Raw genomic sequence first — 57671 nt, 5'->3', positions numbered from 1 at the left:
AAAAAGACATGCAAGATATTGCTGGTCTTCGAATTCAAACTCAATTCGTGGAAGATATTTATGAAGTTGCTGACTTACTTCATCAACGTGAAGATTTACGAGTTGTTGAGGAACGTGATTATGTTACTAATAGTAAGTCGAGTGGCTATCGTTCATATCACGTGGTAATTGAATATCCAATCCAATTAACCACTGGTCAAAAGAATATTCTGGCTGAGATTCAAATTAGAACTTTGGCAATGAACTTCTGGTCGACAATTGAACATTCACTTAACTACAAGTATCAAGGTGATTTTCCCGAAGAAATCAGCGATCGACTAAAAAGAGCGGCTGAAGCTTCCTTCATGTTAGATGAAGAAATGTCGAAGATTCGCGGCGAGATTCAAGAAGCTCAACAATACTTTACAGTTAGAAAAAAAGATAAAAACAAAAAAACTGGTCAGGACAATAAAAATGAAAGTATGGATAAACAGTAATACAAAAGAAGTTTCTATTAAGACAGCTGAAAAGATCAAACAGAGCTTATTAAATGCTGGTATTGAAATAGATCAAAAAAATCCCGACCTCGCTATCAGTGTGGGTGGTGATGGAACTTTTTTGAAAACTTTTCATGAATACAGTGACCAGTTGGCGACAACTAGATTCTTAGGGGTTCATACCGGACATTTAGGCTTTTATGCTGATTGGCGTGATTTTGAAGTTGATGAATTAATTGAAGCCCTTATTCATGACACTAAACAAAGTATTACTTATCCAATTTTAGATGTTGAAGTTACCTATGCCGATGATTCAGTTGAGAAAATTAAGGCTTTAAATGAAGCTATCATTAAGCGAACCTCTAAAACAATGCGTGCTGATGTAATTTTGGATAATGAGTTTTTTGAGAAATTTCGAGGCGACGGACTGTGTTTTTCAACACCTAGTGGTTCAACTGCCTATGCGAAGTCAATTGGTGGCGCGGTGATTCATCCTAAGTCTCATGTGATGCAAATGAACGAAATAGCGCCGATTAACAATCGTGTCTATCGTTCAATTTCAGCCCCGATTATCGCTCCAAGTTCACAAGCAATAGAGATTCTTTTAGCTCCAGAAGACGACTATATGGTTAATTACGATACCAATTCGAAAATTGATTGTTCATTAAAATCGGTCAAATTCCAATTATCGAATGAAAGTATTCAATTTGCACAGCTTCGTGATCGTCATTTCTGGGGTAGAGTAGAACATGCCTTTTTAGGAACGAATGACTTTATTTAATGATGATTTTCAAATGGATAATTAAAGAGACTGATAAAAAGAACATTCGCTCATTCTTAGCTAATCATGACTTCTCTAATAGTCAGATTAGTAAGCTGAAAAATCGCGGTGGACGAATCTTTGTCAATAAGAAGCAACGCTATTTAAGTTATGATATGCCTGCGGGAGCAACATTAGTGGTAGTTATGCCTAGTGAGGTTAGCTCGGAGAAGATTGTTCCAATCGCTGGGAAAATTGATATCGTCTATGAAGACGAGTTCTATATTATTGTTAACAAACCAGCTGGGCTAGCTAGCCTGCCAGCTCGTGGTAAAGCAACCGCTACAATGGCTAATTATGTGAAAGATTATTTACAAAAACAAAACCAATCTGATGCGATTCATACCGTAACTAGGTTAGACAAAGACACGTCTGGTTTAATGATCTTTGCCAAGAATTCATATGCACATTCGCAGATTGGTGGAACGCTCCATAACGAAGATTTTTTAAAGTCTTATATCGCTATAGCGATAAATAAGTTTGATAAGAATGCCGGAATGATAGACTTACCAATAGGTGTATCGGATGACTTCTACATGAAAAGAGTCATTGATTATAAACATGGAAAAGCTTCCCAAACAAAATATCAAGTTCTAGAAAATTTCGACAATGGGGCAATCTGTCAAGTGACACTCTTGAGTGGTCGAACTCATCAAATTCGGGTGCACTTCAAGGCAATCGGGCATCCACTTTTCGGAGATAGCTTATATAATGAGAACCCAACCGATTTAATTGAACGACAGGCGTTACACTGTGAACGATTGAAATTTGTTCATCCAATTAATAAAGAAATTATTGATGTTAAAGCATCAATTCCGAGGGACATGGAGAATTTAATGCAAAAGTTAAGGACATAAGATTATGGCACAAAAAACAAACTTAGATTCCAAATACGCAGACCTAAAAAAACTATTAGACAGTGATGACATAAAGAAATTCCGAAAGAACTTTTTGGATATGCATTTTTATGACCAATCACAGTTCTTTTTGCAGTTGGATAAGCCTGACCGTCTGCGTATTTACGAATTGATTGAGCCAGATGTTACAGCGGATATGTTTGATACTATCGAAGATGATCTTCCTGAATTTCCTGAGTTCTTGCAGGAAATGGACGTTCAATATGCTGCTGACATGTTAGATAACATGTATGATGATAACGCGGCCGATGTTTTGGAGCATTTGGACAAAACTGAAGTTGATAAGTATTTATCCAAAATGCCAAGAAGTGAAGCCAATAATCTTCGGGGATTGCTTCATTATGATACCGAAACAGCCGGTGGTTTGATGACCACCGATTACGTTAGTTTTGATGTGAGTCAGACTATTGGACAGGCGATGAAGTATTTAAAAGAAGAGGCCGAAGACGCTGAAACGATTAACTCATTATTCGTGGTCGATGAAAATGACGACTTAATGGGAGTTTTGTCACTTCGTGAATTGGTGATTAATAATAACAATGCCAAACTAGGCAACGTTATGAACACACATATTATTTCGGTTGATGTTGATGCAGATCAAACAGAAGTTGCGCAAGTTTTCCGTGATTACGACTTCTTAACCGTTCCGGTAGTTGATCATGCTCATCACATGGTCGGAATTATCACTGTTGATGATGTTATTGAAATCATTGATGATGAAGCACAATCTGATTACTCTGGACTTGCCGGTGTTGACGTTGAAGAATCGATTACTGATAATCCCTTCAAATCAGCTAGCAAACGTCTCCCTTGGTTAATTACCTTGTTGTTCTTAGGAATGATTACGGCTACTTTAATCGGGCACTTTGAGAACTTATTAAGTGAAGCAAGTATTTTAGCAGTTTTCATAACGCTAATCACTGGTACAGCAGGTAATGCTGGAACTCAAAGTTTGGCGGTGGCGGTTCGTCGCTTAGCGTTAGTAAACGATGACGAACACAAATTACGTTCAATTATTCTAAGAGAAACTCTAACAGGTCTATTAACCGGTTTAATAACTGGAGGAACAATTTTTGTAGTTGTTGGTTTTTGGCAACATAGTTTTATCCTAGGGTTTGTAATCGGCTTGGCAATGATGGCAGCAATTACAGTTGCTAACTTAGCCGGTACATTGATTCCAATTATTATGGATAAGTTTGGTTTTGATCCTGCAGTTGCTAGTGGACCTTTCATTTCAACACTTAGTGATTTGACTAGTGTCTTGATTTACTTTAATATTGCTAATTTCTTTATCGGTTTCTTCATGAAATAAAAGTCATCTCAAATGAGATGACTTTTTGATTGTTCACTATGAGATAATAAAGTTTTAAATATATTACTTATTCTTGGGAGAAAGATGTGGGGATGGAAGATTGAAAAAATTAATATTAGTTTTGCTTAGTTTAATGCTGGTTGCGACTGGTTGCACAAGTCAAAGTAACTCAAAGACTAAGAGCAATAAGTCGGAAGAAAGCACGAAAAAGCTATCAGATAAAGATTTAAAAGAACTCAAAGAAGATATGGGACAATTAGATATTTCACTTACTTATTATGATAATTTTATTGGCAACATTGGCTACAATGTTCAAGAAGGAATGGACGCTGAAACAGTTACTGCAGTTAAAGAAATGGCAACGAAGATGTTGACTAATACACAAGTAGAGACCAATAAAAACGATGAGAAATATTTAGAAAAATTAAATAAACTTCCACTAGATACTAAAGCTAAAAAGAATTATGTGGATAATTACAAGAAAATTCGCCAGTATCAAAATGACTGGATTGATGTTTTGAAAAATTTTAGCGATCAAAACATTTCAGAAACGGCAACTAAACTAAAAGAAAATCAAGATGTATATTTAGAGGTGTCTACTGATTTAGGTTACGCTAGAATTGAATTGCTTAAGGCGGCGGGACTAACTGAGAAACAGGCCAAAGAGTACGCACAAAAGAGCATAAAGAAAATCATGCAAAAGTATGGTGATCCTGAAGATGTAGAACAATTGGATTAAAAAAAGACGAGAATCCTCGTCTTTTTTATTTTAATAATTTATCAATGTAAGTAAGTACACCATCTTCGTCATTAGTTCCGGTACGATCATCGCTGACAGCAACTACATCGGGATAGGCATTACCCATCGCTACACCTAAACCGACCTCACGTAGCATTTCGATATCATTACCGCCATCACCGAAGGCAACCATATCTTTCAATTCAATTCCCAGTTTTTCACCGAGAATTTCTAGGGCTGCGGCTTTATGCAGATTGGTTTGAATAATGTCAAAATCGCCGTGACCACTTGAAGTAACCTCGGCAATTCCATCAAGTTCTTTTCGTAAAGGTGCCATGATTTCTTCAGTCTTATCTTTGTCGCAGTTCACTGAGAACTTAAGAATGTTATCGTCAATTTGGTCATAAGAATCGATAACGGAAATGTTCTTATAGTATTTTTCAGACTCTTTAATAAAAGCTGAATCAGTCGTACTTAAGACGTGGGCAACCTTATCTCCACAAACCAGATAACGTAATTCATTTGTAGGGAATTTATCTAGAGCCTTGAAGATTTTTTCAACAGCAGTCTGGCTGAAGAAGTTTACTTCATAGGTGGTATTTTCGTCACGAATATTGGCACCATTTTCGGCAACGTAGATAATATCTGAGTAACCAGGGAAAAGAGAACGTAATAGGTTATATTGGTTACCGCTAGCAATCACAAATTGAATATTACGTTCTTGTATTTTCTTATAGACCTTGGCAAAAAGTTCTTCATCATAGGTCCGATCAGTTCTTAAAAAAGTTCCATCAATATCAGAAGCGATTAGTTTAATCATGTAAATCTCCTCGGGTATAGTTGTTGTTAATAAGCCCATACTATCATAAGAAGCTGAAAATAAAAAAGCATACCAATTGGTATGTTTTTTTAATATTTAACTATCTTTGTTCCGTGCATAAATGGTACATCTAATTCTTTAACGAAATCGTCAACGTTATCGGCAGTGATGCCACCACCGGGAAGAATGTCGATATCTTTGTCTTTAGTGTATTCAACCAACTCTTTTAGATGTTGGACATTCAATGGTTTGTCTAGTGAGTCACCATGAGTGAGGATTCGCTTCACATCGTGTTCGATAAGCCAATCAATGACGGATAACTGGTTATCAAAACTGATTTCGTCAAAGGCCATGTGCATGACGATATCCATACCTGCACTAGCACCAATCAACATTTCCATTGCTTCTTCATCTAATTGATTGTCCTTGGTAAGACAGCCGAAGGTAACGGCATCAACACCTAATTCTTGAGCCTTAAAAATATCGGCTTCCATAATCTTTAACTCAGTGTCGTTATAGACGAAGTCACCACCACGAGGACGAATCATTACGGTAAGAGGAATATCGTGCTCTTGTGTGTATTTGCTGGCCTCTGCCATGATTCCGTAACTGACGGTTGTTCCACCGACGGTTAAGTTATCATTTAATTCAATTCGATTGGCACCTTTCAAAATTGCTTGAGGGATGTCAGTATAATTTTCTACTGCTACTTCTTTTAAAACCATCAATAACACTCCTTAATCTTAAAAGCCAAAGGCTGCTTTGCCACCGAAGTAAGCAATTACGATAATGGCTAGAATGATTCGGTACCAGCCAAAGGCTTTGAAGTCGTTTTTCTTAATGTAATTAAGTAAGAACTTAATGGAGATGTAGGCAACGATAAAGGAAACAACGGTACCTAAGAGTAATACGAAAGTTTGGGCTCCCGTAAATGAGTTGCCGTGATCGATAAACTTATAAACTTTTAACAAACTAGCTCCAACCATGGTTGGAATTGATAAGAAAAATGAGAATTCAGTAGCAACAAATCTTGAAGCACCGATTAAAATAGCTCCTAGAATTGTCGCACCTGAACGTGAAGTTCCTGGAACTAAGGCTAGGATTTGAAACAATCCAATAGCAAAAGCTGTCATATATGGAAGAGAGTTCAAGTCAGTTAACTTAGCTTTTTTATTCTTATTATAGTTTTCAATTACGATGAACAAAATACCGTAAATCAACAGAGTAGCTGAAATGACTTGCCAAGTGTTGAAATGAGCATCCATGAAATCATTCAATGGAAAACCAATAATGATTGATGGGATACAGGCAATTAAAACTTTAAACCAAAGAGTCCAAGTTTGTTTCTTCTCAACAGAATCTTTTTTTGGAGAGAAGGGGTTTAATTTATGGAAGTATAGGAAGATAACCGCCATAATTGCACCAAACTGGATAACCACCATGAACATATTGATGAAGGCTGTCGATTCATTTAATTTGATGAATTCATTAGCTAAATACAAATGTCCAGTGGAACTGATTGGTAAGAACTCGGTCACACCTTCAATGATTCCGAGAATGATAACTTTGATAATTTCTAAGAACAAGATACTTCACCTCATAATTTTTGAATTAGATAAACTTTACACAAACACACTCGGGTATGGCAATATCGTCTTTAATTAAACTTAATAAACCTGTGTCTGTATTACGTTCAAAGAGACTTAAGTTATCGGTGTTTTGATTGGCAACAAGTAAGAAATTGTTGGATGGATCCAAGTCAAAATCACGTGGACCTTTACCAGCAACTGGCTGATAAGCAATATTAGTTAATTCTTCGCCTGATTCAGCAATTTGATAGATGGCAAGTGTATCGCTACCACGATTTGAGGCGTACAAGAATTTACCGTCATTACTGATTCTGATAGCAGCTGCAGTATTATCATCAGCAGAGAAGTCGTCGGGAAGGGTAGAAATAGTTTGACGTAATGATAACTCATGAGTTGTTTCATCGTAATCCATAACTAGAATTTCACTGGATAATTCACAAATTACATAGGCGATGTTCTTAGTTGGATGGAAAACTAAATGACGAGTCGCACTTCCTGCTTTAGCGTGATATTGCGATAATAAAGTTGGGACTTGGGTGTCTGAAAGGTCGTAGATTGATACGGTATCAGCACCATAGTCACAAATAATTAATTTGTTGTCGGGAGTCAAACCACTAAAGTGAGGTTTTGATGAATCTTGTTCAGGTTTGGGACCTGAACCGGTTAAATTAATTGTATAAAGACTCTTAAGAGTACCATCTTCTTGAACCTTATCTACATAAACTTTGCTTCCATGAAATTGACATGAATAGACCATGTTACGAGTTGGGTCATATTGAACATATGAAGGAGCCGAACCTAACTTCAAGGCAGAATTCAAATATTCTGGTTTTGAGCCATTAAGGTCAAAAGCTGCAATTCCACCCCAGTCACCTTTTTCTTGAATTGCATAAAGATGATTATTGTTAGCTACATCAATATAAGTAGGGCGATCAATTTCAACAAAAACTTGAGGAGTTGAAACGGTTTTGGTTTCGGTATCTAAACTAGCCGAGTAGATTCCTTTTCCTTTATTAGTGTAACCACTAAGATAAATTTGTTCTTTCAAAATTAGTTCTCCTTTGTGTGTGATTATTAATTATTCGCAAAATATGTTATTTTGTTATATAAGAAAAGTCTTTGAGGATAATCAAATGGAAAATGATAAAAACATAAAAAATACTTTTAAACAGTCGTGGTTTTACCGTTGGATTGTCAACAATAAATTCACGGTTGGTTTACTTAATATTTTTTTAGTCTTACTAATTATATTCATATTTACCAAAGTTCGCTATGTATTTTCACCAATTGGTCAAGTTTTTGGAATTATTATGCCAACAATCTTGGTTTCGATGGTGATGTTTTACTTGCTACAGCCGTTGATTGATCTCTGCGAGAGAAAATTCCATATTCATCGTGTGATTTCAATTTCAGTTGTTTTTGTAATTATTTTTTCACTGTTAGTTTGGGGAATTGTTTCATTTATTCCGTTACTACAAGGACAAATTGCTTCGCTGATTAAGAATTGGCCCAACTACTGGGAATCATTCAGCAGTTTCATGAACCGTTATGCTAGCAAAAATTTTGCTGGATCGACACTTCAAGAGCAACTGGAACAGGTTAATAATTATTGGGGTGGAAAACTTCAACAAACAGCCAGCAGTTTGATTCCAACAACTTTGGATAATTTAACTTCAGCCGTAGGGATAATTACTAACATTGGAATGGTTCTTTTAACAGCTCCATTCATCTTGTTCTTTATGTTAAAAGACCACGAAAGATTCTTCGACAACTTCTTTAAGTTCGTTCCTACGAAATATCGTGAAGGAAGTCGTGAGATAACTTCAGAAATTTCTCAATCATTAAGTGCCTACATTAGAGGCCAAATTACTGTGGCTTTCTGGGTCGGGGTAATGTTCTTCATTGGTTACCTCATCATCGGTCAAAAGTATGGTTTACCATTGGCAATTATGGCTGCGCTTCTTAACTTAATTCCTTACATTGGAACACCATTAGCTTTGATTCCTTCATTAATCATTGCCTTGTTTACGCCGGGGATGTTCTTGAAAGTCATTATTGTCTTCATCATTGAACAAACTCTAGAAACACGTTTGGTGTCACCATTAGTTCTAGGAAACAAAATGTCAATGCATCCAGTGACAACTATTATTGTTTTATTGGGTGCAGGTAGCTTGTTCGGAGTTCTAGGAGTTCTACTAGGAATTCCAGCCTATGCTGTATTGAAGATTATCTTTATGAAGGTCTTTGATTGGTTGAATCGCCATTCGAATCTATATGAAGAAAGTACAGAAGAAATTGTTGAAAAAGAAGACTGATTTAGCAATCGAATTTTTAAATAAATATAGCGATAAATTCAGATGTCCACTTTGTAGTTCGGACATCTTTATTTTGCCCGCAGAAAAAAGTGTCCAATGTGAGAATCATCATACCTTTGATATTTCTAAAAAAGGTTCTTTGCAGTTGGTAAATAAATTCGTTAAGACCGAATATGATCAAGCGCTGTTCACTAGTCGGACCGAGATGATGGCGGCGGGCTTATTTAAGCCAGTGTTTTCAAAAATTGCAGAGAATATTCAAGATGACGAATTTGTCATTGATGCTGGTAGTGGTGAAGGGTCGGCTTTAATTGATTTAGCTAACAACAAAAAAGTTGCTGCCGTAGGATTTGATTTGTCCAATCAAGGAATTCAAGCTTCTACGCGAGGGCTTGCCGAGGGTAATTTGTTATTTGTAGTTGGGAACTTGGCTAACTTACCGCTTAAGGATCAAAGTGTAGATACAATTATTAATTTGTTGTCGCCAGCCAGCTATCAAGAATTCAAACGAGTATTGAAAACCGATGGTCAAATCCTAAAGATTATTCCTAATAGTCAATATCTTCATGAAATTCGTGAATTTGTGGCTGAGAAGAATCCACATATTAATTCAACTTATGAAAATACTGACGTAATAAAGAATCTGCAGGAGCATTTCTCACAAATTGAAGTTGTCGACATTAACTATAATTTCGCATTGAATACTCCCGAGTTAAAAGCCAATATGTTCGGAATGACTCCCTTAACTTGGAGTTTAGACGAAGAAATTAAGCAAGAATTTATAAAATCATCAATAGATAATATTACAATTGATTTACAAATGCTGAAAATACGGAAATAAGTATTGAATTGTTGTGAAACAATGATTATTATTGCTTTAAACCTTAATCATAGATTTTTATCAGAAGCTTTTTTGTTAAAAGTTTATGATTGGTAGATATTAACGTATATTCTTGCCGTATAAAAACCGAGAATGTGCGTTTTTTTTATGTAGAGAGTGAATCATCCCGTAAGCAATCGAAGATTAACGAAATTCAGTGAATAATTTTGATTTAGAAATTAATCACTGAATAAGTTAAGCACAGGTTGCTGGGATGAGTAACTCGTTTCAAAAGATGTCAATCATCCTACAAGTAATCAAAATTAACAGTATTGAGGAGAACTACTTTGACAAACCATATCGTACTTTTTGAACCATTAATGCCAGCAAACACTGGGAACATTGCTAGAACATGTGCAGCAACTGATACAGTCTTGCACTTGATTCGTCCCTTAGGTTTTTCACTTGACGACAAGCATATGAAACGAGCTGGATTGGATTATTGGGAAAATGTGGAAGTAATCATTCATGATAGTCTCGATGACTTCATGGAAACAATTCCTAATCAAGAGTATCTATATTTAGTTTCGAAGTTTTCTGATACTGTTTATACTGACGTGAATTATCAAGACACCAATGTTGATCACTATTTCTTGTTTGGAAAAGAGACGACAGGATTACCTGAGAAGTTCATGCGTGAACACGCCGACAAGTGTATTCGTATGCCTATGACTGATAAAGTAAGGGCCTTGAATCTATCAAACTCAGCAGCAATCATTATTTATGAAGTAATGCGTCAACAGAGTTTTCCTGGCTTAGAATTAACTCATTTATATGACACTGATAAATTGCACTAAAACACGGATATCCGTGTTTTTTTTGTTTTTCTTAAGAAATCTGTTTAACCATTTGTTTTTTTGATAAAAATGTATAATTTATATTGAGTAAGTGTGTAGAGAAGGAAGTATTAATGCCTAAGAAAAGAACGACAAAAACTAGAAAAACCAAAAAGAAAAACTCCAATATTTCGGTAAATATTTTTGGAGTATTTTTAGTGCTAATTTCGATTTTAGCCTTATTTAAATTTGGAACTGTGGGGAAGTTTTTGACCAACAGCTATCGTCTTCTTGTAGGTGATAGTTTTTATATTTTGGCACTAATCTTAGTATTAGTTGGTGCCTTACTATTTGCGTTTGGTAAATTACCAAAATTATCATGGAAAAGAGTTAGTGGTGGGACACTAGTCTATCTATCATTTTTAGTCTTGCTTCATTCACTCTGGTTTAATTCCATGAATATTCATAACAATATTGTCAAAGTAACTTTGAATGCAGCCATGGAAGATTTGAAAAATGGTGTAACTACCAATCCGTTAGGTGGAGGATACCTTGGTGGAATTTGTTACACCGGGCTTCATTCATTATTTGGAACAATTGGAACTTACTTTGTAATTACAGTGATTTCTCTAATCGGAATTTTGATGATTTTTAATGTGAATTTCCAACAAGTAGTTAATTTCACTAAAAAATCAATCCTTAATATGAGAGATTCAGCTGAATCAGTTAAGAAAAAGAGTTCAAAAGCTGGAGATTTATTCTTCGACAAACCCGAAGAACCTGAAGCAAAACCAATTGAAGAAAAATTTGAACCTGATAAGTTTGAAGATGTGAATATTTTCGCTAAAGAAGATCCCGAACCAGCTTCAGACTTCAAGATAGATTCTTATGAACCTAAGGATAGCCAACCTGAAAAGGTTGAACCTACTCCTATTGATAAGGAAGCAGTAGGTGACTTTGCTCAAAACACGGCAACTAATGTCGACAATTCAGATTATCAATTACCATCACTTTCATTATTAAGTGATGCTAAAAAAGTTGATCAAAGTAGTGAATTCAAAAAAATCGAAGACAATAAAGACAAACTTCAAGCTACATTCAAGAGTTTTGGGGTTGATGTTGATGTTAAAAAAGCCACACTTGGACCAACCGTTACTAAGTATGAAATTCAACCAGCTGTAGGGGTTAAGGTCTCACGTATCTTAAACTTGGCGGATGATTTAGCTTTGGCTTTAGCTGCTAAAGATATTCGTATTGAAGCGCCAATTCCGGGAAAACCTTTCGTCGGAATCGAAGTTCCTAATCAAAAAAGTGCAGTGGTTGGATTTAAAGATGTTACTGAACATCAAAGTGATCTAAGTAATCCAATGGAAGTACCTCTTGGTAAAGATGTTACCGGGAATATTATTAGTTCTGATATTTCTAAGATGCCGCATTTACTAATTGCGGGTTCAACCGGTAGTGGTAAGTCGGTTGCTATCAACACCATTATTACTGGTGTCTTGATGAAAGCAAAACCAAATGAAGTTAAATTGATTTTGATTGATCCGAAGATGGTTGAATTAAATATTTACAATGGAATCCCTCATTTGTTAATTCCAGTTGTAACTGATGCTAGAAGAGCCGCAGGTGCACTTCAAAAAGCAGTTAATGAAATGGAACGTCGTTACAAGTTATTTGCGGAAACCAATAATCGTAATATTACCGAGTACAATCAAGCGGTTGATGAATATAATCAAACTGATCCGGATAATCCAATGGAACGATTACCTTATGTAATCGTGATTGTCGATGAGTTGTCAGACTTGATGATGACTGCTGGACGTGAAGTGGAAGCAGCAATTGTTCGTTTAGCACAGATGGCTCGTGCCGCAGGGATGCACTTAATTATTGCTACTCAACGTCCATCAGTTGATGTTATCACTGGTTTAATTAAAGCCAATGTACCTTCACGAATTGCTTTTGCCGTATCAAGTGGAATCGACTCAAGGACCATTTTGGACTCAAACGGAGCTGAGAAATTACTTGGTCGCGGAGATATGCTTTATCTTCCACTTGGCAAGAATAAACCACTTCGAATTCAAGGTGCTTATATTGCTGAACAAGATGTTGAAAATGTGGTTGATTTTGTTAAAGCCCAACAACAAGCTCAATATGATGAATCAATGATCCCAAGTGATGAGCCAGAGTCAGCTGATGGTGACGATAGTTCTTCTTCAAATAAAGATAGTCTGGATGAATACTGGTACGAAGCACTTGATTTGATTATCAATCAACAATCAGCAAGTGTGTCAATGCTACAAAGACGATTCCAAATTGGCTACAACCGAGCAGCAAGAATGGTTGACCTTATGGAAGAAAAAGGACTAGTCGGACCTTCAGAAGGAAGTAAAGGCCGTAAGGTGCTAATTACACAAGAAGAACTGGAAGCTTTAAGAAATCCAGAAAACAGCGGAGAATAGAAGTTAATGATCAAACAACTGGCTAACGGGATTCAAGTAGAGATTATTGAAGATAATAAATTTAATACCACTCGCTTTGAAATTGATTTTTTCACTAAGATCAGACCTCAAGAAACCACAACTAGAAAATTACTTTCCAATATTTTGTCACATTCATGTAAAGATTATCCACGTATGGTTGATATTTCAAGAAAAACCATGGATTTATACGGGGCTGATTTGAACTGTCGAAATCGACAATGGAGTAATTTGAATAACATGAATTTCTCAATGGAGATTATCAACGGAAATTCAGAAATTGTGGCGGGAGCGTCTTTATTTAAAGATGCCTTTGAACTAGTTGAAAAATTAATTCTTACTCCTTTAGTTGATGATGAAGGCACAGAATTCTTACCAAAGAATTTTGAACTTGAAAAAGATAGCCTAGTCTCTAACTTAATTTCAATGAAGGATAACAAAGAGTTAGCTAGTTATTTACAACTTTGGAAGTTACTCTTTCATGATCAACCTGAGTTCGCTACACCAGTGGTTGGCGACTTAGATGAAATCAAACAAGTTACTAATAAACAAATATATGAACATTATCAAAAAATGTTAAAAAACGATGCCATCAAAATAACTGTGGTTGGCAATGTTAATGCAGATGAAATTTTGCAGATTTTAGAAAATAGTGACCTTGTGCAATTGCCTTGTGAAAATCGAGAAGAGATTGACTGGCAAAGACAAGTCATTAATCTCCAAGAACCCAAACAACTGGTTGAAGAACAAAAAGTTAATCAAAGCCGCTTAGCACTTGGTTATGAAATTGATAGTTTGAATTTTAAGAACAACATTGCTTATCAATTATTTAACTTAGCTCTTGGAGGAGACGACCAGTCGTTGCTTTTCCAAGAGGTACGTGAAAAATATAGCTTGGCTTATTCAATTAACAGTCAGTACAATGCGTTCTCAAACATTATTACTATTCATGTAGGGACTCAAAAAGAAGCTCTTAAGCAAGTTCAAACTCTGACGGATGAACAAATTAAAAAACTTCAAGATAACCAAATTAGTGATGAAACATTTGAACATATCAAAAAGGTACTAATAACTAGAAGAAAACTTGCTAATGATCGAATCACATCTAAGTTAAATCGCTCGGTTTGGAAGTATTTGAAACCGCAAAATGTGATTGATGATGATCAATATTTAGAATTAGTTCAGCAGGTTTCTAAACAAGATATTCAAGCGGTAGCTCAGCACATGAGACAAGTTGCTAGTTATACTTTAATTGGAGAATAATTAATGGATAATCATTTAAAAATTTATTCGAAGAAAACAAAAAATGGTCTAAATGTTCAAGTCATTCCAATGCCTAAATATAATCAAGTTTATGGGATTGCAATGACTGATTTTGGCTCGGTTGATTTAACTAATCCCAACACGAAAGAAAAATTACCAGCTGGAATTGCTCATTTTATTGAACATAAGTTATTCGCCAAGAAAGACTATGATTCATCAGAAAAATTTGCACTTTATGGAGCTAATGCTAACGCTTATACCAGCTACACCAAAACAGCCTACTTATTTCAAACACTTGAAAATACTCAAGCAAATTTAGCAACTTTGTTAGATTTAATTCAAAATCCTTATTTTACTGAGGAAAATGTTGAAAAAGAACGTGGCATTATCAAGCAAGAAGTTTCGATGTATTTAGATATGCCGGAGTGGAAAATTGAACAAGAAATCTTAGCTAAACTCTATCCTAATGATCCCATTAGTTATGATATTGCTGGGACTAATCAATCACTCGATGAAATTACCAAGGATAATCTACTAGAGACTTACCAGACATTTTATAATCAAAAGAATATGAATCTAGTCTTAGTTGGCAATCTTGATCCAGATGAAATTTTCAACTATGTTGATCAAAACGACTTATTGATAACGGATGGTCCAGTGATAAAGGCTACTCTTCCAGAGAAACAAGCAGTACTTCCTGGAGAAAGCCAAGTTCTGGATATTAATCAAAGCAAGTCAACACTTGGCATTCGAATTGATGACAAATTATTTGAGAACAATCCGATTAAGATTCAATATATGTTGAATATGATTTTTGAAATATTAATTGGTGAGAGTTCAAAACTATATGAAGAACTAATTAATCAACGAATAGTTAATGATAATTTTGGCTACAATGTTATTGTTGAACGTGGATATTGTTTTGTCTTAGTAGGTGGAGATTCTAATAATCCCGAACTATTAAGAGAAAAACTGTTCCAACAATTCACTAGTGAGAAATTCATGCGAATGGCGTTGGATACAGTAGTGGAAAGATTCAAACGAGAAATTATTGGGAGTTTAATTTTTTCACAAAATTCTCCTGAGGCCATTGCTAATCAGCAGGCAGAATTGTATTTTTATGATATAGATATTAACCAGCTCTTGAATATTATTCAAAGCATTGATAAAGAAGAATTAGTTAAACTTGCTCAAAACGTTTTAGTGTCTGAAAATATGTCATATATTGATTTAATAGGTAGAGAAAATGGATAAGAAATATGCCTTAATTATTGGTGCTTCGGGTGACATTGGTGTAAGTGTGGCACAAAAATTAGCTCAATCAGGGTGGTCATTGTATCTACATTATAATTCTGGTGCAGAAGTTATTGATAAGATGACTCAAGAATTAAGTGCGAAATATCCAGATCAAGAATTTTTCAAAATCAAAGCTGATTTAATTGCTGATGATATTGCGGTAATTACGGACAGTATTTTTTCTTTAAATGCTTTGATTTTTGCTCAAGGAATTACCGAATACGGACTTTTTTCGACGTTGTCTGATGAAAGAATGCAGGAGCTTATGATGGTGAACTATGAAAAGCCACTGTTATTGGTGAAAAAACTACAGGACAAAATTGCTCAATCTGGCTTTGGAAGAATCGTGTTTTTAGGGTCAGTTTATGGTAAAGTAGGGTCCTCAATGGAAGTAATGTATAGCTCGTTAAAAGGAGCTATTTCTAGCTTTGCCAACGCTTATGCTAAGGAAGTAGCTAGTCTAGACATTACTGTAAATGTAATTGCTCCTGGAGCAGTACAAACAAAAATGACAAGTTTCTTAAAAGATGATGAGAAAAACGAATTAACTGATGAAATACCGTTAAACAAAATGGCTCAACCTCAAGATATTAGTTTTTGGGTGGATACCTTATTAAATAAGCAATCAAGGTATCTAACTGGAGAAACAATTTATGTTGATGGTGGCTGGCTAGTTTAATGTTGTGAGTTAAAAAAATGATATGATATACTAAGTTCAAATTAAGCAGGTGAGAAAAATGGACGAAATAGGTCAAAGATTAAGAGCAGCTAGAATAGAAAAAGGCTTAACAATTGATGACATCCAACAAACAACTAAAATCCAAAAAAGATATTTAATTGCGATTGAAGAAGGACAATTCGATCAACTCCCTGGGGAGTTTTATGTTCGTGCGTTCATGAAACAATATGCTCAAGCAGTCGGATTGGATAGTCGTGCTTTGCTTGGGGATACTGTGATTGAGAAACCTCAAACTCAACCTGAACCAACTGAGCAACCTAATAATAATGATCGTGCTGTCTCAGACAGTGTTAATCGTGAGTTAAATAAGGAAAGTAAGCAAAAACAAAAATCGAGAAATTCTGATCGAACAATTGAAACAATCAAGAATTACTTACCACAAGTGATTGTAATTGTTCTAGTAGTTATTATTGTCGGAACGATTTTTACAATTGCTAATCAAAACAAAGCCAATAATCAAACAGTAATTCCTGATGATAGCAAAGTCGTGAAGGAAAAACCTGCTAAGAAAAAGACTACGCCTAAAAAAGATACTGAGAAGAAGGAAACCGAAGCTAAGTTTTCACTTGCTGAAGATGAAAATACTCCGGGAACCTTTACAATCAAGAATCTACCTGCAACTGGCAACAAATTAGTTGTGTCGGCTAGTGGGGCTAATTCTTGGGTAGAAGTAACAATTGATGATAAAAGTACTTGGGCAGGCTCAATTCCTGCTGATCAACAACAAGATATTGAAATACCTGAAGGAGCCAAGAAAATACAAGTTCACTCAGGAAATTCTAAAGTGCTCAGCATGAAAGTTAATGATACCGAGGCAAAAGTCAGTGATTTAACAACTGGCGGTTCTGTCCGGACATTTATTTTCAATATTCAATAAGAACACCGATCGGTGTTTTTTTAATATCAAAGGTGGATAAAATCATGGAAATGAACTTACCAAATAAATTAACAATTTTTCGAATTATTTTAATTCCTGTCTTTATTTTATTATTGGCAATCAATACCGATTTAGGAGAATTAGTTGTCTTCAATCAAATGATTCCAATGACACAAGTATGGGCAACGTTTGTTTTTATTATTGCCTCACTAACTGATTTACTTGATGGTAAGATTGCTAGAAAGAATCATCTAGTAACAAACTTTGGAAAATTTGCTGATCCATTAGCTGACAAAATGTTAGTAATGACAGCTTTTGTATTCTTAGTAGCTCTAGATAAAGCTCCAGCTTGGATTGTAGCAATTATCTTAATTCGTGAATTAGCAATTACTGGACTTAGAACTCTTTTAGTTGAGAACGGTCAAAAAGTGTTAGCCGCTCAAATGCCAGGAAAGATCAAAACTACCACACAAATGTTAGCAATTATCTTGTTGCTATTAAACAATGTTTTCTTTGAAACAATTGGTTTTCCACTAGCTACAATTATTTTGTATATTGCATTGTTCTTTACAATTTATTCAGGTGTCGATTACTTCATTCAAAATCGCTCTGTTTTTATTGATAAAAAATGACAACTTGCGTAATTAAATATGGTGATAAAAATGACTTTTAATATAAATTTAGACAATATTGAAGCAGTGCCAACAATTGACGATCAAATTTATAAGGAGGTTATTTTTTTTACCGTGAATAAACTCATTGAATCAAAACAAACAATCACGGCTGCGGAATCGTTAACGGCCGGAAAATTCTTGTCGGCTATTGCGGATGTTTCTGGAGCTTCAGCAATACTAGAAGGTGGCTTTGTTACTTATGCTAATTCTGCTAAAGAAAAATTACTTGGAATTGATGAAAAGGTTGTCGAAGAATTTGGTGTAGTTAGTAAACAAGTTGCTGAACAAATGGCATCTAAAAGTCGGACGAAGATGGGGAACGATATTGGTGTTGGTTTAACAGGAGTTGCTGGACCAGATAAACTCGAAAATCATTCAGCAGGGACAGTATTTATAGGTATTTCGACAGCAACCAATACTCAATCTTATAAGTTTTTATTAAGTGGAGACCGCGAGTTAGTCCGCAAAAAAGCCGTTATAGCAGCTATGTTATTGGTTCAAAAAGAGGCACTTCAAAATTAAGAACATTTGTTCGTATTTTCTCTTGCATATTTTAAAATGTAAGATAAAATAATATGTGTTAGATAGTAAAAGGAGGACCACATATTGGTTCAAGACGAAAGAAAAGCTGCCTTAGATGCAGCACTTAAAAGAATTGAAAAGAATTTTGGTAAAGGCGCTATTATGAGAATGGGAGACAATGTTAGTACACAAATACAAACAATTTCTTCTGGTTCATTAGCAATTGACAATGCTTTGGGTGTTGGTGGATTTCCTCGTGGAAGAATCGTTGAAATCTATGGTCCTGAAAGTTCTGGTAAAACAACAGTTGCTCTTCAAGCCGTTGCTCAAGTCCAAAAAGATGGTGGAACAGCCGCTTATATTGATGCTGAAAATGCGATGGATCCTGCATATGCTACCGCATTAGGTGTTAATATTGATGACCTTCTTTTATCTCAACCTGATACTGGTGAACAGGGATTAGAAATTGCCGACGCGCTAGTTTCAAGTGGTGCTGTTGATATCGTGGTAGTGGATTCTGTTGCTGCCTTAGTACCAAGAGCTGAAATTGAAGGTGAAATGGGTGATGCACACGTTGGTTTGCAAGCCCGTTTAATGTCACAAGCTCTAAGAAAACTTTCTGGTTCAATCAACAAAACCAAGACAATTGCCTTGTTCATTAATCAAATTCGTGAAAAAGTCGGAATTATGTTTGGTAATCCAGAAACAACTCCTGGTGGACGGGCATTGAAATTCTATTCAACCGTTCGTTTAGAAGTTAGAAGAGCTGAACAGATCAAAGAAGGTACAGACGTTATTGGTAACCGTGTTAAGGTAAAAGTGGTTAAGAATAAAGTTGCCCCACCATTCAAAGTGGCTTTGATTGATATTATGTATGGTAAAGGTATTTCACAATCTGGGGAATTAATTGATATGGCCGCCGAAAAAGATATTGTCGACAAGGCCGGTGCTTGGTATTCATACAATGATGAGCGAATTGGTCAAGGTCGTGAAAACGCTAAAACATATATTGAAGAACGTCCGGAATTATTCAAAGAAATTTACGACAAAGTTCGTGATGCTTATGAGATGGACAAAAAAGCGGAACCTGCTGATGAAGCAGATGAGACAGAAGCTGAAGAAACTTCAACAGAAGAATAATTTTTTAAAGAGAAAGGGCAACCTTTCTCTTTTTGTGTGGTCGAATATTATTGACTATTGTTTTCTTTAATAATATTATTAACACTGTACGTATAATCTTTAAAAAACAAAATATTAAAAATTTTACTACAAAAAATTAAATGTACGGAGGAACGGAAATGTTATCAAATCCCGTAAACCTCGTAATCGTGCTAATATTTTTGCTAGTTGGTTGTGTAATTGGATACGTAATTTGTAAAAAAAGTTACGATAAGAAACTATCGAATGCTCGTACTTCTGCTGAACAAATAATTAAAGACGCACAAAAAGAAGCTTCAACAACGAAAAAAGAAGTTTTATTAGAAGCTAAAGAAGAAGCTCACAAATATCGTGAGCAACAAGAATCGGATCTCAAAGAGAGAAGAAAAGACGTTCAAAAACAAGAAGAACGTTTGCTTCAACGTGAAGAAGTTCTCGACAGAAAAGATTCAACTTTAGATAAGCGCGAAAACAGTTTAGAGCAGAGAGAAAACGATGTAACGATCCAACAAAAAACAATTGAACAACAAAAAGAAGATTTATCCTCAACTATTACTAAACAACAAGAAGAACTTTATAGAATTGGTGAGCTGACCAAACAAGAAGCTCAAGATGAAATTCTTAATGGACTTAATGAAGAACTAACGCATGAGAAGGCTGAATATATCAAAGAAAGCCAACAAGCCGCACAACAGGATGCCAATAAGGTTGCTAAGAACTTAGTAGTCGAAGCAATTCAAAGAAGTGCTGCTGATATTGTTACTGAGACGACTGTGACGACTGTAACGCTTCCTAACGATGACATGAAGGGAAGAATTATTGGAAAAGAAGGTCGAAATATTCGCTCCTTTGAAAGTTTAACTGGAATTGATTTAATTATTGATGATACCCCTGAAGTCGTTGTACTTAGTGGGTATGATCCAATTAGACGTGAAATTGCTAGAATTGCTTTAGACCGATTAATTCAAGATGGAAGAATTCATCCAACAAGAATTGAAGAAATGGTCGACAAGGCTCGTCAAGAAATGGATGAAAGAATCCGTGAATTAGGTGAGCAAGCAATTTATAGTTTAGGAATTCATAATATGCATCCTGATCTAATTAAGATTATTGGGCGTATGAATTTCAGAACTAGTTATGGTCAAAACGTTTTGAACCATTCCATTGAAGTTGCAAAACTTTCAGGTCTTATGGCCGCAGAATTAAACGAGGATGAAACATTAGCTAAGAGAGCCGGGTTATTACATGATATTGGGAAAGCCATTGACCGTGAGGTTGAAGGTTCACATGTGGAAATTGGTGTCGAGTTGACTACCAAATACAAAGAATCCCAAGTTGTTATTAATACAATTGCTTCTCATCATGGCGACACTGAACCAACATCGATTATTGCTACCTTGGTAGCTGCAGCGGATGCAATTTCTGCAGCACGACCAGGAGCTAGATCAGAATCGATGGAAAATTATATTCATCGACTTGAAAAGCTTGAAGAAATTGCTAACAATCACGAAGGTGTTGATCATACTTATGCAATTCAAGCTGGTCGAGAAGTTAGAATTATGGTTAAACCAGAAGCATTATCTGATGATGAAGCAGCAATATTATCTCGCGATATTAAGAATCAAATTGAAAATGAATTAGAATATCCAGGACATATTAAGGTAACAGTTATTCGAGAAACTCGAAAAATTGAATACGCAAAATAAAAAAGCCGCAAGGCTTTTTTATTTTAAGTAAGCTTAAGTATTATTGTAAATATATTCGTTATTTGTATAATAAAAATAACGAATCGAAATGAAAGTTGGGAAAAGCATGTTTAGTATTATTGTTAAGCTGTTTGTGACGATGATTATCGCAGCAGTTTTGACACCTTTTGTAAGAAAATTAGCTTTTGTATTGGGCGCAGTAGATAATCCCAACGCTAGAAGAGTTAATAAAGTTCCTATGCCAACAATGGGTGGCTTGGCAATTTTTCTAGCTCTAACTTTCTCGACTTTTGTTTTACTTAGAGCACAAATTCCTACCCATGAATTATTCAGTGTTTTCTTAGCCCAATGTGTGGTAATTCTAACCGGAATGATTGATGATATTCGTGAATTAAAACCTCGACAAAAAATGTTGGGAATTTTCGTAGCTGCTTTAATTATTTACTTTTTGGCCGGCGTGCGAATGGACTTTCTCGAGTTACCATTTTTCGGGCATATTGAATTTGGTTGGCTAAGTTTCCCAATTACTATTATTTGGATTTTGGCAATTACCAATGCGGTTAACTTAATCGACGGTCTGGATGGATTGGCTACGGGAGTTTCGATCATTAGTTTGTTCACCATGGGAATCGTGGGTTACTTCTTCTTAAACGTTGGAAACGCCTATGTTTCTATTTGGATTTTTGCTTTAGCTGCTTCATTATTAGGCTTCTTGCCACATAACTTTCATCCAGCTAAGATTTTCCTAGGAGATACTGGAGCGCTATTTATTGGATTTATGTTGGCATTCTTCTCTTTGAAGGGTCTAAAGAATGTAACGTTCATCAGTGTACTTATTCCTGTAATTATCATGGGTGTTCCAATTACCGATACAATCTATGCAATGTTACGTCGAATTTTGAATAAAAAACCAATTTCTCAAGCTGATAAGCATCACTTGCACCATCGCTTGATGCAATTAGGATTATCACATCGTCAAACAGTTTTGGTGATTTATGGAATAACTTTAGTGTTCTCATTCATCGCTTTACTATATCCACTATCTTCTCTCTGGGGTAGTGTTATCCTGACGATTTGTGTACTGATTGGCCTGGAAATGTTTGTTGAGTCAATCGGATTAATTGGTGATAATCGCCAACCATTATTAAATTCTTTGAAAAATTTAATTGGTAAATTAGAAAAAAATGACAATGAAAATAATGATGAAAAAGACTGACAATTGTCAGTCTTTTTTGATTGGAACTTCAGCTGTTTTAATTTTGCCAGAATTGAATTGTAGATGATTATTGAATTTATCTTGCAGGTGTTGCTCAACAACCTTGACTTCATCAATTGGCACTAAAATTGTCATTTGAATTTGATCAGAGTAATTAATGTCACTGATTTCGTAGTTTAGATCATATTTTAGATTATCTAGTAAATTATAGGGAAGAGTAATGTGCAGCTCTTGAATCAAAATAACTCGGACGATTTGATTTTCTTTGAGTGCTTCGACGACGCTATTAGTATATGCCCGAATCAATCCGCCAGTACCCAGTTTAATCCCGCCAAAATATCGAGTAACGACAGCTAAAGTATTAGTCAGTTGGTTTTCGGATAAAACGTTTAACATTGGTGCCCCTGCGGTCCCACTAGGCTCACCATTATCGCTAGAATGTCGGATGTCACTTCGTTCACCAAGGATATAAGCACTACAACTATGATTAGCTTTATAGTGTTCTTTTTTTATCAACTCTAATTGTTCACTGGCTTCAGCTTCAGAATTAATCTTTATCAAATTGGTGATGAACTTCGATTTTTTGATTTCTAAATTCGAAATAGAGTTTTCTTTGATGGTTAAATATTCAGTCACTTAATTAACCTCTTGCGTAATTTAGTCTATGACTGATTTTAACATATCTAATCTAGCTAACAGAGTGATGGTTCTAAATGCTAATACCGAAAAGTATCTTGTGAGAAATTGTGAATATCAGATTGTGCCAGCAATTGAAAAGCACCAGTGTAATCGCTGCTTAGGAAAGGAATTTAGTGAAGTAAAAGGAAAAATATATTGTCGCAGTTGTCTAAACTTTGGAAGAATCGATGAGGAAGATAAATTAATTAAATTCACTGGGGAGGTTAACTTTTCAAAGCAAAGTAACTATTTAAATTGGCAAGGACAGCTAAGTACCTTGCAACAGAAAGTCTCCAATGAATTATCGAATAGCATTTTTGAATATCAGAAGCATTTATTATGGGCAGTAACGGGTGCCGGAAAAACCGAAATTTTATTCCAAACAATCAATAAGTTATTAAAATCTGGACAGAGAATTATTATTGTTTCGCCGAGAATCGATGTTTGTGAGGAGCTCTATCCGCGTTTCAAGGAAGCATTTACTCTTGATATCAGTTTAATGCACGGACAAAAAGAGGACCGACTTATTGCCACTCAACTAACCATAGCGACGGTACACCAACTGCTAAAGTTTGAAAAAGCCTTTGACGTCATTATCGTTGATGAGGTTGATTCATATCCACTATTTGGCAACGCTTGGCTGGAAAAAATAATTAACAAGGCTCTTAAACCACAAGGTAGAATGATTTATCTTTCGGCAACACCACCAAAACAGTTTTTGAGAAAAGTTGAAAAGATTTATTATTTACCACTAAGATTTCACGGGCAGCCATTGCCAGTTCCGAAAAGTAAAATGTGTTTCAATCAGGCTACAATTTTTAAACAGATGAAATTACTACAAAAGAAGCAGCAAAGATTCTTATTGTTCTTTCCTAGTATTATTGCCATGAAAGAATTTGCCGCCAAAATCAATTGGAAGTTGAATTTCGAATGTGTCAGTTCCGAAGATCGGCAACGCTTAGAAATTGTTGAGAGATTTCGCGCTGAGAAGATATTTGCACTATTAACGACAACTATTTTAGAACGAGGAGTGACCTTTAATAATGTAGATGTGCTAGTTTATAATGCCGACCACAAAAACTTTTCGAAAGAAGTGCTAATTCAAATTGCCGGGAGAGCAGGTCGACAAAAGGAGCATTTTGATAACCAAGTTATTTTTTATTATCGCAATTACAATTGTCAAATTCGTCACGCAATTCAAGAGATAAAGTCATTAAATAAATTGGGAGAAAAGTTATCATGAAATGTCTTCTCTGTCACCAAGCAATAACTGATAATCCATCATTATTTGAATTGTTTATTAACTTAAAACCCATGAGTGAATCAGTATGTGAATTTTGTTTTTCAAAATTTGAACCGATTGGAAAAAAGAGTTGTCGATATTGTGGTAAGACAACTGATAAGAATGTTTGCGAAGATTGCCAATGTTGGAAGAAGCATTTTCATATGTTTGTGAAGCATACGGCATTATACCAATACAATCAGGCAATGCATGATTACTTTCGCAGCTATAAAAGAAAAGGTGACTATCAACTAGCAGAAGTATTTGCGACCCAAATTAGATATACAAAATATTTTAAAAAATATGATTTGATTACTTATATTCCATCTACTGCAGAGCATTTGAGAACGCGTAAATTCAATCCTGTTCAAGTGTTATTTTCACAGCTGCCACTTCAAAGTGTTTTGGAAGTCATTCATGACACTGGCCCGCAAGCTCAGAAGAATCGTCTACAAAGATTGCAAACACCTCAAAAGTTTGCGGTGACAAAAAACTTAAATAATTATCAAAAAATTTTGATTGTCAATGATATTTATACAACTGGGAGAACGCTAAATTTAGCAAGGTCCGCCATCTTGAAACAGAACAAGAATTGTCAGATTGAAACATTTTCTTTGGCAAGATAGAGGGATATTAATTGTGTAAAAACGTTTGCAATTATATAATTAAATAAAGGTTAATACCTTTTAAAATTCCTTTGTGGAAGGAGAGATTTTTATGTTAAGAATTAATGTTCGTGGTGAAAATATTGAAGTAACAGAGGCTATCAGAAGTTACGTGATTAAGAAGTTGGATAGGATGAATAAGTATTTTGATGCTAGTTCAGAACCTACAGCTCATGTTAACTTGAAAGTATATCCTAACTCTAAAACAAAGGTTGAAGTAACGATTCCATTGCCTTACTTAGTTCTAAGGGCTGAAGAGTTGAACGATGATCTATATGCGGGGATTGACTTAGTTGTTGATAAACTTGAGAGACAAGTTAGAAAATATAAAACTAAAATTAATCGTAAATCTCGTGAAAAAGGACTAAAAGATTTTGAAGTCTTGGATGCTGAAGTAGAAGACGAAGCGGAAGAAAAAGATACAGAATTAAAAGTTGTAAGAACCAAACATGTCGCATTGAAACCAATGGATGTGGAAGAAGCAATTTTGCAAATGAATATGTTGGAACATGATTTCTTTATTTTTGAAGATTCAGAGACCAACGGCATCAGCATTGTTTATAAACGAAACGATGGCAAATTTGCTCTAATTGAAACAGCTGAATAATTAAAAAGACCTTCTGATTAGAAGGTCTTTTTTTGTGCTCGAGAGAGGTGCCAAAAAGTTTTGAAAACGGTATACATTATAATTATTATAATGTATACTTATGTAAGTTAATAAAATTATTATTATTTTATTTAACAAAAAATAATGTATTTTTATCGTTTTATTATTGGAGGAGAATGAATGAAAAAGATAAAAATTATTGTTATGGCAGCTCTGATTATTCCTTTCTTGGTATTAAGCAATACCGCTAATATCCACGAAAGTACAGTCAATGCGAGCAAAGTAACTACAAATATTACAGCACCAACTGCAATTAAAGATATTTTTCCTGATCCAAATTTAGCAAATGCAATCAAAAAAAAATTTGGGCAAGGCTTCAATAGAGGCTACAGTTACCCAAGCTGAATTAGATAGTATCACTAACTTGATAGCTAGTTCTGCTGAAATTTCTGATTTGCAAGGGTTAGAGCATTTGAATAATGTTGAATCCTTATCATTGGGAGGAAATGATTTCACAGATTTAACTCCAGTTTCTAATTTGAAGAAACTTACTTATTTACAAGTGGAGCAAAATTATAATTTGACATCATTAGCACCAATTTCTCAATTAACTAACTTACAGACTTTACGTGCAAGTTATACAAGTGTTTCAGATTTGACTCCTTTGGCAAATCTAACGGCACTAACTGATCTTGTCTTGTTTGATACTCAAGTTACTGATGTAACTCCATTGAAGAATTTGGTTAATTTGGAAACTTTACATGTAGTTAATGGTGAAGGTGGTCCGAAAGATATCTCAGCTTTAAAAGACCTTCCAAAACTATCTTTCTTAAACTTAAGATATTCACGTGTGTTAGATTTATCAGTTTTTGCTGATGGATTTAATGCTTTGGCTACATTACAATTACACGATATTTGGGATGAAGTTGGAGAGTTAAGAGTCGATGCTAATAACAAACCAATTCAATCAGTTACAAATGCTGTAATTGGATATGGCGGAGAACCTTTGACTCCTATAGATATTACCGACGAAGGAACATATGATGCAGCAACTAATTCTATTTCTTGGCCAACATTAACTGACGAAGATGAAGTGGTTGAATATTCAGTTCGGACTACTTTTGAGAAAAATGGAAAAGTATTTCCGTTCACAGCAACTGTATCAGTGCCAGTAGTAAGACCTACTGCAATTACATTTGTTACTAATGGTGGCGAAACACTACCAGATATGCAAGTATACGCTGGTGATACATTTGGAACCTTACCAACTCCTAAAAAAGCTGGTAATGAATTTGTTGGGTGGTTCTACGATGAAGCTCTAACAAAACCTGCTTCAGCTACCGACGTTGTTCCTGATAGTCCTGAAACATTATCAGGTAAGATGACAACTTATAGTACTGCAGGTAACATTACACTTTACGCTAAATGGAAAACAGCTGCTGTTGCTAAACCAACTGATCCAAAAGTTAAAGAAGTTGTGAAAACAGCTACTGCTAAGAAACTTCCTCAAACTGGTGCTGAAAATACAAGTTCTGTTGTGTTAACAGCTCTAGGATTAGGGGCATTAATTACTGGTGCTTACGTTCTAAATCGCAAAAGAATTTAATTAATATGAAATAAGAAATAGGAGTAATCACTACTCCTGTTTTTTTATTTGCTCAAGAAATTTAGTAAGTTAATACTACTTATTTATGAATTTTTTTGGAATAAAGTAAAAAAAAGACGATATATATTTAATTTGTGGTGTTAAAATGATAAAATTACATAGATACTTTGTATAATAAACGTATATATAGGAGCGATTTATTAAAATATGGCAAATCCTTTAAGAAAATGGGTCGAGAGTGATGCGCGTGAAGTTAAGCGCATGGGCAAGATAGCTGATAAAGTCCTCAGCTATGAAGACGAATATAAAAAATTAAGTGACGAAGAATTACAGGCTAAGACTCCTGAGTTCAAACAAAGATTAGCTGATGGGGAAACGCTAGATGATATTTTGCCAGAAGCATTTGCAACTGCTAGAGAAGGGGCTAGAAGAGTTCTAGGACTTTTCCCATTTAGAGTGCAAGTTATTGGGGCGATTACTTTACATGAAGGTAATATTGCTGAAATGAAGACTGGTGAAGGTAAGACACTTACTGCGACTTTGCCGGTTTATTTGAACGCACTAGAAGGAAAAGGTGTTCACGTTGTAACAGTTAACGAATATCTTTCCTCTCGTGATGCTCGTGAAATGGGTGAGCTATATAACTGGTTAGGACTAACTGTTGGTCTTAATGTTAATGCTCTAGACTCAGATCAAAAACGTGAAGCATATCAAGCAGATATTACTTACTCAACAAACAGTGAGTTAGGATTTGATTACTTACGTGATAACATGGTCGTTTATAAAGAACAAATGGTTCAACGTCCACTTCATTATGCGATTGTCGATGAAGTTGACTCCATTTTGATTGATGAAGCTAGAACTCCATTGATTATTTCTGGACAAGCCGAAAAATCCACTGCTCTTTATATCAGAACTGATCGTTTTGCTAAATCTTTGGAAGAAACTGAAGATTACAAAATTGATTGGCCTACAAAAACTATTAGTTTAACTGAAAATGGTATTAAAAAAGCCGAAGAAAATTTTGGACTTGATAACCTTTATGACATTGATAACACTGTCTTGAACCATCACTTGGATCAAGCTTTAAGAGCTAATTACATCATGCTCTTGGACATTGACTATGTGATCCAAAACGGTGAAGTTATGATTGTTGACCAATTTACTGGTCGTGTTATGGAAGGTCGTCGTTACTCAGATGGTCTTCATCAAGCAATCGAAGCCAAAGAAGGCGTTGAGATCCAAGATGAAACTCAAACAATGGCTAATATTACTTACCAAAACTTCTTTAGAATGTACGACAAGCTTGCTGGTATGACTGGTACAGCTAAGACTGAGGAAGAAGAATTCCGTGAAATCTATAACATGGAAGTTGTGTCAATTCCAACTAACATGCCAATTATTCGTGAAGATGAATCAGACCTTCTTTACCCAACACTTGATAGTAAGTTCAATGCGGTTGTAGAAGATATTCGTGAACGTCACAAAAAAGGTCAACCAATTTTGGTTGGTACCGTGGCGGTTGAATCATCAGAACGTTTATCAAGAATGCTTGATCGTGAAAAGATTCCTCATGCGGTCTTAAATGCTAAGAACCATGCTAAAGAAGCTGATATCGTTATGAACGCTGGTCAACACGGAGCTGTTACAATTGCTACCAATATGGCGGGTCGTGGTACTGATATTAAATTAGGACCTGGAGTTCGTGAAGTTGGTGGTTTGGCAGTTATTGGTACTGAACGTCATGAATCACGTCGTATTGATAACCAATTACGTGGACGTTCTGGACGTCAAGGTGATCCTGGTCATACACAATTCTATCTTTCTCTAGAAGATGACTTGATGAAGCGCTTTGGATCTGAAAGAGTTAAGAAAGTTCTTGAAAGATTCCAAGTTGAAGATGATGATGCGGTTATTCAAAGTCGTATGATTTCTCGTCAAGTTGAAAGTGCCCAAAAACGTGTCGAAGGTAATAACTACGATACACGTAAGAATACCTTGCAATATGATGATGTTATGCGTGAACAACGTGAAGTTATCTATAAGGAAAGAATGCAAGTTATTCAAGAAGATAAAGATCTTAAAGCAGTCTTAATGCCAATGATTGAAAGAACTATTAACAATCAAGTTTCAGTTCATACTCAAGGTAATGAAAATGATTGGGATCTTAAAGCAATTTATGACTTTGCTGTTTCCTCAATGGTTAGTGATGAAAAGATTTCAATGGATGATCTTCAAGGTAAGAAAACCGAAGAAATCAGTGAATTCTTGATGAATTTGGTTAAAGAAAACTACACCGAAAAAGAAGAAATTCTTGATGATGATGCTCAAATGCTAGAGTTTGAAAAAGTTGTTGTCTTAAGAGTAGTTGATGATCATTGGACTAATCATATTGATGCCATGGATCAATTGAGACAATCAATTGGGTTACGTGGTTATGGTCAATTGAATCCGCTTGTTGAATATCAAGAAGAAGGATACAGAATGTTTGAAGAAATGGTTTCTGATATTGATTTTGATGTCACTAGATTATTTATGAAGGCCGAAATCAGACAAAACATTACTCGTTAAAAAAACAGGCCACTGGCCTGCTTTTTTTTACACAAGGAGATTAAATAATGGAACTTAGTGAATTAAATAAAATTATTCAAGAGATGGATCATAAGTTAGCTGACTTTAGGGGGTCTCTTTGACTTAGATGCCTTAGAAGAAACCATTGCTCAAAATGAAAACTTGATGGCAGAGGATGACTTTTGGAATGATAATCAAAAAGCTCAGGTAGTAATTGATGAAAATAATCAATTAAAAGAAAAATATGATAATTTCCAAAAACTATCCAATGAAATTGAGGATCTCAAGGTTTCACTAGAGTTACTCAAAGAAGAACCTGATGAGACTTTGATGGATGAAATGAGTGACCAAATCGAAAGTGTTACTCAACAAATGAATTCTTATGAAACTCAGATGCTACTTAATGGACCGTATGATAGTAATAATGCTATTTTAGAAATACACCCCGGAGCCGGTGGAACCGAATCACAAGATTGGGGTTCAATGCTCTATCGAATGTATCAACGTTGGGCCGAACATCATGGCTTTTCAATCGAGGTTGAAGATTACCAAGATGGAGATGAAGCGGGCATCAAAAGTGTCATAATGATGATTAAAGGCAACAACGCTTACGGATTACTACGTTCAGAGCATGGAGTTCATCGACTAGTAAGAATTTCACCATTTGATTCTGCGGGAAGAAGACATACTTCATTTGCTTCAGTTGAGGTAATGCCAGAAATTGATTCCTCTATTGAGGTAGAAATTAATCCCGATGACTTACGGATTGATGTTTTTCGTTCATCAGGTGCTGGTGGACAACATATTAATAAAACCTCATCAGCGGTAAGAATTACTCATTTACCCACAGGTTTTGTGACAAGTTCTCAAGCTCAAAGATCACAGTTACAAAATAGAGAAACAGCCATGAATATGTTAAAAGCAAAACTCTATCAAAAAGAATTAGAAGAGCAAGCTCAAAAAAATGCTGAACTCAAAGGCGAACAATTAGAGATAGGTTGGGGTTCACAAATTCGTTCCTATGTCTTTCATCCATATACAATGGTTAAAGATCATCGAACAAATTATGAAACAGGAAATGGTCAAGCTGTTTTAGATGGTGATTTAGATGAGTTTATTAATGCCTATCTACAATGGCAGTTGCAGTTAAATAATCCTGATTAGAAGGTTAGTTATGAAGATATTAATTGTGGACGACGAAGAATCAATTACAACATTGTTGGAATATAATTTAAATAATCAAGGTTACGAGACAATGGTTGCTCATGATGGTAAAGAGGCACTTGAGCTCTATCGAGCTAATCATTTTGATTTGTTAATTGTTGATTTGATGTTGCCAAAAATTGATGGCATAACATTAACTAAGAAAATCCGTGAGCAACATGGAACAACTTTAATTCTAATGTTGACGGCTTTAGGAACTAAAAAAGATGTTATCAAAGGTCTCAATGCTGGTGCAGATGATTACTTAATAAAACCATTTGATGTTGAGGAAATGTTGGCTCGTGTTGCTGCTTTACTAAGGCGTGTTCAAACTGATATTACAAGTTCAAGTCGGTTCACGGTTAAAGAAAACTTTGTGACTCTTCCTAATGGACAAACTGTTGGACTAACCAAAAAAGAATCTGAATTATTTAATTATTTGCATACTAATAGAAATCAAATTCTTAGTCGTGATCAAATCATGGCTAATGTTTGGCCAGAAGATTCTAATTCTGGCAGAGTGGTTGACATTCAAATCAGTCATCTACGAGAAAAAATTGAAACTGATGCTAAAAAACCACAATTTTTGAAAACAATTCGTGGATTTGGATATAGATTGGAGGAATAAAATGAAAAATAAACGAAATTTAGTTATTTCAATCGTTGTTGCTATATTAGTCTATTTCGGAGTAGTCTATGTCTCTGATATGGCTTTAAGCTCCAATCAACGTCACCACTTTGATCGAGCGAGCGAAACTTATTTCAAGTTGAGAAATCAAAGTAAGAAGGTGAAGTCCACACTTCTTGTCGAAAACGATATGAAGGCAATTACCTATGAAGTTGGTAATAAGAAGAATGCCCAGATTAATGATTTGTGGAATAAGGGAACGATTACTCCAAATGGAAAAGTTACCAAAACAACTAACTTTTCTCATCGAACTTTCTACAAGGCTAACCAAGTAGAAAATAATAAATATTTAGTCTTAGAACATGAGTCAGCTCGAGCATGGACGAATCACTTTGCTTATTTTAGTTTGTTATCAATCATTTATATTTTGATAGCTATTCTGATAATAAGAATTATTTACGTGAGAAATCGTAGCCGTGAATATGAAATTGCCTTGATTGCTGACAATTTGAAGAAGATTAATGCTGGCGAAGAAATCAATCCTATCATCGTACATGATAAGGATTCGTTGGTGCCAATTATTCAAGAAATTCACAACTTGAATCATGTAGTTAATGATAAAAATCAAAATCTTCACTTATTGAGTCGTCGTTTTAAAGGATTGGTGGGACACCTTCCTGTTGGAGTAATGTTACTGGATGATAAAGGTAATGTGTTGATTCATAATCAAGCCATGTCAATAATTCTTGGCCATAATATTGAAAACACTGAGCATCCTTTTATTGATGATATAAAGACTTATTCTTTGAGTCGCATGATTGAAAGAACTTTGCGCAAGAATAAAAATCATCATAAGACTGTTAATTTAATTAATAATGATAAATTTGTTGATGCTAACGTCATTCGAATTGCTCATTCAGATGAAGATATGGAACGACAAGTTATTGTTATTCTGTATGATTTGACTGAATTTAAACAAATTGAACGAATGCAAGGAGACTTCGTTGGTAACGTTAGTCATGAATTGAAAACTCCAGTAACGGCTATTTCTGGGTTCTCAGAGACCTTATTAAACGGAGCAAAAGATGACCCTGAACAGTTAGACAAATTCTTGAAGATTATCAATAAAGAGAGCAAACGTCTAAATTATTTAATTCAAGATATCTTGGAGCTTTCGCAAATTAAAGAAACTGATGAAGATAATGACAAGATTTTACTAGACGAAGTTTTGGATAACATCACCGAGAATTTAGCTCCGCAGATCAAAGAGAAGAATCTTACCGTTAATTCATTTGTCAAAGGACCACAACCAATTGTGAGTTCTAAACTCTTGATTGAACAAATAGTTGATAACTTGATGATTAATGCTGTTTTGTACAATAAAGATGGCGGCTCAATCGATATTAATTTGAATCACGATGAAATCAAGAACGTCTTATATATTGATGTTGAAGATACCGGAATTGGTATTTCGGATGATGAGATTGATCGAATCTTTGAAAGATTTTATCGAGTGGACAAGTCTCATTCCCAAGATGTTGAAGGAACAGGATTGGGATTGGCAATTGTCAACGATGCAGTCAATAAACTAAATGGTACGATCAAAGTTGATAGTCAATTAACTGTTGGAACTAGGTTTGAAATTAAAATACCATTATAAAGAACGCTTAAAAGAGCGTTCTTTTTTTATGCTAAAATATTTGTAAGATAGACGATTGGGGTAAGTTATATGAAAAAAATAGTTCTTTTGATTCTTTCAACATTAGTTCTGATAGTAGCTGGGTGTAGTGGAGAAAAAACAACAGTTTATCGAAGTAAGAGTGAGAATATAACTGCTACGACGACTTTAATTTCAACTGGGGATAAGGTTCATAAAGAAAACCAAAAAGTGATAGTTAAGTTTGGTAAAGATGTGGACGAAGAGACCAGAGCACAATTTATCAGCATAACTAGATTGAATTACACTACTGGACAAATTAAAGAATCACCTAAAAAATTTAAAGCTGAGAAAAAATATAACTATAGTGAAACAGGATTGAGTTTTAGCGATGAATATCAAGGCTCAACTTATTCAGCAAAAATCAAAATTGATCTAGATAAAATCAATTCAAAAAGTCTTAAAAAACTTGATAAAGGTTTCAAGTATTATCAAGAACATAGTTTAAAGAAAATGACTCGTCAATTAAAGAAGATGGGATATAAAAAGATTAAATAAAAAAACAGTAAGTGAAAAACTTGCTGTTTTTTTTACACAAAATTTACAATCAATTATTAGAATAGATTTGTTAGATTAAATTAAATGAGGGCTGGAATCTTGAAAAAAATAGGATTGTTGATTTTAAGTTTAATTACCGTTCTGATACTTACTGGATGTGGTCAGACTAAAGAAAAAACCATCACGGTTGTTGGTTCGTCTGCCGTGCAACCCTTGGCAGAATCTGCTAGTGAAATATACTCTGAACAGAATAAAGGAGTGTATATTAATGTTCAAGGTGGTGGAACTGGAACGGGATTAAGCCAAATTCAATCAGGAGCGGTTGATATTGGAAACTCCGACTTATTTGCTCAAGAAAAAAAAGGAATCGACGCTAAACAATTAGTTGATTACAAAATTTGTGTCGTGGGAATTGTTCCAGTTGTAAATAAAGACTTAAAAATTAAGAATTTGACATTAACTCAACTACGAAAGATTTTTGCCGGACAAATTACTAATTGGCAAGACGTTGGTGGACCTAACTTACCAATTACAATCATTAATCGTGCCAGCGGTAGTGGAACTCGTTCAGTCTTTGAAAAATCAGTCATGAATAATTTGGAAACCAAAAAATCTCAAGAACAAGATTCATCAGGAATGGTTCGCCAGATTATTGCGAATACTCCCGGCTCAATTAGTTACTTGGCAATGCCTTATATTAATAGCGATGTTAAGACTTTGAAAGTCGATGGTCATGAAGCAACTAAACAGAATATCGTTGATAACAAATGGACAATTTGGTCATATGAACATATGTATATTCAAAAGAATGGCGATCCATTAGCTAAAGAATTCATTGATTTCATTCTTTCAAAACACGTGCAAAAAAACGTTGTTGAAAAGATGCGTTACATTCCCATTAGCGAAATGAACTATCAAAAAGATGATCATGGTAAGACTACAAAGATTGGAGGTAAATAACATGCATGACTCTATTAAAGAAAGTTTAACTATGCGTTCGACTTCTGCGAAACGGGAATTTCGTGGTAAGTTTTTAGCAATGTTTTGTACAACAATTATTATCATTTTAGTGCTCTCATTAATTGGATTTATTGCTTCCAAAGGAATTACCATTTTTGTAAGTGATAAAGTCAACATCATTGATTTCTTGACTCATTCAATTTGGTCAGCCGACAAGACTGATAGTCAGGGAAGACCTTTATTGGGTGCTTTGCCAATGATTATGGGTTCTTTCTCAGTAACCTTCTTAGCTACAATTATTGCCACTCCCTTTGCCATTGCGGCAGCGGTATTTATGACCGAAATTTCACCTAAGTTAGGAAAGAAAGTTTTACAACCGGTTATTGAATTACTTGTGGGAATTCCTTCAGTTGTTTATGGATTCATTGGTGTTTCAGTAGTTATTCCGTTTGTTAGAAATACGTTTGGTGGCAGTGGTTTTGGAATTCTAGCCGGAACATTTGTCTTGTTCGTCATGATTCTACCAACAATTACTTCAATGAGTATTGATGCTTTAAAAGCTGTTCCTAGGCATTATCGTGAAGCAGCTTTAGCGGTTGGAGCAACTAGATGGCAAACAATTTCTCGGGTAGTCCTTCGAGCTGGTGCTCCAGGATTATTCACCGCCGTAGTCTTTGGAATGGCACGTGCTTTTGGTGAAGCATTAGCCGTCCAAATGGTTATCGGTAACGCTATGTTACTACCTCAAAATTTAGTTTCACCAGCCTCAACCTTGACCAGTGTCTTGACGATGAATATGGGAAATACAGTCATGGGCACAACTGCAAACAACGCACTTTGGTCGTTAGCATTATTACTCCTATTGATGTCGTTGCTATTTAATACCGTAATTAAATACATTGCTAAGAAAGGAACGTTGAAATGAAAAAAGCCAAAACAATCGATAAAATCGCAACTGGTGTCATTTATGTCATGGCAACGGTAATTGTTCTAATCTTAGCTAGTTTATTACTTTATATTTTGGGTAGAGGACTTCAATATGTGAACTGGCATTTCTTGACCAGTAAAGCAGAAAGTTTTTCTGCCGGTGGTGGAATTGGAATTCAACTATTTAACTCTTTCTTCTTATTGATTCTTTCGATGATTATTTCAATTCCAATCGCTTTAGGAACAGCTATTTATCTCTCTGAATACAGTTCAAATGGTAGAATTGCTAGTTTAATTAGAACCTCAATTGAAATTTTGAGTTCATTACCTTCAATTGTTGTTGGGCTATTTGGATTCTTGATTTTTGTTATTAATTTTCATATTGGTTTTTCAATTTTATCCGGAGCATTGACTTTAACAGTTTTCAACTTGCCGCTCTTGATTAGAAGTATCGAAGATGCGTTACGTTCGATTCCTAATTCGCAACGTGAAGCTGGGTTAGCCTTAGGGTTATCAAAATATGAAACGGTGATTCGAGTAATTATTCCAGATGCACTTCCAGCAATCATCACTGGATTAATTCTAGGAGCAGGACGTGTTTTCGGTGAAGCGGCAGCATTGATTTATACCGCTGGACAAAGTGCTCCACCAGTTGATTTTACTAACTTCAATCCAATGAGCATTACCAGCCCATTGAACTTGATGCGTCCCGCTGAAACTTTAGCGGTTCATATCTGGAAAGTTAACTCGGAGGGATTAATTCCTGATGCAGTAGCAGTATCAGCTGGAGCCTCAGCAGTGTTGATTCTAGCAGTACTACTATTTAATTTAGCATCTCGCTACTTAGGTAACTTTATTTATACGAAGATGACGGGGAATAAATAATGGCACAAGAAGAAACATTTATTCGCAGACTGGATGAAAAAGAACACGAAATGGCGATGACGACTGAGAACTTGAAAGTCTTTTATGGTGAAAAAGAAGCTCTTCATAGTGCTTCACTTCAGTTTGAAAGATATCAGATAACTTCGTTGATTGGCGCTTCTGGTTCAGGGAAATCAACTTTTTTAAGATCATTAAATAGAATGAATGACACCATTTCTACTGCAAGAGTTGAAGGAAAAATTTTGTATCGTGATTTAGATATCAATAGCAATGAAATTGATGTTTATGAAATGAGAAAACACATTGGAATGGTTTTTCAACGTCCGAATCCATTCTCAAAATCAATTTACGAAAATATCACCTTTGCTCTCGAACGTCACGGCGTGCATGATAAGAAGAAGTTAGACGAAATTGTCGAGACAACTTTGAAACAAGCATCACTTTGGGACCAAGTAAAAGACGACTTGAATAAGAGTGCACTAGCTCTATCAGGTGGACAACAACAACGATTATGCATTGCCAGAGCAATTGCGATGAAGCCTGATATCTTATTGATGGATGAGCCAGCCAGTGCGTTAGATCCAATTTCTACGCAAAATATTGAAGAGACAATGATGAACTTGAAGGATAATTATACAATCATTATTGTTACTCATAATATGCAACAAGCAGCTAGAATTAGTGATTATACGGCGTTCTTCCATTTAGGACAAGTAATAGAGTTCAATGAAACCAGAAAGATTTTTACAAAACCAAGAGTAAAATTGACCGACGATTATGTTTCAGGTCATTTTGGTTAGGAGTAGTTATGGCAAATAAAACAATTTTATCCGCCAGCGATGTTCATTTGTTTTATGGACAAAAAGAAGCACTCAAGGGTGTTAGTCTTGATTGTTATGAAAATGAAATTACGGCATTAATTGGACCATCAGGTTGTGGTAAGTCAACTTTCTTGCGTACTTTAAATAGAATGAATGATTTAATTCCAAATGTGACAATAACTGGTAATATATTATTAGATGGGAAGAATATCTATGCTCCCAATACTGATACGGTTGAATTGAGAAAACAAGTCGGAATGGTTTTTCAACAACCAAACCCATTTCCATTCTCAATTTATGACAACGTAACATTTGGATTAAAGATTGCCGGAATTACTGATCGAGCTGTCTTAGACGAAGCAGTTGAAACAAGTTTGAAGGCAGCAGCTGTTTGGGATGATGTGAAAGACAAGTTGAATGAGTCGGCATTAGCCTTATCCGGTGGACAACAACAAAGAGTTTGTATCGCCAGAGTTATTGCAGTTAAACCTGACATCATCTTGATGGATGAGCCAACGAGTGCCTTAGATCCAATTTCATCTTCCAAGGTTGAGAACATGATGATGGAATTGAAACAGGATTATACAATTATTACCGTTACTCATAACATGCAACAAGCATCAAGAATTTCTGATCGAACTGCTTTCTTCTTGAATGGGGAATTAATTGAAGTAGATGAAACTAAGAAGATATTCTTAGATCCGAAGAATAAACAAACTGAAGATTATATTTCTGGTAAGTTTGGTTAATATAGAGAGGACAAAATTATGAAAATGAGAACAGCTTTCGAAGAAGAATTATCTAACTTACATGTGAGATTTTCTGAGATGGGGATGATGGTTAATGAATCCATTCTAAAATCCGTTAGTGCTTTTGTTAATCATGATAAGAAATTAGCTCAAGAAGTTATTGAAGCTGACAAAATGATTAATAAAAGAGAAACGGATTTAGAAAAAACTTCGTTCGAGTTGATTGCCTTACAACAACCCGTAACTTCTGACCTTAGAATGATTGTGACAGTTTTAAAGGCAAGTTCTGACCTTGAACGAATGGGCGACCATGCGGTTAGTATCGCCAAAGCAACAATTGAAGTGAAAGGAAATGAAAGAATTCCTGAAGCTGAAGAATTAATTGCTCAAATGGGTGATCATGCTAAGCAAATTGTTGAAGATGTCTTGAATGCTTATGTAAAAGAAGATAGTGAAAAAGCCGAACAAATTGCTAAAGAAGATGATGTAATTGATGACTTTGCTCGTCGAATTAGTGACTTATGTATTATTAAAATGAAGGAGAACACCGAAACAATTGTTGGTGGAACTTCTTACATGTTAGTAGCAAGTTACCTAGAACGTGTTGGTGATTATGCAACCAATATTTGTGAATGGATTGTCTATTTAAAGAGTGGTCATGTAGTTGAATTGAACTAGGATGATTTTGACAAATATTTGCAATCGGGTAGAATGTTGAGTTAATTAAATACTCGAGGAGATTTAGATGAGAGTTATTTTTAAAACGATTATTTACACATTTCTATTCATGGCAATTGCCCAAGTTTTTCCACAGTATTTCACATTAGCAGATGTACAAACTGCAGTTATTGCTAGTTTTGTTATCGTAATATTGAATATGACTGCTAAACCAATCTTGCAATTAATATCCTTACCAATAACGATTTTGACCTTAGGATTATTCACGATTGTTATAAATGCTTCCATTTTGGAATTTGTTTCAACTTTTTTAGATGGAAAATTCAAGTTCACTAGTTTTGGAGCAGCGATGCTAGTAGCAGTTATTATGTCGATAGTTAATTTAATTATTGGAAATCGTGCTAAAAACTAAAAACTCAATCGGCCTGATGGTCGATTTTTTTATATGTAATATTTGCGTAAAATGATAGACTATTGGTAACGAGATAAATGGTGGTGTAAATCATGGAAAATCAAGTTAGTGTAAAACAACTAGTTGAAGATAATGAGTTTAAAGTCTTTGTAGGTGAAGGAGACTTGGCTAATAAATTCGTTGATGTCAGTGATATCTCACGTCCTGGAATTGAATTGACGGGTTATTTTGATTACTATCCTGCCGAACGAATTCAGTTGCTCGGTCAGACAGAAACGGCCTATATTGCTGGTTTAGGCTCGAAGCGTCGAACGCAAATCTTTCAACAAATGGCTCAACCTCAAACACCAATGTTTTTGGTTTCTAGAGATTTAACCCCAGCTGATGAATTGATTCAAGTAGCCAAAGAACAACATATTCCAATTATCGGTTCAAAACTACCAACAACTCGTTTGTCCAGTTTGGTAACCGAATATTTGGATCAACAATTAGCTCAACGCCAGAGTATTCATGGTGTCTTAGTAGATATCTATGGTATTGGAATTTTATTGACCGGTGATTCTGGAGTTGGTAAAAGTGAAACAGCTCTAGAATTAGTAAAAAGAGGTCATCGTTTAATTGCTGATGATCGAGTTGAAGTATATCAACAAGATGAAAAAACAATTATTGGTGAAGCTCCCAAGATTTTGAACCATTTATTAGAAATTCGTGGTGTCGGAATAATTGATGTTATGACATTATTTGGTGCCGGAGCAGTTCGTAGTGACTCTGAAATTGAATTAATTATTCATTTGGAACAATGGGATCCTAAAGGAAATTATGATCGATTAGGTTCCGGAGAACAGAGACAACTTGTTTTTGATGTTGAAGTTCCTAAGATTACCGTTCCAGTTAAAGTTGGTCGTAACTTAGCAATTATCATTGAAGTAGCTGCCATGAACTTCCGTTCTAGAAAGATGGGCTTTGATGCTACTAAGACATTTGAAGATAACTTGAGTAAACTAATTCAAGAAAACTCGGATACAGATAAAGAAGGATAAGTATTTTGAATTTATTAACAATAAACCCGATTGCCTTTACTTTAGGCGGTTTGGAAATTCATTGGTATGGAATTATTATTGCTTCGGGAGCGTTCTTGGCTGTTATGTGGGCCATGCACGAAGCTACTAAACAGGGAATTAATTCCGATAAAGTATTAGATATGGTGCTGTGGATGGCACCTTTTGCTTTAATTGGAGCACGGCTGTACTATGTGATTTTTGAACTGCCATTTTATATTAGTCATCCCGGTGAAATCATTAAAATTTGGCACGGGGGAATCGCTATTTATGGTGGTTTAATTGCGGCTTTAATTGTAATTATTATTTATACACGCAAACAACAAATCTCCACTTGGCAAATGTTAGATATCGCTGCACCATCCGTTATGCTAGGACAAATTATTGGTCGCTGGGGTAACTTCATGAATCAAGAAGCATATGGTGCTGTGACGTCAAAGAGCTTCTTAGAAGGATTACACTTGCCTAACTTCATTATTGACCAAATGCATATTGATGGCTATTATCGTCAACCAACTTTCTTATATGAATCGGCTTGGAACTTATTAGGATTAATTGTTATCTTAATTTTACGTGCGAATGGTAAATTCAAACGTGGCGAAGTGATTCTAACTTATGTTATCTGGTATGCCTTCGGACGGTTCTTTATTGAAGGAATGCGGACGGATAGCTTATATTTATTTGGTAGTATTCGTGTATCACAACTGTTATCAGTAATCCTCTTTATTGGAGCGGTTATTATTATGAGCTATCGACACAAAAATAAAAATGTACCTGATTACACCATCAACAAATAGGAGATTTAACATGACAAACGTAGCAGTTTTAGGAGCAGGATCGTGGGGAACAATTCTTGCTAATTTATTAGTGGAAAATGGGAATCAAGTCAAAGTCTGGGGTCATGATCAGGCATGTGTTGATGAAATTAATCAACAACATACCAACAAACATTATTTACCCGAATTTAAGATTAGTTCTGAGCTAATTGCTACAAGCGATTTAACAGAAGCTTGCCGTGAAGCTGAGATGGTATTATTTGTTATCCCAACTCAAGCTACTCGAGAAGTGGCAGAAAAACTAACTAAAGTTTTAATTGAACTACAAATTAAACCAATTCTAGTAACTGCTTCAAAAGGACTAGAACAAGGAAGTTATGATCGAATTTCTGAAATTCTTGAAGACACAATTCCTGAACAACTAAGAGAAGCAGTAGTTGTTCTATCAGGACCAAGTCATGCTGAAGATGTAGCTAATAAAGATATCACTACTATCACAGCTGCATCTAATAACCTAGAGGCGGCTAAACTAGTTCAAGATACATTTATGAATGATTACTTCCGTTTATATACAAACGATGATGTTGTCGGAGTAGAAATGGGAGCAGCCCTAAAGAACGTTATAGCGATAGGTGCAGGTGCGCTCCACGGACTTGGTTATGGTGATAACACCAAGGCAGCCTTGATGACTCGAGGTTTAGCAGAGATTACTCGACTAGGAGTTTCGATGGGTGCTAAACCATTAACTTTCATTGGACTCTCAGGTGTTGGTGATTTGATTGTAACTTGTACCAGTGTTCATTCTCGAAACTGGCGTTTTGGAAACGCTATTGGCAAGGGTGAATCAATTGATGAAACTTTGAAGAATATGGGCATGGTGGTTGAAGGTGTTGCAACTTGTCAGGCAGCCTTTGAATTAGCTGAAAAACAAGGCATTGATATGCCAATTACCAGTGCAATTTATGCTGTGATTTATCAAGGCAAAGATATTCACGAAGTGATTAAAGGTTTGATGGGACGCTCTGGAAAAGCCGAAATTGAATTTTAGAAACAACTTAGTGGACAAATCAACTTTGAATGACTAGTATTGACATACTGAATTAAATCGTATGAGGAGCGAATTATGACAAAGAAATATGACGTAATTGTAATCGGCGCTGGTCCTGGGGGATTAACAGCCGCTTTATATGCTTCAAGAGCAAACTTATCGGTAGCCATCCTAGATAGGGGTATTTATGGTGGTCAAATGAACAATACCGCTGAGATTGAAAATTATCCTGGATTTGAATCAATCATGGGACCAGAGTTGGGTGAGAAGATGTTTGCTTCATCAACTCGTTTTGGGGCAGAATTCTTATATGGAACCGTTTCAAAGATTGAACAAAAAGGTGACCAAAAAATTGTTACTACTGATGAAGAAACTTATGAAACTTCAGTTGTAATTATTGCCACTGGTTCTGAATACAAGAAAATCGGTGTTCCCGGAGAAGATGAATACTCAGGACGAGGTGTTTCATACTGTGCGGTCTGTGATGGAGCATTCTTTAAGGATCAAGACGTTGTTGTTATTGGTGGTGGTGATTCAGCTGTTGAAGAAGGTGTTTACCTTACACAAATGGCTAAGTCTGTTACTATCGTTCACCGTCGTGACCAACTTCGTGCTCAACAAATTTTACAAGATCGTGCCTTCAAGAATGACAAAATTAAGTTTGTCTGGAACGCTTTGACTGATGAAATTCAAGGTGATGGCAATGAAGTCACTGGTGTTAAGTATCATGACAAAGAAACTGGTGAAGAACATGTCTTGCCAGCCTCCGGTGCATTTATCTATGTTGGAATTCAACCATTAACCGATGCCTTTGAAGATTTAGGAATTTTGGATGAACAAGGTTGGATTGATACTAACGATAATATGGAAACAAAAATCCCTGGAGTTTATGCTATTGGGGATGTTCGTAAAAAAGAACTTCGTCAAATCACAACTGCTGTTGGGGACGGTGGAATTGCCGGACAACAAGCATTTAACTATATACAAACACTAAGTGATTAAGAGCGCGACAAGAAACGTTTAAAAGTCGAGCACTAAAGAAAAAACGAGTTAACTTCGTAAGAAGTTCGCTCGTTTTTTGCTTAGACGGAGACTTTANAACAAGCATTTAACTATATACAAACACTAAGTGATTAAGAGCGCGACAAGAAACGTTTAAAAGTCGAGCACTAAAGAAAAAACGAGTTAACTTCGTAAGAAGTTCGCTCGTTTTTTGCTTAGACGGAGACTTTAGTTTCTTGGAGCGCGTTTCAAAACTTTTGCGTAATTTCTTTTTGGTAATAGTTTTGTGTTCCGCCGTCCCTCGTCTTAAAAACGAAATGGAGATGGTCGAATGCAAAAAACGTTTCAGGGAATAGCTGAGGGGTGATTTATTAATACTCATTATGATCGATTACGTTCTTAAACATATCGCAAATGATTTGTTAGATTTAATTGATCGAATAAAAAAAGACTACTTCATGAAAAAGTAGTCAAATCCTTAACGCAATTCTATTATCAAGGACGCGGTGTGCTATCACCGTGTCTTTTTGATTGCTGAATTAATTATAGCACAGACACGATTCAAGGAGAGGTCCAAAAACGAAATATTGAGTTTTTATATATTTCTTAAACCTTCATCTATTTGTTTACTAATAAGGTAGAATAAAAGCAGTTACCATAAATTTGGAGGCAAATTATGAGTTGGAAAGAAAACTTACAAGTATGGGAAGAATATCCTGATTTAGATTTAGACTTAAAAATTAAATTAACAGAATTAAAAAATGATGATAAGAAAGCTGAAGAAGCATTCTATGCACCAATGGAATTTGGTACTGCTGGTATGCGTGGTGTAATGGGACCTGGAATTAACTGTATGAACATTTACACCGTTAGACAGGCTGCTAGTGGTTTGGCAGGATTAATGGATACACTTGATGAAAAAACAAAACAACGTGGAGTCGCAATTAGTTTTGATTCTCGCTATAATTCACAATTATTTGCAATCGAATCTGCCAAAGTTTTGGGCGTACATGGTATTAAATCATTCTTATTTGACAGTTTAAGACCAACACCAGAATTATCTTTTGCAGTTCGTGAATTAAATGCTTATGCCGGAATTATGATTACCGCCAGTCATAATCCTAAGCAATATAATGGATTCAAAATTTATGGCGAAGATGGTGGTCAAATGCCACCAAAAGAATCAGATATTATTACTGATTATGTTCGCAAGAACTCTGATTTATTTGCGATTGAAGTTAAAGATATCGAAGAACTTCGTGAGAATGGATTAGTAGATTTAATTGGTGAAGATATTGATAAAATCTATCTTGAAAATTTAAAAACAGTTAGTGTTGATCACGCTCTAATTGAGCAAGAAGGCTCTGATCTTAGCTTAGTCTACTCACCACTTCATGGTACTGGTAAAGTAATTGCTCCAAGAATGTTTGGTGATATGGGATTCGATAAAATCTCAATGGTTGCTAAACAGGCCATTCTAGATCCAGAGTTTGCCACTGTGCCATTCCCAAATCCTGAGTTCACTCAAGCATTTGATATGGCAATTGACCAAGGTAAGAATGAAAATGCTGATGTCTTGATTGCAACTGATCCAGATGCTGATCGTCTCGGAGCAGCAGTTCGTCTTCCAAGTGGTGAATATCAATTAATGACTGGTAATCAAATTGCCAGTGTTTTAATTGAATATATTCTACATTCGATGAAAGAAAATAATAAGTTGCCAGCTAATGGTGCCGTAATTAAGTCGATTGTTTCGACAGAATTGGCTACTAAAATCGTTAATAGTTATGGTTTGAAGATGTTTGATGTTCTAACTGGATTCAAATACATTGCTGAATTAATTCAAGACTTTGAAGATACAAAATCAAATACTTTCTTGTTTGGTTTTGAAGAAAGTTACGGCTATCTAGTTAAAGGTTTTGTCCGCGATAAAGACGCGATGCAAGCTTCATTACTATTAGCTGAAGTTTCAGCATTCTACAAGTCACAAGGTAAAACCATGTATGATGGTCTTCTAGATCTTTATAAGAAATACGGTTACTATCAAGAAAAGACAATTTCGGAAACTTTTGAAGGTGTTGATGGTAAACAAATCATGGCCGACTTGATGACTAAGTTCCGTCAAGAAGGATTCACAGAAATCGCTGGCCATAAAGTTGTGAAGACAATGGATTTCCAAAGTCAGGTTGCTACAACTAGTGAAGGTGAAGAAAAAATTGCTTTGCCACAAGCGAATGTTTTGAAATATATTCTTGATGATGAAACTTGGATTGCTATTCGTCCTTCAGGTACTGAGCCAAAAATTAAGTTCTATATTGGGGTAACAGACGATAGTCAAGAAGCTAGTGACAACAAGCTTAATGAGTACGTTAAAGAAATTAATAATTGGACAAATTAAAAAAATGGCGAAAATATGTTCGTAGTGTTAAAATATTGTGGTAATTCAAAAATTATCTCAATATTTTTTTATTTTCATGATTCTAAGGGGCAAGTCGATGATAACTAGACAAACTGATCGTAAATTTGATTTAGTTTCAAAATATAAACCAGCTGGTGATCAAGGTCAGGCAATTGACAAGATAACAGAAGGTTTTAAAGAAGGTAAGAAAGCGCAGATTCTTGAAGGTGCCACTGGTACTGGTAAAACATTTACCATGGCGAATGTTATTAAGAATTTGAACAAACCGACTTTAATAATTTCACACAACAAAACTTTAGCGGGACAACTCTATGGTGAATTTAAGGAGTTCTTCCCTAATAATGCGGTTGAATATTTTGTTAGTTACTATGATTACTATCAACCTGAAGCTTATGTCCCATCAAGTGATACTTATATTGAAAAAGATTCCAGTATCAATGATGAGATTGATAAGTTACGACATTCAGCAACTTCTTCTCTTTTAGAGAGAAATGATGTGGTTGTCGTTGCTTCAGTTTCTAGTATTTTTGGTTTGGGTGATCCTAACGAGTATCGTGAAAATGTCTTATCAATTCGTGTGGGTCAAGAAACGGGCCGTAATCAATTGATGAGTGAACTTGTAAATAATCAATTTGAAAGAAATGATATCGATTTTCAACGTGGAAGATTCCGTGTTCGTGGCGATATTATTGATATTTTCCCAGCTTCAAGAGATGATTCTGCCCTACGAGTTGAATTCTTTGGTGATGAAATTGATCGAATTGTTCAAATGGATCCCTTAACTGGAGAAATAAATGGTGAGTTAGACCAAATTTCGATCTTCCCGGCAACTCACTTTATGACTAATGATGAACAAATGGCTAAAGCTATTGAAAGAATAGAAAACGAATTAAAAGGACGATTGAAAGAACTAAATGATGAAGGTAAACTTCTTGAAGCTCAACGTCTTGAACAAAGAACTAATTATGACATCGAAATGATGAAAGAAATGGGCTACACTTCTGGAATCGAGAACTATTCACGTCATATGGAAGGTCGTGCTGAAGGTGAACCTCCATATACGTTATTAGATTTCTTCCCCGATGACTTTAATATCATGATTGATGAGTCCCACGTAACCATGCCTCAAATTAGAGGAATGTATAATGGTGACCGTGCTAGAAAGCAAATGTTGGTTGACTATGGATTCCGTTTACCAAGTGCGCTAGATAACCGACCATTAACCTTAGAAGAATTTGAACAACATGTGAATCAAATCCTCTATGTTTCAGCAACTCCTGGACCATATGAATTAGAAAGAACTCCTGATGTAATTGAACAAATTATTCGACCAACTGGACTGTTAGATCCAAAAGTTGAAGTTCGTCCAATAATGGGACAAATTGATGATTTAGTTGGTGAAATCAATGCTCGTGTTGAGCAAGACGAGCGTGTCTTTGTGACAACCTTGACTAAGAAAATGGCTGAGGATTTGACCGATTATTTCAAGGATATGGGAATCAGGGTCAAATACCTACATAGTGACATTAAGACACTTGAGCGAACCGAAATCATTCGTGATTTGCGACTTGGTAAGTTTGATGTTTTAATTGGTATCAACTTGCTTCGTGAAGGAATTGATGTTCCGGAAGTTTCATTAATTGCGATTCTTGATGCCGATAAAGAAGGATTCTTAAGAGCCGAGCGATCATTAATTCAGATTATCGGTCGTGCGGCTAGAAATGAACATGGTCGAGTTATCATGTACGCTGATAAGATAACTGATTCTATGAAGGGTGCGATGGATGAAACACAGCGCCGTCGTAACATTCAAGAGAAATTCAATGAAGAACACGGTATTACACCGAAGACAATTATCAAGCCAATTAGGGATGCTATAACGGCAGTTAAACAAGTAGATAATCCAACAAGTGAACAAATTGTTGAAAATGATATCGACTTTGAAAACATGTCTAAGGATGAGAAGTTGAAGTTAGTTGAACAATTAACCGTTCAAATGGAAAACGCCGCTAAGAGTTTAGACTTCGAAGCAGCGGCTAACTTGCGTGATGCAATATTAGAACTAAAGGTGGATTTAAAATAGATGGCAAATGACAAAATCGTTATCAAAGGAGCTCGAGCTCATAATTTAAAAGACATTGATGTGACAATTCCTCGTGACAAATTAGTCGTTATGACTGGATTATCAGGATCAGGAAAGAGTTCCTTAGCATTTGATACCTTGTATGCTGAAGGACAACGTCGTTATGTCGAGAGTTTATCAGCATATGCTCGACAATTCTTAGGTCAGATGGATAAGCCAGACGTAGACTCGATTGACGGATTGAGTCCGGCTATTTCGATTGACCAAAAAACAACCTCCAAAAATCCACGTTCGACCGTGGGAACTATCACAGAAATCAATGATTATTTGCGACTTCTTTGGGCCCGAGTTGGAACACCAATTTGTCCAAACGACGGTACTGTAATTACCAGTCAATCAGTTGAGCAAATGGTCGATACAGTTTTAGGATTAGAAGAAAGAACTAAGCTTCAGATTCTATCACCGGTTATTAGAGCTAAAAAAGGACAACATAAGAAAGTCTTTGAACAAATTCAAAAACAAGGTTATGTCCGTATTCGTGTCGATGGCCAAGAAGCTGAAGTAACTGATGAAATTGAATTGGATAAGAATAAAAAACATGACATTGATGTAGTAGTTGACCGAATCGTTGTTAAAGATGGTATTCGCTCACGACTATTCGACTCAATGGAAGCTGCTTTACGTTTGTCTGGTGGCTATGTCAATGTTGATGTTATGGGTTCAGAACCACTAGTTTTTTCTGAACATTATGCTTGTCCTATTTGTGGTTTTACCGTTGGGGAATTAGAACCTCGTTTATTCTCATTCAACGCCCCATTTGGCGCTTGCCCTGATTGTGACGGCTTGGGAATGAAGCTAGAAGTCGATTTGGACTTAGTTATTCCTGATAAGAAGCTCACTTTAAATGAGGGAGCAATTGCTCCATGGAATCCGATTAGTTCGAATTACTATCCACAAATGTTGGAACAAGCTGCTAAGAAGTTCAAGATTGATATGGATACACCATTTAACAAGTTATCCAAGAAACAACAAGATCTTGTTTTATATGGATCAGGAGACAAACAATTTCGCTTCAAGTATGAAAATGATTTTGGTGGATTCCGAGATATCGATATTGTCTTCGAAGGTGTTGTCCCAAATATTGAACGTCGTTATAAACAATCAAATAGTGATTTCACTCGTGAAACTATGAGAAAGTATATGACTGAGTTAACTTGTCAAACTTGCCATGGTAAACGACTAAACGAAAAAGCCTTAGCAGTGAAAGTTAACGACTTGGATATTGCTGATGCTTCAGATTTACCAATCAAAGACAGTTTGAAATTCTTTGAAAGTACTAAATTCTCAGAACAAAATACAGTTATCGCTAAACCAATTTTGAAGGAAGTTCTAGATCGTTTAACTTTCTTACAAAATGTTGGTCTGGAGTATCTTAATCTTTCTCGTTCTGCTGGTACCTTATCAGGTGGAGAAGCTCAACGTATCCGTTTAGCAACACAAATTGGTTCTAATTTATCAGGAGTTCTTTATATTCTAGATGAACCTTCAATTGGACTTCATCAAAGAGATAATGACCGATTAATTGAATCACTGCAAAAAATGCGTGATTTGGGCAATACGCTAATCGTGGTTGAACATGATGAAGACACAATGAATGCAGCTGATTACTTGATTGACATTGGCCCCGGTGCTGGAGAATTAGGTGGTGAAGTTACTGCTGTTGGAACTCCAAAAGAAGTGATGAAAAATCCTAATTCACTTACTGGCCAATATCTATCTGGGAAGAAGTTTATTCCAGTTCCAGAGAAGCGAAGAAAAGGTAATGGTCAAAAAGTTCATATCACCGGTGCTAGTGAAAACAACTTGAAGAATTTGAAAGTTGATTTTCCACTTGGCAAATTTATTTCAGTTACTGGTGTCTCTGGATCAGGAAAGTCAACACTAGTTAATATGATTCTTCAGAGAGCGTTAGCCCAGAAGTTAAATAATAATTCAAAAAAACCTGGTAAATATAAGACAATTTCTGGATATGATGATATTGATAAATTGATTAATATTGATCAAAGCCCTATTGGTCGTACACCAAGAAGTAATCCAGCAACTTATACCAGTGTTTTTGATGATGTGCGTGATTTATTTGCGCAAACAAGCGAAGCTAAACTTCGTGGTTATAAGAAGGGACGCTTCTCCTTTAATGTTAAAGGTGGACGTTGTGAGGCATGTAAGGGTGATGGAATTATCAAGATTGAAATGAACTTCTTACCTGATGTCTACGTTCCTTGTGAAGTATGTCATGGAACTCGTTACAACTCAGAAACTCTTGAAGTAACTTACAAGGGCAAAAACATCGCAGAAATCTTAGATATGACTATTTCTGAGGGATTGGAATTCTTCGAGAATATTCCTAAGATTAAGCGTAAACTTCAAACAATTGTTGAAGTAGGACTGGGTTATGTGAGCTTGGGACAATCAGCCACAACCTTATCTGGTGGTGAAGCTCAACGTATGAAATTGGCTTCTGAATTGTATAAGAGTTCACGTGGGCAAAACTTCTACATCTTGGACGAACCAACAACTGGACTTCATACTGACGATATTGGTCGTTTACTACAAGTATTACAAAAACTTGTTGATGAAGGAAATACGGTAGTCGTAATTGAACATAATCTAGATGTGATTAAGTCTGCTGATTGGATTATTGACTTAGGTCCAGAAGGTGGCGACGGTGGTGGTGAAATTATTGCTACTGGAACTCCTGAAAAAATCTGTAAGGTAAAAGAGTCATATACAGGTCAATATTTAGCACCAGTTATTGAAAGAGATTTGAAATTAACAAAAGCAAAAAAAGAGCTAATTTAATAGCTCTTTTTCTTTTTACAAGAAATGAAACGCCCGGAATGTTATAATAGAATTTAACAAAAAGATTGTAGGTGTAATAGGTATGGAAGAGACAAAATTAGTTGTTGTTACAGGAATGAGTGGAGCGGGGAAAACCGTTGCCATGCGTGCGTTGGAAGACATGGGCTATTTCTGTATTGATAACATGCCTCCAGCTTTATTTTCCAAATTTTGGGAACTTGTTCAAGAATCAGGTAAAGTCGACAAAATTGCTTTAGTAGTCGACTTACGTTCGCGTGGATTCTACGAACGAATTGTTTCGATGATTTCTGAATTACGCTCAGAAGAAAACGTTGAAACAAGAATTATGTTCCTTGATGCTTCTGATGAAGAGTTAGTTGCTCGTTATAAAGAAACTCGACGTGCTCATCCACTTGTAACCGACGGTGGACGCTTATTAGATGGTGTCAAAAAAGAACGTCAAATGCTTGAAGAAATAAAACGCAGTGCTGATTTAATTATTGATACTACGGACACCAATACTCGCCAATTAAGAGAAAAAATCATTGATTACTTCAAGGATAATGACAAAGACACCTTGTTTAGAATTGAAGTAATGTCATTTGGCTTCAAGTATGGAATTCCAATCGATGCCGATAATGTTGTGGATGTTAGATTTTTGCCAAATCCTTTCTACATACCAGAATTAAAACCACTATCAGGTCTAGACGAACCAGTTGCTGATTATGTTTTTGATAGTGATGAATCTCAGAATTTCTACAAACAATATTTAGAGTTAATGAAGTCAATTATTCCTGGATATCAAAAAGAAGGGAAGTCGAGTTTGACCATAGCCGTTGGTTGTACAGGTGGACAGCACCGATCAGTTGCTATTGCTGAAAAACTGGGTCATGACCTACGTGCAGAAAATTATAAGGTAGAAATTTCTCATCGGGATCGTGAAAAGTCACAATTTGGAGGAAACTAATGCTCTCTCAAAATAAAACCATTCGAGTTGTTAAAGGCAGACGTCCCAAAGTAGTTGTGATTGGTGGTGGAACGGGTCTTCCAGTTGTCGTTAAAAGCTTAAAAAATAAAAATGCGGATGTAACTGCAATTGTCACTGTGGCTGATGATGGCGGTTCTTCGGGAATTATCCGTGATTATATTAACGTTGTCCCTCCTGGAGATATTCGTAACGTTTTGACTTCTTTATCAGACCTACCCAAAACGGAGTTGGATGTTTTTCAGTATCGATTTGATTCAAAAGACACTTTCTTTGCTGGACATGCGATTGGTAACTTCATTATTGCGGCTCTTTCAGAAATTTATTCCAATATTTTTGATGCTGTACAAGTATTATCGGAAATGATGAAAGTCGACGGTCACGTTTATCCAGCATCGAATCACAGTTTGACTTTGAATGCTGAGTTTACTGATGGAACTAAGCTTGCCGGTGAAAGTGAAATTACTGCTGCTGACAAGAAAGTAAAACGAGTTTGGGTGACAGATAGCGAAAATCCAGATGTGAAGCCAGAAGCGGTTGCTCCAGTTGTTCAAGCAATTCTTGATGCTGATGTCGTTGTGCTGGGACCTGGTAGTTTATTTACCAGTGTCTTACCTAACTTGATGATTGATAATTTGGGCAAGGCAGTTTGCGAAACTAAGGCCGAAGTTGTCTATATTTGCAATATCATGACACAAAAAGGCGAGACCTTAGGTTTTACTGATGCAGAGCATGTCAAAGTATTAGATGAACACTTAGGTGGCAATTTTGTCGATACTGTGTTGGTTAACACAACGCCGGTTCCCGAAGATTATATGGATTATCAAAAATATGATGAGTATTCTATTCAAGTGAAATATGATTTTCAAACCATGCGTGATATGGGAATTCGAGTTATTTCTAATGATTTCTTATCATTACACGATAATGGAGCATTTCATGATGGTGATAAGGTATCTGATGAAATTATGAATCTGGCCTTCCAGTCGGATCAGAGAAAAAATGAGGAGAGATAGTTTTGGCTTCTTATGCAAGTGAAGTGAAAAAAGAGCTAACTATGCTAGAGGTTCATCCTGAGCACGCTCGTGTTGAATTAGCGGCGCTTATCAGAATGAACGGTAGTTTAGCGATTCAAGACCACAAGTTTGTCTTAAGTGTGGTCACTGAGAATCCGGCAATTGCTCGGCGAATATATTCTTTACTCAAACAGAATTATTCCGTTGAATCAGAATTGTTAGTTCGTAAGAAAATGAAATTAAAAAAGAACAACCAATATGTTGTTCGTCTAAAAAAAGATACTGATAAGATTTTGCAGAATTTAGGTATCATCTCTGAGAATTCTTATCAAATTAATACCGATGTTCCTCAAGAAATCATGGAAGAAGAACAACGAATGCGTTCTTACTTGAGAGGAGCTTTTTTGGCAACAGGAAGTGTCAATAATCCTGAAACTTCACGCTATCATTTAGAAATCTATTCACTCTATGAATCTCATGGTGAAGATTTGCTCAAAATGATGAATCACTTCGACTTGAATGCGAGAATTACCAAAAGACGTAATGGTTATATTGTTTATTTGAAAGAAGCTGAAAAAATCGCTGAATTCTTATTAGTCATTGGAGCAAGTAATTCGATGATGAAGTTTGAAGATATTCGAATTGTGCGTGATATGAGAAATTCGGTTAATCGATTAGTTAATTGTGAAAATGCCAATTTGAATAAAACCGTGAATGCTGCTACTAAGCAAATTGAAAATATTAAATATTTAGCTACTACGGTTGGTTTAGATAGTTTGCCTGATAAACTACGAGAGATTGCGCAAGTTCGTCTAGAGAATCCTGAAGTTTCATTGAAGGAGTTGGGAGACTTAGTACCATCTGGTGCAATTTCAAAATCAGGAATTAATCATCGCTTAAGAAAATTAAATCAAATTGCTGAGGAAGCAAAAGGTAAATAAAAAAACGACTGAAATTTTCAGTCGTTTTTTTTTAGAACTATTTCTTATCTTTGTTAACCATTACGTCGTCAATCAAACCATAGGCTTTAGCTTCGTCAGCGGACATATAGTTATCACGGTCAGTGTCTTTTTGAAGTTGTTCAAAAGTTTGACCAGAACTATCAGCCAAGATGTGATTTAATTTCTCACGAGTTTTTAACATTTCTCTAGCAGCAATTTCAATTTCTGTCTGTTGTCCTTGAGCTCCACCTAATGGTTGGTGAATCAAAACAGTAGCATTTGGAAGAGCATATCTCTTACCTTTGGTACCTGATGCTAAGAGAACACTGGCCATTGAGGCAGCCATTCCCATAGCGATTGTTTGAACGTCTGACTTGATGAAATTCATTGTATCAAGAATTGCTAATCCGGCAGTAACTACACCACCTGGAGAATTAATGTATATAGAAATATCTTTGTTGGAATCTTGTGCATCTAGGAAAAGTAATTGAGCAATAATTGTATTTGCCATTTGATCGTTAATTTCCCCTGAAAGCATAATAATTCTGTCTTTTAAAAGACGAGAATAAATATCATAAGCGCGTTCACCGCGTGAATTTTGTTCAATGACTGTTGGAACTAACATATATAGTAGCGCCTCCTATTAAGTTTCTAGCACTCTTTTAAGTACTGTGCTAATTTACCATAGAGCCCGCCAGTGGTCAAATTTTAAGCACTGCTTTGCCTAATTAACAAATTGGTCTTACAAAACTGTAAGGCCAAATTATCGTGATTCAATTGAATTACCAAAAAGTGAAGTGTAATATAATTGTAATATTTAAAAATGATAAGTTTTTCTATGGTGGGATGATTATGAAAGAATTTTATAAGAAACATCAAGCTAGTTGTAGCTTCGTGTTAAGAACGATTTTTTACTTTATCATCATTTTGGCTTTAATTTATCTTTATAGGTACCACAATATCCAAGGTGGAACATTTATTTATAACGAATTCTAAGAAGGTAAAGCACGATGACTGATACAATAACTCAACAATTAATAAGCATTTGTAACAAATATCCTAATAAGATAGCGTTTGATAATGGTGAACAAAGTTGTGATTACCAGACTCTGAATCAAAAAGTCATTAACTTAGCTGCTTTCTTAGATACTAAAGTGAATGACAATTCTCCAATCATTATTTATGGAGATTTTGAACTAGAGATGTTAGTAAGTATGTTAGCTGCAACTCGTTGTGGTCATGCATACATTCCGGTTGAAATTGGCACTCCCAAGGATCGTATTGAAAATATTTTGAAAGTTGCTCAACCTAGCGCAATCATCAATATTGGTGGTGACTGGGAAGTGTCAACTGAACTTCCAGTTATCTCTTTAACTGATATTAAGTCAGCAATTGAAACGAATAATGAGTTTCATGCTCATCCGGTTCAAGGTGATGAGAATCTATATATTATTTTCACATCTGGAACAACTGGGGTTCCGAAAGGGGTACAAATTAGTAATGACAACTTACAGAGTTTTGTGGATTGGTTTACTAACATTGAGCCTATTCAAGCTCAACAGAACTTCTTACTACAGGCGCCATTTTCGTTTGATTTATCAGTGATGTCACTTTATCCTTCGTTGCTAACTGGGGGATGTCTACGACCTTTGAAAAAATCCGTTATCAATAACTTCAAGTCATTATTTGAGACCTTACCGCAATTAGATTTGAATATCTGGGTTTCAACTCCTTCGTTCATGGATATTTGTTTGATGGCACCAGAATTCAATGCTGATAATCTACCATCATTGAATCAATTCTACTTCTGTGGGGAAGAACTCAGTCAAAACACAGCTAAGAAGCTATTTGAAAAATTCCCTGATGCTTCAATTTACAATACCTATGGACCAACCGAAGCCACGGTGGCAATTTCGGTGGTTAAGTTGGTTCCTGAAATGTTATCTGGAGATCATCGTTTGCCAATTGGTTATGTTAAATCCGATACCAAAGTAGAATTCTTTGATGAAGAATCAAATAGTTGGTCGAGTGAACAAGGTGAAATAACAATTTCAGGTCCGTCAGTTTCTAAGGGATATTTGAACAATCCCGAAAAAACCCAACAAGCTTTTATTGAAAAAGATGGCAAGAGAGTTTATCGAACTGGTGACGCTGGTTCAATGAATTCAGACCAGATGTTGCTTTATAATGGGCGCATTGATTTTCAAGTGAAGTGGCATGGCTATCGAATTGAGTTAGAAGATATTGACGCTCACTTGAACCAAGTGTCCTTAGTAAACCAAGCAATTGTGGTTCCTAAGTATCAAAAGAATAGTTTGAAGGTTCAAAACTTAATTGCTTTCGTGGTTGCCGATAAAAATGATTTTGCTTCTGAGTTTGAATTAACTAAGGCAATCAAAAGTGAATTAGCCCAAGGAGTTATGGATTACATGATTCCACAAAGAATAGTATACGTTGATGCTATTCCCCAAACACCTAATGGTAAATTAGATCGTAAGGGCTTGATGAATGAGGTGAATACAGCATGATTCCTACACTGACACCTTATGCAGAACCAATTTATTTTCTATATCTATTCATTGCTTTAGCACCAATTGTGATTCACTTTGTAAGTACTGGTAAACGTTGGAAAGTCTACCCAGCAATTGTAACGTTGATTTTCTTATACATCAGTTTTGGTGGAACACACTTACATCAAGGATTAGCATTAATTGCTTACGTGATTTTTGAGAGTTTATTGACTTGGTTATATCATGTTTATCGTGTTCGTAAGAACTCAAGTTGGATTTTCTATTTAGCGGTTTTGATGGCATTATTACCATTAATTCTGGTAAAAATCACACCATTCATTGACGGGCAAAATTCAATATTTGGATTCTTAGGAATAAGTTATCTAACCTTCAAGTCAGTGCAAGTGATTATGGAAACCCGTGATGGACTGATTAAAGAGTTTAGTCCGTTGGCGTATATTCGTTTCTTGCTATTCTTCCCAACGATTTCATCAGGACCAATTGATCGTTTTCGTCGTTTTGAAAAAGACGAAGAAAATGATCTTGAGCCAAGTGAATATGTTGAGATGTTAGGACAAGCAGTCTGGAAGATTTTCCTAGGATTCTTATACAAGTTCATCTTAGGCTACTTCTTTGGCCAAGTATTATTACCACAAATTGGGTTAATAGCATTGAATAAAGGTGGATTATCTTGGGCCTTAGTTGGTTATATGTATTGTTATTCAATGTACTTGTTCTTCGACTTTGCTGGTTACAGTTTGTTCGCTGTCGGGACAAGTTACTTGTTGGGTTACAAAACACCAGATAACTTTAATAAGCCTTTCTCAGCACCAAACATTAAGGAATTCTGGAATCGTTGGCACATGTCATTGTCATTCTGGTTCCGAGATTTCATCTACATGCGTTTGATGTTTATGTTAATTAAGAAAAAAGTTTTTAAGAGTCGGATAGTTGCTTCAAACGTTGGCTACTTTGCCTTGTTCATAATCATGGGCGTTTGGCATGGCTTAACGTGGTACTATATTGTTTATGGCTTATACCATGCGACACTGATTTGTTTAAACGATGTCTGGCTTCGATTCAAGAAGAAACATCGTCAAAGTATACCTAGTAATTGGGGAACTAAGGGATTAGCAACCTTTATTACTTTTAACGCAGTATGTTTTAGTTTCCTAATTTTCTCAGGATTTTTAAATCAACTATTTTTTTAAAGGAGTTTGAATAATGGAAGACACAATTTTAGATATTTTAACTGATATTACTGGTACTGATGAGGTTAGAAATAACCCCGACATTAATCTATTTGATGAAGGTTTGCTAGATTCATTAGCAACCGTTCAACTTTTAGTTGAAATCGATGGTCAATTAGGTGTTCAAGTGCCTGTTTCTGAAACAGTTCGTGAAGAGTGGGATACTCCCAACAAAATCATTCAACAAGTAAAGGCTATGATGTAAAATGCAAAAAAGACTATGGCAAATTTTTGGACCGTTAATAATTGCTGTTTTATTAGT

The 57671-nt window shown here is 35.6% G+C and carries 56 protein-coding genes (2 of these 56 cut by a window edge); 50 read left to right on the top strand and 6 right to left on the bottom strand.

What is annotated here, in order from left to right; translation table 11 throughout:
- The 5 genes from Q2T76_RS03690 to Q2T76_RS03670 form a co-directional block, all read left to right on the top strand.
- On the top strand, positions 1 to 476 hold the 3' portion of the coding sequence (locus Q2T76_RS03690; RefSeq protein ID WP_302084169.1) for a GTP pyrophosphokinase family protein. The gene continues 199 nt to the left of window position 1, outside the view; only the last 476 of its 675 coding nucleotides appear in the window; its start codon lies beyond the left edge, outside the window; it ends in the stop codon at positions 474 to 476.
- Positions 454 to 1257 carry an NAD kinase gene (locus tag Q2T76_RS03685; protein WP_302084168.1) on the top strand — a complete coding sequence of 268 codons (804 nt, stop codon included), beginning with the start codon at positions 454 to 456 and terminating at the stop codon, positions 1255 to 1257. Before Q2T76_RS03690 ends, Q2T76_RS03685 begins: the two co-directional genes overlap by 23 nt.
- Positions 1257 to 2153, top strand: a complete 897-nt coding sequence (locus tag Q2T76_RS03680; protein ID WP_302084167.1) for an RluA family pseudouridine synthase — start codon at positions 1257 to 1259, stop codon at positions 2151 to 2153. Before Q2T76_RS03685 ends, Q2T76_RS03680 begins: the two co-directional genes overlap by 1 nt.
- A 4-nt stretch (positions 2154 to 2157) precedes the next feature.
- Positions 2158 to 3525 (top strand): magnesium transporter, encoded by a 1368-nt coding sequence (mgtE, locus tag Q2T76_RS03675; protein ID WP_302084166.1) that lies wholly within the window; start codon positions 2158 to 2160, stop codon positions 3523 to 3525.
- Between the two features lie 100 nt (positions 3526 to 3625).
- On the top strand, positions 3626 to 4264 hold the full coding sequence (locus Q2T76_RS03670) for a hypothetical protein (RefSeq protein WP_302084165.1): 639 nt from the start codon (positions 3626 to 3628) through the stop codon (positions 4262 to 4264).
- A gap of 25 nt (positions 4265 to 4289) precedes the next feature.
- Here the strand turns inward: Q2T76_RS03670 and Q2T76_RS03665 are convergent, their stop codons facing one another.
- The 4 genes from Q2T76_RS03665 to Q2T76_RS03650 form a co-directional block, all read right to left on the bottom strand.
- Positions 4290 to 5084 (bottom strand): Cof-type HAD-IIB family hydrolase, encoded by a 795-nt coding sequence (locus tag Q2T76_RS03665; RefSeq protein ID WP_302084164.1) that lies wholly within the window; start codon positions 5082 to 5084, stop codon positions 4290 to 4292.
- An 89-nt stretch (positions 5085 to 5173) separates the two neighbouring features.
- Positions 5174 to 5809, bottom strand: coding sequence for a copper homeostasis protein CutC (locus tag Q2T76_RS03660; protein WP_302084163.1), 636 nt, complete (start codon positions 5807 to 5809; stop codon positions 5174 to 5176).
- Positions 5810 to 5827: 18 nt separating this feature from the next.
- Positions 5828 to 6670, bottom strand: coding sequence for an undecaprenyl-diphosphate phosphatase (locus Q2T76_RS03655; RefSeq protein ID WP_302084162.1), 843 nt, complete (start codon positions 6668 to 6670; stop codon positions 5828 to 5830).
- Positions 6671 to 6695: 25 nt separating this feature from the next.
- On the bottom strand, positions 6696 to 7721 hold the full coding sequence (locus Q2T76_RS03650; protein ID WP_302084161.1) for a lactonase family protein: 1026 nt from the start codon (positions 7719 to 7721) through the stop codon (positions 6696 to 6698).
- Between the two features lie 85 nt (positions 7722 to 7806).
- Here Q2T76_RS03650 and Q2T76_RS03645 point away from each other — a divergent pair, with 85 nt between their 5' ends.
- The 13 genes from Q2T76_RS03645 (at position 7807) to Q2T76_RS03585 (ending at position 22575) form a co-directional block, all read left to right on the top strand.
- A complete protein-coding gene (locus tag Q2T76_RS03645; RefSeq protein ID WP_302084160.1) occupies positions 7807 to 8988 on the top strand; it encodes an AI-2E family transporter in 1182 nt (393 codons plus the stop codon).
- Entirely contained in the window at positions 8972 to 9829 is an 858-nt protein-coding gene (locus tag Q2T76_RS03640; protein ID WP_302084159.1) for a methyltransferase domain-containing protein, read from the top strand. The genes Q2T76_RS03645 and Q2T76_RS03640 overlap by 17 nt, the downstream gene beginning before the upstream one ends.
- A 326-nt stretch (positions 9830 to 10155) precedes the next feature.
- Positions 10156 to 10665: a tRNA (uridine(34)/cytosine(34)/5-carboxymethylaminomethyluridine(34)-2'-O)-methyltransferase TrmL gene (trmL, locus tag Q2T76_RS03635; RefSeq protein WP_302084158.1), complete on the top strand. Its 510-nt coding sequence runs from the start codon at positions 10156 to 10158 to the stop codon at positions 10663 to 10665.
- Between the two features lie 113 nt (positions 10666 to 10778).
- Positions 10779 to 13106, top strand: a complete 2328-nt coding sequence (locus tag Q2T76_RS03630) for a DNA translocase FtsK (protein WP_302084157.1) — start codon at positions 10779 to 10781, stop codon at positions 13104 to 13106.
- A gap of 6 nt (positions 13107 to 13112) precedes the next feature.
- Positions 13113 to 14387, top strand: coding sequence for a pitrilysin family protein (locus Q2T76_RS03625; RefSeq protein ID WP_302084156.1), 1275 nt, complete (start codon positions 13113 to 13115; stop codon positions 14385 to 14387).
- A 3-nt stretch (positions 14388 to 14390) separates the two neighbouring features.
- Positions 14391 to 15641: a pitrilysin family protein gene (locus Q2T76_RS03620; RefSeq protein ID WP_302084155.1), complete on the top strand. Its 1251-nt coding sequence runs from the start codon at positions 14391 to 14393 to the stop codon at positions 15639 to 15641.
- Positions 15634 to 16362 carry an SDR family oxidoreductase gene (locus Q2T76_RS03615; RefSeq protein WP_302084154.1) on the top strand — a complete coding sequence of 243 codons (729 nt, stop codon included), beginning with the start codon at positions 15634 to 15636 and terminating at the stop codon, positions 16360 to 16362. The genes Q2T76_RS03620 and Q2T76_RS03615 overlap by 8 nt, the downstream gene beginning before the upstream one ends.
- A 58-nt stretch (positions 16363 to 16420) precedes the next feature.
- A complete protein-coding gene (locus Q2T76_RS03610; protein ID WP_302084153.1) occupies positions 16421 to 17299 on the top strand; it encodes a RodZ family helix-turn-helix domain-containing protein in 879 nt (292 codons plus the stop codon).
- 50 nt (positions 17300 to 17349) lie between these two features.
- Positions 17350 to 17931: a CDP-diacylglycerol--glycerol-3-phosphate 3-phosphatidyltransferase gene (gene pgsA, locus Q2T76_RS03605; RefSeq protein WP_302084257.1), complete on the top strand. Its 582-nt coding sequence runs from the start codon at positions 17350 to 17352 to the stop codon at positions 17929 to 17931.
- 30 nt (positions 17932 to 17961) lie between these two features.
- The gene (locus Q2T76_RS03600; RefSeq protein ID WP_302084152.1) at positions 17962 to 18495 is read left to right on the top strand and encodes a CinA family protein; all 534 of its coding nucleotides are present in this window, start codon (positions 17962 to 17964) and stop codon (positions 18493 to 18495) included.
- Between the two features lie 84 nt (positions 18496 to 18579).
- The gene (gene recA, locus Q2T76_RS03595; RefSeq protein WP_302084151.1) at positions 18580 to 19635 is read left to right on the top strand and encodes a recombinase RecA; all 1056 of its coding nucleotides are present in this window, start codon (positions 18580 to 18582) and stop codon (positions 19633 to 19635) included.
- A 158-nt stretch (positions 19636 to 19793) separates the two neighbouring features.
- The gene (gene rny / locus Q2T76_RS03590; RefSeq protein WP_302084150.1) at positions 19794 to 21359 is read left to right on the top strand and encodes a ribonuclease Y; all 1566 of its coding nucleotides are present in this window, start codon (positions 19794 to 19796) and stop codon (positions 21357 to 21359) included.
- Positions 21360 to 21465: 106 nt separating this feature from the next.
- A complete protein-coding gene (locus Q2T76_RS03585; RefSeq protein WP_302084149.1) occupies positions 21466 to 22575 on the top strand; it encodes a glycosyltransferase family 4 protein in 1110 nt (369 codons plus the stop codon).
- 6 nt (positions 22576 to 22581) lie between these two features.
- On the opposite strand, the gene Q2T76_RS03580 is transcribed toward Q2T76_RS03585, so the two are convergent.
- Complete coding sequence (locus Q2T76_RS03580) at positions 22582 to 23211, bottom strand: YigZ family protein (RefSeq protein ID WP_302084148.1); 630 nt, start codon at positions 23209 to 23211, stop codon at positions 22582 to 22584.
- A gap of 28 nt (positions 23212 to 23239) precedes the next feature.
- On the opposite strand from Q2T76_RS03580, the gene Q2T76_RS03575 reads away from it, so the two are divergent.
- The 27 genes from Q2T76_RS03575 to whiA all read left to right on the top strand — a co-directional run bounded on the left by Q2T76_RS03575 (position 23240) and on the right by whiA (position 53649).
- Complete coding sequence (locus tag Q2T76_RS03575; protein ID WP_302084147.1) at positions 23240 to 24496, top strand: helicase-related protein; 1257 nt, start codon at positions 23240 to 23242, stop codon at positions 24494 to 24496.
- Complete coding sequence (locus tag Q2T76_RS03570; RefSeq protein ID WP_302084146.1) at positions 24493 to 25161, top strand: ComF family protein; 669 nt, start codon at positions 24493 to 24495, stop codon at positions 25159 to 25161. Before Q2T76_RS03575 ends, Q2T76_RS03570 begins: the two co-directional genes overlap by 4 nt.
- Before the next feature lie 91 nt (positions 25162 to 25252).
- Complete coding sequence (raiA, locus tag Q2T76_RS03565; protein WP_302084145.1) at positions 25253 to 25807, top strand: ribosome-associated translation inhibitor RaiA; 555 nt, start codon at positions 25253 to 25255, stop codon at positions 25805 to 25807.
- 180 nt (positions 25808 to 25987) lie between these two features.
- Complete coding sequence (locus Q2T76_RS03560) at positions 25988 to 26212, top strand: internalin N-terminal domain-containing protein (protein ID WP_302084144.1); 225 nt, start codon at positions 25988 to 25990, stop codon at positions 26210 to 26212.
- The gene (locus Q2T76_RS03555) at positions 26154 to 27413 is read left to right on the top strand and encodes a leucine-rich repeat domain-containing protein (RefSeq protein ID WP_302084143.1); all 1260 of its coding nucleotides are present in this window, start codon (positions 26154 to 26156) and stop codon (positions 27411 to 27413) included. The genes Q2T76_RS03560 and Q2T76_RS03555 overlap by 59 nt, the downstream gene beginning before the upstream one ends.
- Positions 27414 to 27620: 207 nt before the next feature.
- On the top strand, positions 27621 to 29984 hold the full coding sequence (gene secA, locus Q2T76_RS03550) for a preprotein translocase subunit SecA (protein WP_302084142.1): 2364 nt from the start codon (positions 27621 to 27623) through the stop codon (positions 29982 to 29984).
- A gap of 47 nt (positions 29985 to 30031) precedes the next feature.
- A protein-coding gene (gene prfB, locus Q2T76_RS03545) for a peptide chain release factor 2 (protein WP_302084141.1) occupies positions 30032 to 31148 on the top strand; the annotation gives its coding sequence in 2 pieces (ribosomal slippage) (positions 30032 to 30103 and positions 30105 to 31148; 1116 coding nt in all).
- 10 nt (positions 31149 to 31158) lie between these two features.
- A complete protein-coding gene (locus tag Q2T76_RS03540; protein WP_302084140.1) occupies positions 31159 to 31815 on the top strand; it encodes a response regulator transcription factor in 657 nt (218 codons plus the stop codon).
- 1 nt (position 31816) lies between these two features.
- On the top strand, positions 31817 to 33475 hold the full coding sequence (locus Q2T76_RS03535) for a cell wall metabolism sensor histidine kinase WalK (protein WP_302084139.1): 1659 nt from the start codon (positions 31817 to 31819) through the stop codon (positions 33473 to 33475).
- Between the two features lie 69 nt (positions 33476 to 33544).
- Complete coding sequence (locus Q2T76_RS03530) at positions 33545 to 34030, top strand: hypothetical protein (RefSeq protein WP_302084138.1); 486 nt, start codon at positions 33545 to 33547, stop codon at positions 34028 to 34030.
- A gap of 99 nt (positions 34031 to 34129) precedes the next feature.
- Complete coding sequence (locus tag Q2T76_RS03525; RefSeq protein ID WP_302084137.1) at positions 34130 to 34990, top strand: phosphate ABC transporter substrate-binding protein PstS family protein; 861 nt, start codon at positions 34130 to 34132, stop codon at positions 34988 to 34990.
- Position 34991: 1 nt separating this feature from the next.
- Positions 34992 to 35915 (top strand): phosphate ABC transporter permease subunit PstC, encoded by a 924-nt coding sequence (gene pstC / locus Q2T76_RS03520; RefSeq protein ID WP_302084136.1) that lies wholly within the window; start codon positions 34992 to 34994, stop codon positions 35913 to 35915.
- Entirely contained in the window at positions 35912 to 36802 is an 891-nt protein-coding gene (pstA, locus tag Q2T76_RS03515; RefSeq protein WP_302084135.1) for a phosphate ABC transporter permease PstA, read from the top strand. Before pstC ends, pstA begins: the two co-directional genes overlap by 4 nt.
- Positions 36802 to 37602, top strand: a complete 801-nt coding sequence (gene pstB, locus Q2T76_RS03510) for a phosphate ABC transporter ATP-binding protein PstB (RefSeq protein WP_302084134.1) — start codon at positions 36802 to 36804, stop codon at positions 37600 to 37602. Before pstA ends, pstB (Q2T76_RS03510) begins: the two co-directional genes overlap by 1 nt.
- An 8-nt stretch (positions 37603 to 37610) precedes the next feature.
- Entirely contained in the window at positions 37611 to 38372 is a 762-nt protein-coding gene (gene pstB, locus Q2T76_RS03505) for a phosphate ABC transporter ATP-binding protein PstB (RefSeq protein ID WP_302084133.1), read from the top strand.
- Between the two features lie 24 nt (positions 38373 to 38396).
- Entirely contained in the window at positions 38397 to 39050 is a 654-nt protein-coding gene (phoU, locus tag Q2T76_RS03500) for a phosphate signaling complex protein PhoU (RefSeq protein WP_302084256.1), read from the top strand.
- Between the two features lie 67 nt (positions 39051 to 39117).
- Positions 39118 to 39462 (top strand): phage holin family protein, encoded by a 345-nt coding sequence (locus Q2T76_RS03495; RefSeq protein WP_302084132.1) that lies wholly within the window; start codon positions 39118 to 39120, stop codon positions 39460 to 39462.
- 92 nt (positions 39463 to 39554) lie between these two features.
- A complete protein-coding gene (gene hprK / locus Q2T76_RS03490; protein WP_302084131.1) occupies positions 39555 to 40502 on the top strand; it encodes an HPr(Ser) kinase/phosphatase in 948 nt (315 codons plus the stop codon).
- A 5-nt stretch (positions 40503 to 40507) separates the two neighbouring features.
- Positions 40508 to 41317, top strand: coding sequence for a prolipoprotein diacylglyceryl transferase (lgt, locus tag Q2T76_RS03485; protein ID WP_302084130.1), 810 nt, complete (start codon positions 40508 to 40510; stop codon positions 41315 to 41317).
- Between the two features lie 10 nt (positions 41318 to 41327).
- Complete coding sequence (locus tag Q2T76_RS03480) at positions 41328 to 42344, top strand: NAD(P)H-dependent glycerol-3-phosphate dehydrogenase (protein ID WP_302084129.1); 1017 nt, start codon at positions 41328 to 41330, stop codon at positions 42342 to 42344.
- 75 nt (positions 42345 to 42419) lie between these two features.
- Positions 42420 to 43346 carry a thioredoxin-disulfide reductase gene (gene trxB, locus Q2T76_RS03475; protein ID WP_302084128.1) on the top strand — a complete coding sequence of 309 codons (927 nt, stop codon included), beginning with the start codon at positions 42420 to 42422 and terminating at the stop codon, positions 43344 to 43346.
- A gap of 676 nt (positions 43347 to 44022) precedes the next feature.
- Complete coding sequence (locus tag Q2T76_RS03470; RefSeq protein WP_302084127.1) at positions 44023 to 45744, top strand: phospho-sugar mutase; 1722 nt, start codon at positions 44023 to 44025, stop codon at positions 45742 to 45744.
- 97 nt (positions 45745 to 45841) lie between these two features.
- Entirely contained in the window at positions 45842 to 47848 is a 2007-nt protein-coding gene (gene uvrB, locus Q2T76_RS03465; RefSeq protein WP_302084126.1) for an excinuclease ABC subunit UvrB, read from the top strand.
- The gene (gene uvrA / locus Q2T76_RS03460; RefSeq protein ID WP_302084125.1) at positions 47849 to 50707 is read left to right on the top strand and encodes an excinuclease ABC subunit UvrA; all 2859 of its coding nucleotides are present in this window, start codon (positions 47849 to 47851) and stop codon (positions 50705 to 50707) included.
- An 82-nt stretch (positions 50708 to 50789) separates the two neighbouring features.
- Positions 50790 to 51674: an RNase adapter RapZ gene (rapZ, locus tag Q2T76_RS03455; RefSeq protein ID WP_302084124.1), complete on the top strand. Its 885-nt coding sequence runs from the start codon at positions 50790 to 50792 to the stop codon at positions 51672 to 51674.
- Positions 51674 to 52708, top strand: a complete 1035-nt coding sequence (gene yvcK, locus Q2T76_RS03450) for a uridine diphosphate-N-acetylglucosamine-binding protein YvcK (protein ID WP_302084123.1) — start codon at positions 51674 to 51676, stop codon at positions 52706 to 52708. Before rapZ ends, yvcK begins: the two co-directional genes overlap by 1 nt.
- 2 nt (positions 52709 to 52710) lie before the next feature.
- The gene (whiA, locus tag Q2T76_RS03445; RefSeq protein WP_302084122.1) at positions 52711 to 53649 is read left to right on the top strand and encodes a DNA-binding protein WhiA; all 939 of its coding nucleotides are present in this window, start codon (positions 52711 to 52713) and stop codon (positions 53647 to 53649) included.
- Between the two features lie 37 nt (positions 53650 to 53686).
- Here whiA and clpP read toward each other — a convergent pair whose 3' ends face one another.
- Entirely contained in the window at positions 53687 to 54274 is a 588-nt protein-coding gene (clpP, locus tag Q2T76_RS03440) for an ATP-dependent Clp endopeptidase proteolytic subunit ClpP (protein ID WP_302084121.1), read from the bottom strand.
- 227 nt (positions 54275 to 54501) lie between these two features.
- Between clpP and Q2T76_RS03435 the strand changes: the two genes are divergently transcribed.
- The 5 genes in view from Q2T76_RS03435 to dltD are tightly spaced (at most 14 nt apart) and all read left to right on the top strand, a layout consistent with a single transcriptional unit that may run on beyond the window.
- Entirely contained in the window at positions 54502 to 54645 is a 144-nt protein-coding gene (locus tag Q2T76_RS03435) for a teichoic acid D-Ala incorporation-associated protein DltX (protein WP_302084120.1), read from the top strand.
- 14 nt (positions 54646 to 54659) lie between these two features.
- Complete coding sequence (gene dltA / locus Q2T76_RS03430) at positions 54660 to 56177, top strand: D-alanine--poly(phosphoribitol) ligase subunit DltA (protein ID WP_302084119.1); 1518 nt, start codon at positions 54660 to 54662, stop codon at positions 56175 to 56177.
- Entirely contained in the window at positions 56174 to 57370 is a 1197-nt protein-coding gene (gene dltB, locus Q2T76_RS03425; protein ID WP_302084118.1) for a D-alanyl-lipoteichoic acid biosynthesis protein DltB, read from the top strand. The genes dltA and dltB overlap by 4 nt, the downstream gene beginning before the upstream one ends.
- 13 nt (positions 57371 to 57383) lie before the next feature.
- Entirely contained in the window at positions 57384 to 57614 is a 231-nt protein-coding gene (gene dltC / locus Q2T76_RS03420; protein ID WP_302084117.1) for a D-alanine--poly(phosphoribitol) ligase subunit DltC, read from the top strand.
- A gap of 1 nt (position 57615) precedes the next feature.
- Positions 57616 to 57671, top strand: partial view of a D-alanyl-lipoteichoic acid biosynthesis protein DltD gene (gene dltD / locus Q2T76_RS03415; RefSeq protein ID WP_302084116.1) — the start only. 1207 nt of this gene lie beyond the right edge of the window; 56 of the gene's 1263 nt are visible here — the first part of the coding sequence; it begins with the start codon at positions 57616 to 57618; the stop codon falls past the right edge of the window.

It is taken from the genome of Lactobacillus sp. YT155 (assembly GCF_030504545.1).
Classification (GTDB): Bacteria; Bacillota; Bacilli; order Lactobacillales; family Lactobacillaceae; genus BQUT01.
The sequence above is the reverse complement of the archived record's forward strand: the minus strand, read 5'-3'. Positions and strand labels throughout refer to the sequence as shown.

Excerpts from the sequence above, each read along its gene's own strand:
- Q2T76_RS03560 (WP_302084144.1), top strand. The coding sequence starts at position 25,988 with ATGAAAAAGATAAAAATTATTGTTATGGCAGCTCTGATTATTCCTTTC.
- Q2T76_RS03575 (WP_302084147.1), top strand. The coding sequence starts at position 23,240 with ATGACTGATTTTAACATATCTAATCTAGCTAACAGAGTGATGGTTCTA.
- Q2T76_RS03625 (WP_302084156.1), top strand. The coding sequence starts at position 13,113 with ATGATCAAACAACTGGCTAACGGGATTCAAGTAGAGATTATTGAAGAT.
- Q2T76_RS03470 (WP_302084127.1), top strand. The coding sequence starts at position 44,023 with ATGAGTTGGAAAGAAAACTTACAAGTATGGGAAGAATATCCTGATTTA.
- secA (WP_302084142.1), top strand. The coding sequence starts at position 27,621 with ATGGCAAATCCTTTAAGAAAATGGGTCGAGAGTGATGCGCGTGAAGTT.
- pstB (WP_302084134.1), top strand. The coding sequence starts at position 36,802 with ATGGCACAAGAAGAAACATTTATTCGCAGACTGGATGAAAAAGAACAC.
- pgsA (WP_302084257.1), top strand. The coding sequence starts at position 17,350 with ATGAACTTACCAAATAAATTAACAATTTTTCGAATTATTTTAATTCCT.
- uvrA (WP_302084125.1), top strand. The coding sequence starts at position 47,849 with ATGGCAAATGACAAAATCGTTATCAAAGGAGCTCGAGCTCATAATTTA.
- trxB (WP_302084128.1), top strand. The coding sequence starts at position 42,420 with ATGACAAAGAAATATGACGTAATTGTAATCGGCGCTGGTCCTGGGGGA.
- dltB (WP_302084118.1), top strand. The coding sequence starts at position 56,174 with ATGATTCCTACACTGACACCTTATGCAGAACCAATTTATTTTCTATAT.
- Q2T76_RS03630 (WP_302084157.1), top strand. The coding sequence starts at position 10,779 with ATGCCTAAGAAAAGAACGACAAAAACTAGAAAAACCAAAAAGAAAAAC.
- pstA (WP_302084135.1), top strand. The coding sequence starts at position 35,912 with ATGAAAAAAGCCAAAACAATCGATAAAATCGCAACTGGTGTCATTTAT.
- Q2T76_RS03495 (WP_302084132.1), top strand. The coding sequence starts at position 39,118 with ATGAGAGTTATTTTTAAAACGATTATTTACACATTTCTATTCATGGCA.
- Q2T76_RS03555 (WP_302084143.1), top strand. The coding sequence starts at position 26,154 with ATGCAATCAAAAAAAAATTTGGGCAAGGCTTCAATAGAGGCTACAGTT.
- Q2T76_RS03540 (WP_302084140.1), top strand. The coding sequence starts at position 31,159 with ATGAAGATATTAATTGTGGACGACGAAGAATCAATTACAACATTGTTG.
- Q2T76_RS03620 (WP_302084155.1), top strand. The coding sequence starts at position 14,391 with ATGGATAATCATTTAAAAATTTATTCGAAGAAAACAAAAAATGGTCTA.
- mgtE (WP_302084166.1), top strand. The coding sequence starts at position 2,158 with ATGGCACAAAAAACAAACTTAGATTCCAAATACGCAGACCTAAAAAAA.
- Q2T76_RS03600 (WP_302084152.1), top strand. The coding sequence starts at position 17,962 with ATGACTTTTAATATAAATTTAGACAATATTGAAGCAGTGCCAACAATT.
- dltC (WP_302084117.1), top strand. The coding sequence starts at position 57,384 with ATGGAAGACACAATTTTAGATATTTTAACTGATATTACTGGTACTGAT.
- rny (WP_302084150.1), top strand. The coding sequence starts at position 19,794 with ATGTTATCAAATCCCGTAAACCTCGTAATCGTGCTAATATTTTTGCTA.
- pstC (WP_302084136.1), top strand. The coding sequence starts at position 34,992 with ATGCATGACTCTATTAAAGAAAGTTTAACTATGCGTTCGACTTCTGCG.
- Q2T76_RS03680 (WP_302084167.1), top strand. The coding sequence starts at position 1,257 with ATGATGATTTTCAAATGGATAATTAAAGAGACTGATAAAAAGAACATT.
- hprK (WP_302084131.1), top strand. The coding sequence starts at position 39,555 with ATGGAAAATCAAGTTAGTGTAAAACAACTAGTTGAAGATAATGAGTTT.
- Q2T76_RS03535 (WP_302084139.1), top strand. The coding sequence starts at position 31,817 with ATGAAAAATAAACGAAATTTAGTTATTTCAATCGTTGTTGCTATATTA.
- rapZ (WP_302084124.1), top strand. The coding sequence starts at position 50,790 with ATGGAAGAGACAAAATTAGTTGTTGTTACAGGAATGAGTGGAGCGGGG.
- phoU (WP_302084256.1), top strand. The coding sequence starts at position 38,397 with ATGAGAACAGCTTTCGAAGAAGAATTATCTAACTTACATGTGAGATTT.
- raiA (WP_302084145.1), top strand. The coding sequence starts at position 25,253 with ATGTTAAGAATTAATGTTCGTGGTGAAAATATTGAAGTAACAGAGGCT.
- Q2T76_RS03610 (WP_302084153.1), top strand. The coding sequence starts at position 16,421 with ATGGACGAAATAGGTCAAAGATTAAGAGCAGCTAGAATAGAAAAAGGC.
- Q2T76_RS03435 (WP_302084120.1), top strand. The coding sequence starts at position 54,502 with ATGAAAGAATTTTATAAGAAACATCAAGCTAGTTGTAGCTTCGTGTTA.
- yvcK (WP_302084123.1), top strand. The coding sequence starts at position 51,674 with ATGCTCTCTCAAAATAAAACCATTCGAGTTGTTAAAGGCAGACGTCCC.
- pstB (WP_302084133.1), top strand. The coding sequence starts at position 37,611 with ATGGCAAATAAAACAATTTTATCCGCCAGCGATGTTCATTTGTTTTAT.
- Q2T76_RS03570 (WP_302084146.1), top strand. The coding sequence starts at position 24,493 with ATGAAATGTCTTCTCTGTCACCAAGCAATAACTGATAATCCATCATTA.
- Q2T76_RS03665 (WP_302084164.1), bottom strand. The coding sequence starts at position 5,084 with ATGATTAAACTAATCGCTTCTGATATTGATGGAACTTTTTTAAGAACT.
- dltA (WP_302084119.1), top strand. The coding sequence starts at position 54,660 with ATGACTGATACAATAACTCAACAATTAATAAGCATTTGTAACAAATAT.
- Q2T76_RS03645 (WP_302084160.1), top strand. The coding sequence starts at position 7,807 with ATGGAAAATGATAAAAACATAAAAAATACTTTTAAACAGTCGTGGTTT.
- Q2T76_RS03530 (WP_302084138.1), top strand. The coding sequence starts at position 33,545 with ATGAAAAAAATAGTTCTTTTGATTCTTTCAACATTAGTTCTGATAGTA.
- clpP (WP_302084121.1), bottom strand. The coding sequence starts at position 54,274 with ATGTTAGTTCCAACAGTCATTGAACAAAATTCACGCGGTGAACGCGCT.
- Q2T76_RS03685 (WP_302084168.1), top strand. The coding sequence starts at position 454 with ATGAAAGTATGGATAAACAGTAATACAAAAGAAGTTTCTATTAAGACA.
- Q2T76_RS03660 (WP_302084163.1), bottom strand. The coding sequence starts at position 5,809 with ATGGTTTTAAAAGAAGTAGCAGTAGAAAATTATACTGACATCCCTCAA.
- Q2T76_RS03585 (WP_302084149.1), top strand. The coding sequence starts at position 21,466 with ATGTTTAGTATTATTGTTAAGCTGTTTGTGACGATGATTATCGCAGCA.
- Q2T76_RS03480 (WP_302084129.1), top strand. The coding sequence starts at position 41,328 with ATGACAAACGTAGCAGTTTTAGGAGCAGGATCGTGGGGAACAATTCTT.
- Q2T76_RS03615 (WP_302084154.1), top strand. The coding sequence starts at position 15,634 with ATGGATAAGAAATATGCCTTAATTATTGGTGCTTCGGGTGACATTGGT.
- uvrB (WP_302084126.1), top strand. The coding sequence starts at position 45,842 with ATGATAACTAGACAAACTGATCGTAAATTTGATTTAGTTTCAAAATAT.